At 71.3% G+C, this 56,492-nt stretch carries 50 protein-coding genes and 1 tRNA gene (2 of these 51 cut by a window edge); 20 read left to right on the top strand and 31 right to left on the bottom strand.

Translation table 11 applies throughout. From position 1 onward, the window contains the following. Together ACIPJI_RS17210 and ACIPJI_RS17205 are read left to right on the top strand one after the other, a co-directional pair. Positions 1–250, top strand: the 3' portion of a protein-coding gene (locus tag ACIPJI_RS17210; protein WP_356618426.1) for a hypothetical protein. The gene continues 221 nt to the left of window position 1, outside the view; only the last 250 of its 471 coding nucleotides appear in the window; its start codon lies beyond the left edge, outside the window; it ends in the stop codon at positions 248–250. 191 nt (positions 251–441) lie between these two features. Next, positions 442–1,176 (top strand): LPXTG cell wall anchor domain-containing protein, encoded by a 735-nt coding sequence (locus ACIPJI_RS17205; protein WP_402247047.1) that lies wholly within the window; start codon positions 442–444, stop codon positions 1,174–1,176. 110 nt (positions 1,177–1,286) lie between these two features. Here ACIPJI_RS17205 and ppc read toward each other — a convergent pair whose 3' ends face one another. Next, a complete protein-coding gene (gene ppc, locus ACIPJI_RS17200; RefSeq protein ID WP_356618430.1) occupies positions 1,287–4,016 on the bottom strand; it encodes a phosphoenolpyruvate carboxylase in 2,730 nt (909 codons plus the stop codon). A gap of 214 nt (positions 4,017–4,230) precedes the next feature. Between ppc and ACIPJI_RS17195 the strand changes: the two genes are divergently transcribed. From ACIPJI_RS17195 to ACIPJI_RS17185, 3 genes are all read left to right on the top strand, one after another. Then, positions 4,231–5,241 (top strand): fatty acid desaturase, encoded by a 1,011-nt coding sequence (locus ACIPJI_RS17195; protein ID WP_356618432.1) that lies wholly within the window; start codon positions 4,231–4,233, stop codon positions 5,239–5,241. Further along, the gene (locus ACIPJI_RS17190) at positions 5,238–5,924 is read left to right on the top strand and encodes a TetR/AcrR family transcriptional regulator (RefSeq protein ID WP_307706835.1); all 687 of its coding nucleotides are present in this window, start codon (positions 5,238–5,240) and stop codon (positions 5,922–5,924) included. Before ACIPJI_RS17195 ends, ACIPJI_RS17190 begins: the two co-directional genes overlap by 4 nt. Positions 5,925–6,067: 143 nt before the next feature. Next, the gene (locus ACIPJI_RS17185) at positions 6,068–7,819 is read left to right on the top strand and encodes an FG-GAP repeat domain-containing protein (RefSeq protein ID WP_402247176.1); all 1,752 of its coding nucleotides are present in this window, start codon (positions 6,068–6,070) and stop codon (positions 7,817–7,819) included. A gap of 85 nt (positions 7,820–7,904) precedes the next feature. On the opposite strand, the gene ACIPJI_RS17180 is transcribed toward ACIPJI_RS17185, so the two are convergent. Beyond that, the gene (locus ACIPJI_RS17180) at positions 7,905–8,726 is read right to left on the bottom strand and encodes a trans-aconitate 2-methyltransferase (protein ID WP_402247044.1); all 822 of its coding nucleotides are present in this window, start codon (positions 8,724–8,726) and stop codon (positions 7,905–7,907) included. Between the two features lie 132 nt (positions 8,727–8,858). Between ACIPJI_RS17180 and ACIPJI_RS17175 the strand changes: the two genes are divergently transcribed. Then, positions 8,859–9,356 carry a MarR family winged helix-turn-helix transcriptional regulator gene (locus ACIPJI_RS17175; protein WP_307706838.1) on the top strand — a complete coding sequence of 166 codons (498 nt, stop codon included), beginning with the start codon at positions 8,859–8,861 and terminating at the stop codon, positions 9,354–9,356. Here the strand turns inward: ACIPJI_RS17175 and ACIPJI_RS17170 are convergent. From ACIPJI_RS17170 to rsmI, 15 genes are all read right to left on the bottom strand, one after another. Beyond that, positions 9,315–10,115: a LuxR C-terminal-related transcriptional regulator gene (locus tag ACIPJI_RS17170; RefSeq protein ID WP_402247042.1), complete on the bottom strand. Its 801-nt coding sequence runs from the start codon at positions 10,113–10,115 to the stop codon at positions 9,315–9,317. The genes ACIPJI_RS17175 and ACIPJI_RS17170 overlap by 42 nt on opposite strands. Positions 10,116–10,508: 393 nt before the next feature. Then, complete coding sequence (gene galK, locus ACIPJI_RS17165) at positions 10,509–11,621, bottom strand: galactokinase (protein WP_402247040.1); 1,113 nt, start codon at positions 11,619–11,621, stop codon at positions 10,509–10,511. Then, positions 11,618–12,586: a UDP-glucose 4-epimerase GalE gene (galE, locus tag ACIPJI_RS17160; protein WP_402247038.1), complete on the bottom strand. Its 969-nt coding sequence runs from the start codon at positions 12,584–12,586 to the stop codon at positions 11,618–11,620. Before galE ends, galK begins: the two co-directional genes overlap by 4 nt. After that, positions 12,583–13,626, bottom strand: a complete 1,044-nt coding sequence (gene galT / locus ACIPJI_RS17155; protein WP_402247036.1) for a galactose-1-phosphate uridylyltransferase — start codon at positions 13,624–13,626, stop codon at positions 12,583–12,585. Before galT ends, galE begins: the two co-directional genes overlap by 4 nt. Positions 13,627–13,812: 186 nt before the next feature. Then, positions 13,813–14,508 carry a LuxR C-terminal-related transcriptional regulator gene (locus ACIPJI_RS17150; protein WP_356618448.1) on the bottom strand — a complete coding sequence of 232 codons (696 nt, stop codon included), beginning with the start codon at positions 14,506–14,508 and terminating at the stop codon, positions 13,813–13,815. 249 nt (positions 14,509–14,757) lie between these two features. Continuing rightward, positions 14,758–16,623 carry a PQQ-binding-like beta-propeller repeat protein gene (locus ACIPJI_RS17145; RefSeq protein ID WP_356618450.1) on the bottom strand — a complete coding sequence of 622 codons (1,866 nt, stop codon included), beginning with the start codon at positions 16,621–16,623 and terminating at the stop codon, positions 14,758–14,760. A gap of 52 nt (positions 16,624–16,675) precedes the next feature. Further along, positions 16,676–18,472, bottom strand: coding sequence for a PQQ-binding-like beta-propeller repeat protein (locus ACIPJI_RS17140; protein WP_402247034.1), 1,797 nt, complete (start codon positions 18,470–18,472; stop codon positions 16,676–16,678). A 568-nt stretch (positions 18,473–19,040) separates the two neighbouring features. Further along, a complete protein-coding gene (locus ACIPJI_RS17135; protein WP_402247032.1) occupies positions 19,041–20,837 on the bottom strand; it encodes an ABC-F family ATP-binding cassette domain-containing protein in 1,797 nt (598 codons plus the stop codon). 43 nt (positions 20,838–20,880) lie between these two features. Further along, entirely contained in the window at positions 20,881–22,194 is a 1,314-nt protein-coding gene (locus ACIPJI_RS17130) for an acyltransferase (RefSeq protein ID WP_402247030.1), read from the bottom strand. 113 nt (positions 22,195–22,307) lie between these two features. Further along, on the bottom strand, positions 22,308–23,210 hold the full coding sequence (locus ACIPJI_RS17125) for a 4-(cytidine 5'-diphospho)-2-C-methyl-D-erythritol kinase (protein ID WP_402247028.1): 903 nt from the start codon (positions 23,208–23,210) through the stop codon (positions 22,308–22,310). Next, entirely contained in the window at positions 23,207–24,067 is an 861-nt protein-coding gene (gene rsmA, locus ACIPJI_RS17120) for a 16S rRNA (adenine(1518)-N(6)/adenine(1519)-N(6))-dimethyltransferase RsmA (RefSeq protein ID WP_307706850.1), read from the bottom strand. The genes ACIPJI_RS17125 and rsmA overlap by 4 nt, the downstream gene beginning before the upstream one ends. Further along, positions 24,064–25,308, bottom strand: a complete 1,245-nt coding sequence (locus tag ACIPJI_RS17115; RefSeq protein ID WP_402247174.1) for a ubiquitin-like domain-containing protein — start codon at positions 25,306–25,308, stop codon at positions 24,064–24,066. Before ACIPJI_RS17115 ends, rsmA begins: the two co-directional genes overlap by 4 nt. A 388-nt stretch (positions 25,309–25,696) precedes the next feature. Next, complete coding sequence (locus tag ACIPJI_RS17110) at positions 25,697–26,566, bottom strand: TatD family hydrolase (protein ID WP_402247026.1); 870 nt, start codon at positions 26,564–26,566, stop codon at positions 25,697–25,699. Positions 26,567–26,599: 33 nt separating this feature from the next. Further along, positions 26,600–27,103 (bottom strand): hypothetical protein, encoded by a 504-nt coding sequence (locus ACIPJI_RS17105; RefSeq protein WP_402247024.1) that lies wholly within the window; start codon positions 27,101–27,103, stop codon positions 26,600–26,602. Between the two features lie 155 nt (positions 27,104–27,258). Continuing rightward, positions 27,259–28,113, bottom strand: coding sequence for a 16S rRNA (cytidine(1402)-2'-O)-methyltransferase (gene rsmI, locus ACIPJI_RS17100; RefSeq protein WP_402247022.1), 855 nt, complete (start codon positions 28,111–28,113; stop codon positions 27,259–27,261). A gap of 63 nt (positions 28,114–28,176) precedes the next feature. Here rsmI and ACIPJI_RS17095 point away from each other — a divergent pair, with 63 nt between their 5' ends. Then, complete coding sequence (locus ACIPJI_RS17095) at positions 28,177–29,907, top strand: phospholipid carrier-dependent glycosyltransferase (RefSeq protein ID WP_356618465.1); 1,731 nt, start codon at positions 28,177–28,179, stop codon at positions 29,905–29,907. 125 nt (positions 29,908–30,032) lie between these two features. Here ACIPJI_RS17095 and ACIPJI_RS17090 read toward each other — a convergent pair whose 3' ends face one another. After that, positions 30,033–30,929, bottom strand: a complete 897-nt coding sequence (locus ACIPJI_RS17090) for a helix-turn-helix transcriptional regulator (protein WP_356618467.1) — start codon at positions 30,927–30,929, stop codon at positions 30,033–30,035. A gap of 397 nt (positions 30,930–31,326) precedes the next feature. On the opposite strand from ACIPJI_RS17090, the gene ACIPJI_RS17085 reads away from it, so the two are divergent. The 3 genes from ACIPJI_RS17085 to ACIPJI_RS17075 are packed head-to-tail and all read left to right on the top strand — an operon-like array spanning position 31,327 to position 34,386. After that, a complete protein-coding gene (locus tag ACIPJI_RS17085) occupies positions 31,327–32,970 on the top strand; it encodes a penicillin-binding transpeptidase domain-containing protein (RefSeq protein ID WP_402247020.1) in 1,644 nt (547 codons plus the stop codon). A 55-nt stretch (positions 32,971–33,025) separates the two neighbouring features. Continuing rightward, a complete protein-coding gene (locus ACIPJI_RS17080) occupies positions 33,026–33,520 on the top strand; it encodes a YbaK/EbsC family protein (protein WP_402247018.1) in 495 nt (164 codons plus the stop codon). Continuing rightward, the gene (locus ACIPJI_RS17075; protein ID WP_402247016.1) at positions 33,517–34,386 is read left to right on the top strand and encodes an EamA family transporter; all 870 of its coding nucleotides are present in this window, start codon (positions 33,517–33,519) and stop codon (positions 34,384–34,386) included. Before ACIPJI_RS17080 ends, ACIPJI_RS17075 begins: the two co-directional genes overlap by 4 nt. Positions 34,387–34,506: 120 nt before the next feature. On the opposite strand, the gene ACIPJI_RS17070 is transcribed toward ACIPJI_RS17075, so the two are convergent. The 7 genes from ACIPJI_RS17070 to ACIPJI_RS17040 all read right to left on the bottom strand — a co-directional run bounded on the left by ACIPJI_RS17070 (position 34,507) and on the right by ACIPJI_RS17040 (position 40,140). Continuing rightward, positions 34,507–35,289: an SDR family NAD(P)-dependent oxidoreductase gene (locus ACIPJI_RS17070; RefSeq protein WP_307706860.1), complete on the bottom strand. Its 783-nt coding sequence runs from the start codon at positions 35,287–35,289 to the stop codon at positions 34,507–34,509. Beyond that, a complete protein-coding gene (locus ACIPJI_RS17065) occupies positions 35,286–36,476 on the bottom strand; it encodes a serine hydrolase domain-containing protein (protein WP_356618478.1) in 1,191 nt (396 codons plus the stop codon). Before ACIPJI_RS17065 ends, ACIPJI_RS17070 begins: the two co-directional genes overlap by 4 nt. A 70-nt stretch (positions 36,477–36,546) precedes the next feature. Then, a complete protein-coding gene (locus ACIPJI_RS17060; protein ID WP_159691111.1) occupies positions 36,547–36,996 on the bottom strand; it encodes an organic hydroperoxide resistance protein in 450 nt (149 codons plus the stop codon). 70 nt (positions 36,997–37,066) lie between these two features. Next, complete coding sequence (locus ACIPJI_RS17055; RefSeq protein WP_307710387.1) at positions 37,067–37,537, bottom strand: MarR family winged helix-turn-helix transcriptional regulator; 471 nt, start codon at positions 37,535–37,537, stop codon at positions 37,067–37,069. Between the two features lie 2 nt (positions 37,538–37,539). Beyond that, positions 37,540–38,301, bottom strand: coding sequence for an ABC transporter ATP-binding protein (locus ACIPJI_RS17050; protein WP_356618480.1), 762 nt, complete (start codon positions 38,299–38,301; stop codon positions 37,540–37,542). After that, positions 38,298–39,059, bottom strand: a complete 762-nt coding sequence (gene cbiQ / locus ACIPJI_RS17045; protein WP_356618482.1) for a cobalt ECF transporter T component CbiQ — start codon at positions 39,057–39,059, stop codon at positions 38,298–38,300. Before cbiQ ends, ACIPJI_RS17050 begins: the two co-directional genes overlap by 4 nt. A 1-nt stretch (position 39,060) precedes the next feature. Beyond that, positions 39,061–40,140: an energy-coupling factor ABC transporter permease gene (locus ACIPJI_RS17040; protein WP_402247012.1), complete on the bottom strand. Its 1,080-nt coding sequence runs from the start codon at positions 40,138–40,140 to the stop codon at positions 39,061–39,063. A gap of 175 nt (positions 40,141–40,315) precedes the next feature. Here ACIPJI_RS17040 and ACIPJI_RS17035 point away from each other — a divergent pair, with 175 nt between their 5' ends. Next, positions 40,316–40,657 (top strand): SsgA family sporulation/cell division regulator, encoded by a 342-nt coding sequence (locus tag ACIPJI_RS17035; protein ID WP_307706865.1) that lies wholly within the window; start codon positions 40,316–40,318, stop codon positions 40,655–40,657. A gap of 191 nt (positions 40,658–40,848) precedes the next feature. Here ACIPJI_RS17035 and ACIPJI_RS17030 read toward each other — a convergent pair whose 3' ends face one another. Both ACIPJI_RS17030 and ACIPJI_RS17025 read right to left on the bottom strand, forming a co-directional pair. After that, on the bottom strand, positions 40,849–43,014 hold the full coding sequence (locus ACIPJI_RS17030; protein WP_402247010.1) for an MMPL family transporter: 2,166 nt from the start codon (positions 43,012–43,014) through the stop codon (positions 40,849–40,851). A 121-nt stretch (positions 43,015–43,135) separates the two neighbouring features. Beyond that, on the bottom strand, positions 43,136–43,708 hold the full coding sequence (locus ACIPJI_RS17025; protein WP_159691093.1) for a TetR/AcrR family transcriptional regulator: 573 nt from the start codon (positions 43,706–43,708) through the stop codon (positions 43,136–43,138). Positions 43,709–43,975: 267 nt separating this feature from the next. Here ACIPJI_RS17025 and ACIPJI_RS17020 point away from each other — a divergent pair, with 267 nt between their 5' ends. After that, positions 43,976–47,290, top strand: coding sequence for a S41 family peptidase (locus ACIPJI_RS17020; RefSeq protein WP_402247007.1), 3,315 nt, complete (start codon positions 43,976–43,978; stop codon positions 47,288–47,290). 70 nt (positions 47,291–47,360) lie between these two features. Here ACIPJI_RS17020 and ACIPJI_RS17015 read toward each other — a convergent pair whose 3' ends face one another. Continuing rightward, complete coding sequence (locus ACIPJI_RS17015) at positions 47,361–47,987, bottom strand: MerR family transcriptional regulator (RefSeq protein ID WP_307710388.1); 627 nt, start codon at positions 47,985–47,987, stop codon at positions 47,361–47,363. 172 nt (positions 47,988–48,159) lie between these two features. Here ACIPJI_RS17015 and ACIPJI_RS17010 point away from each other — a divergent pair, with 172 nt between their 5' ends. From ACIPJI_RS17010 to ACIPJI_RS16995, 4 genes are all read left to right on the top strand, one after another. After that, entirely contained in the window at positions 48,160–49,710 is a 1,551-nt protein-coding gene (locus ACIPJI_RS17010) for a flavin-containing monooxygenase (RefSeq protein WP_402247006.1), read from the top strand. Next, the gene (locus ACIPJI_RS17005; RefSeq protein WP_402247004.1) at positions 49,707–50,645 is read left to right on the top strand and encodes an alpha/beta fold hydrolase; all 939 of its coding nucleotides are present in this window, start codon (positions 49,707–49,709) and stop codon (positions 50,643–50,645) included. Before ACIPJI_RS17010 ends, ACIPJI_RS17005 begins: the two co-directional genes overlap by 4 nt. Then, the gene (locus ACIPJI_RS17000) at positions 50,642–51,523 is read left to right on the top strand and encodes an SDR family oxidoreductase (RefSeq protein ID WP_356618495.1); all 882 of its coding nucleotides are present in this window, start codon (positions 50,642–50,644) and stop codon (positions 51,521–51,523) included. Before ACIPJI_RS17005 ends, ACIPJI_RS17000 begins: the two co-directional genes overlap by 4 nt. A gap of 107 nt (positions 51,524–51,630) precedes the next feature. Further along, positions 51,631–51,864: a hypothetical protein gene (locus ACIPJI_RS16995; RefSeq protein WP_307706871.1), complete on the top strand. Its 234-nt coding sequence runs from the start codon at positions 51,631–51,633 to the stop codon at positions 51,862–51,864. Between the two features lie 150 nt (positions 51,865–52,014). On the opposite strand, the gene ACIPJI_RS16990 is transcribed toward ACIPJI_RS16995, so the two are convergent. Beyond that, positions 52,015–52,812, bottom strand: a complete 798-nt coding sequence (locus ACIPJI_RS16990; protein WP_402247001.1) for an exodeoxyribonuclease III — start codon at positions 52,810–52,812, stop codon at positions 52,015–52,017. A gap of 50 nt (positions 52,813–52,862) precedes the next feature. Here ACIPJI_RS16990 and ACIPJI_RS16985 point away from each other — a divergent pair, with 50 nt between their 5' ends. The 4 genes from ACIPJI_RS16985 to ACIPJI_RS16970 all read left to right on the top strand — a co-directional run bounded on the left by ACIPJI_RS16985 (position 52,863) and on the right by ACIPJI_RS16970 (position 55,619). Then, positions 52,863–53,351, top strand: a complete 489-nt coding sequence (locus ACIPJI_RS16985) for a GNAT family N-acetyltransferase (RefSeq protein WP_402247000.1) — start codon at positions 52,863–52,865, stop codon at positions 53,349–53,351. Between the two features lie 110 nt (positions 53,352–53,461). Further along, positions 53,462–54,406 (top strand): trypsin-like serine peptidase, encoded by a 945-nt coding sequence (locus tag ACIPJI_RS16980; RefSeq protein WP_402246998.1) that lies wholly within the window; start codon positions 53,462–53,464, stop codon positions 54,404–54,406. 168 nt (positions 54,407–54,574) lie between these two features. Further along, on the top strand, positions 54,575–54,910 hold the full coding sequence (locus ACIPJI_RS16975; RefSeq protein ID WP_307706875.1) for a helix-turn-helix transcriptional regulator: 336 nt from the start codon (positions 54,575–54,577) through the stop codon (positions 54,908–54,910). Position 54,911: 1 nt separating this feature from the next. Further along, on the top strand, positions 54,912–55,619 hold the full coding sequence (locus tag ACIPJI_RS16970; protein ID WP_402246996.1) for a cation transporter: 708 nt from the start codon (positions 54,912–54,914) through the stop codon (positions 55,617–55,619). A gap of 380 nt (positions 55,620–55,999) precedes the next feature. Here the strand turns inward: ACIPJI_RS16970 and ACIPJI_RS16965 are convergent. Continuing rightward, positions 56,000–56,073 (bottom strand) — tRNA-Ala (locus ACIPJI_RS16965). 155 nt (positions 56,074–56,228) lie between these two features. After that, positions 56,229–56,492 carry the end of a gephyrin-like molybdotransferase receptor GlpR gene (gene glpR, locus ACIPJI_RS16960; protein ID WP_402246995.1) on the bottom strand. It continues 855 nt past the right edge of the window, so only the last 264 of its 1,119 coding nucleotides appear in the window; the start codon falls outside the window, past its right edge — the gene reads right to left on this strand; its stop codon occupies positions 56,229–56,231.

The raw sequence follows: 56,492 nt of genomic DNA, 5'->3' as shown, positions 1-56,492 counted from the left end.
CGCGAACGTGACGATCGGGAAGTCCGTCGCGGTGAAGAAGGGCGCCACGCTGGCCGTCGTCCTCAAGCCCGGCACGGTCGAGGCGGTACGCACGGGCCCGGCGGGCGGTCTGTATGCGTGGGTGCCCCTGGGCGGGGCGCTGCTGCTCGCGGCCCTGGTGATCGGCGGCGGGCTGCGGCTGACACGGCTCGCGTGGGGCGCGGCGGGTGTGGGCGGGGCGCTGCTGCTGGCGTCGTTCCTGGCGCTCTGACGGTCCGGGTCCCGGCCGGGGGCCGGTAGCGGAACGACGCATTCACCCGATCGTTATCAGGACTATCGGGACGAGCGTGAACTCTTGGTGCGCATGCGGCACTTCCTCTCTTGACTGGTTCCCCGGTTCACAGGACGCTGAGCCGCCACCTCCCACGGCCCGTCCCCTTCACCTGCCCCAGAGGTATCTCAATGCCCATTCTCAGGACCCGCTGGGCAGCCGCAGCGCTTCCCGCCGCGGCTTCTCTGCTCCTCGTCGCAGGCGCTGCCCCGGCGCTCGCCACCGGCAGCGACCCGTACACCGTGGAGCTGCGCCAGCCGCTTCCGCGTACCGCCACCACGCAGGACGGGGCAGCTCCGCAGGAGGACAACTGCCCCGGTGTCCCGGACGGCAAGGACGGCTGGCACTTCGTGCTGCCCGGCAACGAGTCGGACTTCGTCAAGCTGACGGTGACGTTCGAGCCCGGCGGGCAGCAGGTCCTCACCTCGTTCGGCCCGCCCTCCGACAAGCACGCCTATGTCGCCTCGGAGCCGGGAGCCACGCTCACCGCTGTCGTCGCCGAGGTCAAGGGCGGCGATCTGAAGAAGTTCAACCTGTCGCACACCTGCCCGGCGGAGGGTTCCGGTCCGGGCGAGCCCAGCGACAAGCCGTCCGACAAGCCCGGCGACAAGCCGAGCGACAAGCCGTCCGACAAGCCCGGCGAGGAGCCGAGCAGCACGCCGAGCGCGCCCGACGCCTCGAGCCCGGCCGCCTCCGCGCCCGCCGGCAGCGACGGTCCCGCGCCGTCCGCCGACGACGCGGCCGGTGACCTGGCGGAGACCGGCAACGGCGCGCCCATCGGCGTGCTCGCCGCCGCTGCCGCGGCCCTCGTCGCCACCGGCGGCTACCTGCTGGCGCGCCGCCGCACGGCCGGCCGTCAGCACTGAGCCGACGGCACCGTGAACGACGGTGCCTGAACGACGGTGCCTGAACGACGGTGCCCCCGCCGGCCGCTGCACGTCAGCGGCCGGCGGGGGCACCTTCATGTCCCGCGGCGTCAGCCGGTGTTGCGCAGCCCGGCCGCGACGCCGTTGACCGTCAGCAGCAGAGCGCGGGCCAGCAACGGGTCCGCCTCCTCGCCGCGTTCGGCGGCGTCACGCTGCCGCTTGAGCAACGCCACCTGGAGGTAGGAGATCGGGTCCAGGTAGGCGTCCCTGATGGCGAACGTCTGCTGGAGCACCGGGTTGGAGCCGAGCAGTTCGTCGTTGCCCGTCACCTTCAGCACCTCGCTGACGGTGAGCGCGTGCTCGGCCTCGATGGCCTCGAAGACGTGCTTCAGGTTCTCCGGCACCAGCGTGTCGACGTAGTGGCGGGCGATCCGCAGGTCCGTCTTGGCCAGCGTCATCTCCACGTTGGCGATGAAGTTGCGGAAGAAGTGCCAGTTGCCGTGCATCTCCGCGAGCACGGTGTCCAGACCGGCCTCGCGCAGCGCCTTGAGGCCGGAACCCACACCGAACCAGCCCGGCACGATCTGCCGCGACTGCGTCCAGCCGAACACCCACGGGATGGCCCGCAGTCCGTCGAGGCCGGCGCCCGAGTCGGGACGGCGCGAGGGCCGCGAGCCGAGGTGCAGTTCGGCGAGCTGGTCGACGGGGGTGGCGGCGAAGAAGTACGCCGGCAGGTCCGGGTCCTCGACGAGCCTGCGGTAGGCGGCGTGCGCGGCGTCGGAGACGGTGTCCATGGCCGCGTCCCAGCGCGACAGCGCCTCGTCGGACTGGCGGGGCGCCGTGTGCAGGGCGGAGGCCTGGAGCGTGGCGGCGACCGTCAGCTCGAGGTTCTCCCTGGCCAGCGACGGGATCAGATACTTGTCGGAGATGACCTCGCCCTGCTCGGTCACCTTGATCTCGCCCTCGAGCGTGCCCCAGGGCTGCGCGAGGATCGCGTCGTGTGAGGGGCCGCCACCACGGCCGACGGTGCCGCCGCGGCCGTGGAAGAGACGCAGCCGCACGCCGTGGCGGTGGGCGACGTCACGCAGCCTGCGCTGGGCGCGGTGGATCTCCCACTGACTGGTGGTGATGCCGCCGAACTTGGACGAGTCGGAGTAGCCGAGCATGACCTCCTGGACGTCGCCGCGCAGCGAGACGAGCCGGCGGTAGGAGGGGTCGGCGAGCATGCCCTCGAGGATGACGTCCGCGGCCTTCAGCTCGTCGGTCGTCTCCAGCAGCGGCACGATGCCGATCTTGGCCCAGCCGGCGTGCAGGTCGATCAGACCGGCCTCACGGGCGAGGACCGCCGCGGCGAACACGTCGTCCGCGCCCTGGCACATCGAGATGATGTACGACTCGATGACCTCGGGGCCGAACCGCTCGAAGGCCTCCTTGACCGTGTGGAAGACGCCGAGGGTCTTCTGTCCCGCGGCGTCCAGCGGTGCCGGGGTCGGCGCGAGAGGCCGCCGGGAGCGGAGCTCCTTGGCGAGCAGCTTCTGCCGGTAGTCGCGCGGCATGTCCGCGTACCGCCACGACTCCTCGCCGAGCCGGTCGAAGAGCTGGCCGAGGGCGTGGTGGTGGGCGTCGGCGTGCTCGCGGACGTCCATGGTGGCGAGCTGGAGGCCGAACGCGGACAGGGTGCGGATGACGCGGTCCATGCGGCCGTCGGCGAAGAGCCCGCCGCGGTGCTCGCGCAACGAGGTCTGGATGAGGGTGAGATCGCTGATCAGCTCGGCGGTGCCGAGGTAGTCGCGGCCCTCCTCGTGCGGGGTGCCCTTGGCGAGGCGCTCACGGGTGTTGACGAGCTTCTGGCGGATGCAGGTGGCCTTGAGCCGGTAGGGCTCCTCAGCGTTGAGGCGCTTGTAGCGGGGGCTGATCTCGGGCAGCCGCTCGAGGTCGGCCTGCAGGGAGGCGAGCAGCTCCTCGGTGGCCCCGGCGTAGCGGATGGAGTTGGACAGCAGTCCGCGCAGGTAGTCGATGACCTCGATGGCGTCGGTGATGCCGTGCTCGTGCTGGAGGATCAGCACGTCCCAGGTGACGGCCGGTGTGACGTTGGGGTTGCCGTCGCGGTCGCCGCCGATCCAGGTGCCGAAGGTGAGCGGCCGGGTGCCGGGCGGCAGCTCGACGCCGACGCGCTCCAGCTCGGCGGCGAGGTCCTCGAGGACGTCGCCGACGGCGCCCGCGTGCAGCTCGTCGAGGTAGTAGATGGCGTTGCGCGCCTCGTCGGCGGGCTCGGGGCGGACGACGCGCAGCTCGTCGGTCTGCCAGATCAGGTCGATGCTCTCGGCGAGGCGCAGGTCGTGGCGGCGCCGGTCGGAGGCGATGACCGGGGTTTCCAGCAGTTCGGCGATGCGGCGGAGCTTGTTGAGCACGGAGCGCCGGGCGGCCTCGGTCGGGTGCGCGGTGAAGACCGGCCGCACGTTGAGGTTCCTGACGGTCTCGCGTACGTGCTCGGGGTCGCCGTCCTTGAGCATGTCGGCGGTGCGGGCCAGCAGCCCGCCCTCGGCGGCGCGGCGCTCGCGCATCTCGTGGCCGCGGTGCACCTGCTCGGTGACGTTGGCGAGGTGGAAGTAGGTGGAGAAGGCGCGGACCAGCTTGGCCGCGGTCTCCAGGTCGGTGTCGCCCAGCAGCTCGGCGGCGGCCTCACCGTCGGTCCGTGTCAGGGCGCGGACCCGCTCGACGAGGTCGAGAAGCTCCGGACCCTCCTGGCGGACGAGGGTCTCGCCCAGAAGATCGCCCAGTCGGCGGATGTCGGCACGCAGTTCTGCACTGGCGGTGGGGGTCTGGTCGGCACTGCTCACAGGTGCGGCTCCTTGCAGTGTTTGAGCACGTCTGGAGGGGTACTGGAGGCTTGCGGACCGCGCTGTCCGACGCCACCAAGGATAGGTGGCCGTTGTCCCGGCGTTGTCCACAGGTCTCTTGCCGTGCCGCCGCGCACTGCCATACTTACGTCGCCGTAGGTTACGGACCCGTAGCCAGGCGTCCGTCCCCACTCCCCACCCCCAGGGAACCCTCATGACCACAAGCCCCGATCTGCTGGACGACGTAGCCGGCACTCCGGACTCCCCGCTTCCCTCCGCCACCCGCGGCGGTGACAGCAAGCGGTCGATCGAGCAGATCACTCTGCTCCTGTTCATCACGGTCCCGTTCCTCGCGCTCCTGGCGGCTGTGCCGCTGGCCTGGGGCTGGGGCGTGAGCTGGCTCGACATCGGCCTGCTGGTGGCCATGTACTACATCGGCTGCCACGGCATCACGATCGGCTTCCACCGCTACTTCACCCACGGCTCGTTCAAGGCGAAGCGGCCGCTCCGCATCGCCCTCGCGATCATGGGTTCGCTGGCGGTCGAAGGGCCGCTGGTGCGCTGGGTGGCCGACCACCGCAAGCACCACAAGTTCTCCGACGCCGAGGGCGACCCGCACTCCCCGTGGCGGTTCGGCGAGACCGTCCCGGCGCTGATGAAGGGCCTGTGGTGGGCGCACATCGGCTGGATGTTCGACGAGGAGCGGACGCCGCAGCACAAGTACGCACCTGATCTGATCAAGGACCCGGCGCTCCGCCGGATCTCGCGCGACTTCATCTACTGGACGATCCTGTCGCTGGCGATCCCGCCCCTGGTCGGCGGCCTGGTGACCATGTCGTGGTGGGGTGCGTTCACCGCCTTCTTCTGGGGTTCGCTGGTCCGTGTGGCGCTGCTGCACCATGTGACCTGGTCGATCAACTCGATCTGCCACGCCGTGGGCAAGCGCCCGTTCAAGTCCCGCGACCGTTCGGGGAACGTGTGGTGGCTGGCGGTGCTGTCCTGCGGTGAGTCGTGGCACAACCTGCACCACGCCGACCCGACGAGTGCCCGGCACGGTGTGCTCCGCGGCCAGGTCGACTCCAGCGCGCGGCTGATCCGCTGGTTCGAGAAGGCCGGCTGGGCGTACGACGTGCGCTGGCCGCAGCAGTCGCGTCTCGACGCCCGCCGCGACGACTCCGGCCGCGGCGAAACCCGCCGCAAGGACGATGCCGCAAACGCGGCATGATTGATGTCGTGGCCAGTGACGGAAGTATCGGCAGTCCGGACAAGACCAGGGCGTCAGGCAGGCGCGCCCGACGGGTGCGCATGACCGGTGCGGAGCGCCGTGAGCAGCTGTTGGACATCGGCCGCACCCTTTTCGCGGAGAAGGGCTTCGAGGGCACGTCCGTCGAGGAGATCGCGGCCAAGGCCGGGGTGTCCAAGCCTGTCGTGTACGAGCACTTCGGCGGCAAGGAGGGGCTCTACGCGGTCGTCGTGGACCGCGAGATGCGCCAGCTGCTCGACATGGTGACAGGGGCGCTGACCGCCGGGCATCCGCGTGAGCTGCTGGAGCAGGCGGCCTTCGCCCTGCTGGACTACATCGAGACGTACACGGACGGTTTCCGCATCCTGGTGCGCGATTCGCCCGTCGCCCAGTCGACGGGCACGTTCGCGTCGCTCATCAGCGACATCGCCACCCAGGTCGAGGACATCCTGGGCATGGAGTTCAAGAACCGCGGCTTCGACCCCAAGCTGGCCCCGCTGTACGCGCAGGCGCTGGTCGGCATGGTGGCCCTGACGGGCCAGTGGTGGCTCGACGCCCGCCGCCCGAAGAAGGCGGAGGTCGCCGCGCATCTGGTGAACCTGGCGTGGCACGGGCTCGACGGTCTGGAGCAGAAGCCGAGGCTGATAGGTCACCGCAAGAACTGATCGGTCACCGAAGGAACCGATCGCGAAGAACTGATCGCGTTTTCCGTACATCCATGGACCCCTCCTGTTGGTCTTGGTGAGTGCTTGTCCCTCGTCACGAGGTTGAACTCACGACATTTCCCCAGGGGGGGACTTTGACTTCAGTGGAATCCCGCCGTCCCGCAGTCGCGCGCCGCGGACGGCGTGTCGCGACGTGCACCGCGCTGGCCCTGTCGGCGGGCATGCTGCTCGCCGCCGTGCCGGCGCACGCGGACGACAACCCGGCGCCGCACGCGCCGGTCGAGCGTGTCGCCCCGAGCGTGGAGGACCTGCGGAAGCCGTCGCTTCCGCGGCTCCGCTCGGACGAGCCCGCCGCACAGAACCCTTCCTTCGGCGCGGAGATCGCCGTCGCCCGGCCCCGCAGCGACGTGGACGGGGACGGCTACAGCGATCTGCTGCACCGCGCGTGGGACGGCCAGTACTACGTTTCCGCCAGCGGCAGCCCGGAGACCTACCCGTACCCGCTCGGCAACAGCTCCGAGACGTACAAGGACGCGTTCTCCGTCGCCGGTCTCGACCCGGCGGCCCCGGACACCCCGACGCACTTCACCCTGTCCGCGACCGGCAGGCTCTCGTCGTACAGCAGCACCGTGTACGGCGGGGACCTGGTGTGGTCGGGCACCGGCTGGCAGCAGTTCAACAAGGTGTTCTCGCCCGGTGACCTGACCGGCGACGGCGTCGGCGACGTGCTGACCCGCAACCCCGCCGGTGAGCTGTTCCTGTACCGGGCCAAGGGCGGGACGGCCGTCGAGCCGTTCGCGGCCAAGGTCAATGTCGGCTCCGGCTGGGGCCAGTACGACCAGATCGTCGGCGTGAACGACTCCAACGGCGACGCCATCGCCGACCTGTTCGCCCGTAACACGGCCGGTGAGCTGTACTTCTACTCCGGCACCGGCGAGCCCACCCGCCCGTTCAAGGAGCGGGTCAAGGTCGGCAGCGGCTGGAACGTGTACAACCAGCTGTTCAGCTGGGACGACATCGACGGCGACGGCCTCGGCGACCTCGTCGGGCGCACCCGGTCCGGCGTGCTCTACCTGTACGGCTCCACCGGCACCGGTGCCCTGAAGCCGAGGGAGGAGGGCGGCTCGGGCTGGAACTACGTCTCCCAGTTCGCCGGCTCCGGCAACAACCCGGCGTGGGGCAAGGGCGAGCTGATCGGCGTCGACAAGAGCGGCGTCCTCTACGACTACGTCGTGGAGAACGACGGCACCTTCTCCCCGCGGGCCCGGATCAGCGAGGGCTGGGGCGGTTCCAGGCTGGCGCTGACGTCGTCCTTCGACGACGACGGCTTCGCCGACCTGCTCGAGGTGTACGAGGGCACGCTGTACAACTACAACGACATGGCCGGCGACGGGATCATCGGCGGCGGCTGGGGCATCTACAACTCCCTGGTCGGCCCGGGTGACCTGTCCGGCGACGGCAAGGGCGACCTGATCGCCCGGGACAGCGCCGGCGTGCTGTGGCTGTACCGCGGCAACGGCACCGGCTCCGGGTTCGCCTCCCGCACGAAGATCGGCAGCGGCTGGGGCCAGTTCAGCGTCCTGACCGGCTCCGGTGACGTCGACGGTGACGGCCGCGCCGACCTGATCGCGCGCGCCACGGACGGCAGGCTGTACCTGTACTCGGGTACCGGCGTCGCCTCCGCGCCGTTCAAGGCGAAGAAGCTGATCGGCAGCGGCTGGAACACCTACAACAAGCTGGTGGCGCCGGGCGACATGAACGGCGACGGCCGCGGCGACCTGGTGGCCCGCAACTCCGACGGCAATCTGTACCGCTACGACGCCAACGGCAAGGGCGGCTTCAACGCCAAGGTCCTGATCGGCAGCGGCTGGAACACCTACAACGGTCTGTTCTGATCCCGTCCGGCGGACGAGGGCGCCCCGCTCGCGGTGAGGACCGCGGCGGGGCGCTCTTGCGTTTCCCGCCCACGGGGCACCGCCGTCACGCCACCTTGCGTGCGACGGCGAAGATCCGCCGGAAGGGGAACACCGTGCCGTGGGGGCCCGGCGGGTACGCCTTGCGGAGCAGGTCCCGGTACTGGGCCAGGAACTCCTCCTGCGCCGCCGGGTCGTCCGCGAGCTCGGTGAGCACCGGCCGCAGGGCGGTGCCCTTCACCCAGTCCAGCACCGGGTCCTCACCGCCGAGGAGCTGGAGGTACGTGGTCTCCCATGCCTCCGCGTCGCAGCCGAGGTCGGCGAGACGGGTGAGGTAGTCGGCGGGCTCCAGGATGTGGACGTAGCGCCGGCCGTGGTCGCCGAGACGGGCGCGCCACTGCGGGGTCTCGCAGAGCTCGCCGAGCAGGGCGTGGCTGGGCGAGGTGAAGTTGCCGGGGACCTGGAAGGCGAAGGTGCCGCCGGGGGCCAGACCGTCGAGCCAGAGGGCGAACGACTCGGGATGGTTGGGCACCCACTGGAGGGCCGCGTTGGAGACGATCAGATCGTAGGGCTCGTCCGGGGTCCAGTGCGCGGCGTCGGCGGGCCGGAAGTCCATCCAGCCGCCGCCCGCCGTGGTGCCCGCGTGCTCCTTCTCGGCCTGGGCGAGCATTTCCGGGGAGAGGTCGAATCCGGTGATGTGCGCGTCGGGCCACCGGTCGGCGAGCAGTGCGGTGACATTGCCGGGGCCGCAACCGATGTCGGCGATCCGGGCGGGGCGGCCGACGGCGGGCAGCGTGGGTATGCGGGCCAGCATGTCCAGGAAGGGACGGGTGCGGTGCCCGGCGTGGCGGAGGTACTGCTCTGGGTCCCAAGTGGGCGCGGCATGCATGGTGAAGTCCCCCTCGCAGGAACGGAAAGCCGAAACGGAAGCGTGTTCCGGCCCGACCATGCCCAATAGTCCACAAAAATATATCTTGATGTCAAGAGACTTCATGTCGACAGACCAACTACACTGATCGACATGGAGGACGAGGTCGATCGACTGGTCGCAGCATGGCGCCGTGAGCGCCCGGACCTCGACGTGGAACCGCTCGAGGTGCTCAGCCGCGTCTCCCGGCTCGCCCGCCACCTCGACCGGGCCCGTCGTATCGCGTTCTCGGAGCATCAGCTCGAGCCGTGGGAGTTCGACGTGCTCACCTCGCTGCGGCGCGCCGGCGCCCCGTACCAGCTCTCGCCCGGCCAGCTGCTCACCCAGACGCTGGTGACCTCCGGGACGATGACCAACCGCATCGACCGCCTCGCCAAGAAGAACCTGGTCGAGAGGCTGCCGGACCCCAGCGACCGGCGCGGCGTCCTGGTGCGGCTGACGGCGGAGGGCCGCGACCGTGCGGACCAGGCACTGGCCGGACTGCTCGCCCAGGAGCGGGCGATCCTCTCCGAGCTGTCGGGCGCCCAGCGCGCGGAATTGGCCGCGCTGCTACGCCAGTTGACCGCCCCGTTCGACAACATCCCCGGCTAGGGCCGGTCCTGGGCCCAGATCGGCGGGCCCCACACCGGCCCGGCGGGCCAGCGCCACGGCGGCGAGCGTGGAGTGCACGCCCAGCTTCCCCAGCACGTTCTGCATATGCGTACGAACGGTGTGCGGCGACAGGAAGAGTCGCTCGGCGACGGCTTTGCGCCCCAGGCCCGCGACCATGCAGCGCAGTACCTCCTGCTCGCGCGGGGTCAGCGACTCCACCAACCGCTCGCTCTCCGTGCGGTGCTTGCGGGCCGCGGTCATCTCCCGCAGTACACCGGTGAGCAGCGCCGGCGCCAGGTGCGTCTCGTCCCGCAGCACCCCTCGGATCACCGCCAGCAGACGTTGCAGCGAGCAGTCCTTGGCGACCCAGCCGGAGGCGCCCGCCTGGAGGGCCTGGGCCGCGCGCCGGGCGTCGTCCTTCTGGGCGAGCACGACGGAGCGCAGCACGGGCTGGAGCGAGCGGACGCCCGTGACCAGGGAGATCCCGTCGACGACGGCAGTCGTGCCGGTCTCCGGCACCGCACGGGCGACCGGGGCGGTCCTCGGCGGCGGCACCGCGGCCGACGCCCCCAGGTCCGCGTCCACGAGCATCACGTCGAACCTGCGGCCTTCCGCCGCGGCGCGTTCCAGGCAGCGCAGCGCCGCGGGGCCGCTGCCTGCCGCGGCGACCTCCACATCGGGCTCCGCCGCCAGGGCCGCGGCGAGCGACTCGGCGAAGATTCGGTGGTCGTCCACGACCAGCACCCGGATACGAACCACAGGACACCCCCAGTGTCGGAGGACGGACCGGCTCGGGTACGCCGCCCGGGGGACGGAGGGTACAGCGCATCGCCCGGCCGCCGCCGTGCTGTGACTGATACCCCGCCCCGGGCGCCGTACCCGGCTGTTTCGCCCCCTGATCGACACCGGCCCCCACCGGTGCTGTGGTTCAGAGTACGGACGGGCGGCGGTGGCGGAAGGCTATTTGCAGAACTGATCGGCGGCGATGGCGAGGGTGTGGCGGATGTTCCGAATCGACACCTGAGTGGACAAGCGGCGAAGCTTTTTGCCCGGCCGACGCACAGAGAACGACGCGGGGCGGGGCCGGGCGCACCCCTGACCGCCCGGCCCCGCCCGAGTTCCTCCCGGGCGGGTCCCCACGAAGCGCCGCCTCTAGGACAGGCGGCGGGCCCCCGCCGACGGGACGGCGGTGAAGACGCGCGGCTGCTCCAGCGAGGACGCCGCGAAGGCCTCCTCGACGGACTTCGCCACCAGCGGCGAGGCGGACGTCTGGGTCAGGACGATCGCCGAGCCTCCGAAGCCGCCGCCCGTCATCCGGGCACCCAGCGCGCCGGCCGCCAGCGCCGTGTCCACGACCAGGTCCAACTCCGGGCAGGAGACCCGGAAGTCGTCACGCAGCGAGGCGTGCCCCTCGGTCAGCACCGGACCGATGGCCCTGACCTCACCGGCCTCCAGGTGGGCGATCACCCGCTCCACCCGGTGGTTCTCGCTGACGATGTGCCGGACCAGGGGGCGCACTTCCGGGTCGTCGAGACGGCCGAGGGCCTCGTCCAGCGAGTCGTACGGGACGTCCCGCAGGGCGTTCACCCCCAGCGCCGCCGCTCCTGCCTCGCAGCCGGCACGCCGCTTGCCGTACTCACCGTCGCTGTGGGCGTGCTTCACCCGGGTGTCCACGACGAGGAGTTCGAGCCCGTGGGCGGCCAGGTCGAAGGGGATCTGCCGCTGGGAGAGGTCCCTGGTGTCCAGGTACAGGGCGTGGCCCTCGGTGCAGCAGGCGGAGGCCGTCTGGTCCATGATCCCGGTCGGGGCGCCCACGTAGACGTTCTCCGCACGCTGGCACAGGCGGGCCGTGCGCCAACGCTCCAGGCCGAGTTCGTACAGGTCGTTCAGGGCGAGGGCGGTGACGACCTCGATCGCCGCGGACGAGGAGAGACCGGCGCCGGTGGGCACGGTCGACTCGTAGTGGATGTCCGCGCCGCCGACCTGGTGGCCGGCGTCGCGCAGCGCCCAGACGACGCCCGCCGGGTAGTCGGTCCAGCCGCCGGGACCGCCGGGGGCGAGGTCGTCGACGCGCAGTTCGACCGGGCCGCCGTCCATGTCCGTGGAGGTCAGCCGCAGCACGCCGTCGTCGCGGCGCGAGACGGTCGCAACCGTGGTGTGCGGCAGCGCGAAGGGCATCACGAAACCGTCGTTGTAATCGGTGTGTTCACCGATCAGGTTCACCCTGCCCGGTGCCGCCCACACACCCTCGCCCGTGGAACTCATGACCCGTTCTCCCTCCCGCGGGCGAATGCCCAGGCGTCGGACACGATGCCGGCCAGGTCGGCACGGCTCGGCTTCCAGCCCAGGCGCTCCTGGGCCCTCGCGGCGGAGGCGACCAGGACGGCGGGGTCGCCGGCCCGTCGCGCCGCGACCACCTCGGGCACCGGGTGACCGGTGACCTCGCGTACGGTCTCGATGACCTCGCGCACCGAGAAGCCGTTGCCGTTGCCGAGGTTGCAGATCAGATGCTCACCGACGGTGGCGGCGTCGAGCGCGAGGAGATGCGCCTCCGCCAGGTCCGCGACGTGGATGTAGTCGCGGACACAGGTGCCGTCCGGGGTCGGGTAGTCGTCGCCGTAGACGGAGATCGACTCGCGCCGGCCGAGGGCGACCTGGAGCACCAGCGGGATCAGGTGCGACTCGGGTTCGTGGCGTTCGCCGTACGCGCCGTAGGCCCCGGCGACGTTGAAGTACCGCAGCGAGACCGCCGCGAGGCCGTGGGCCGCCGCCTCACCGGTGATCATGTGGTCGACCGCGAGCTTGGTGGCACCGTAGGGGCTGGTGGGCGCGGTGGGGTCGGACTCGGTGATGGGGGTGGAGACCGGCTCGCCGTAGGTGGCGGCGGTGGAGGAGAAGACCAGTGTGCGCACGCCCGCGGAGCGCATGGCCGCGAGCAGCTCCATCGTGCCGCCGACGTTGTTCGCCCAGTACTTCTCCGGCCTGGCGACGGACTCGCCGACCTGTGAGAAGGCCGCGAAGTGCAGCACCCCGTCGTACGAGGCGTCCAGATGGCGGGCGGCGTCCTGGATGCGGCCCTCGATGAACCCGGCGCCCGCGGGCACCCCTTCGCGGAATCCGGTGGAGAGGTCGTCGAGCACGGTCACCTGGTGACCGGCCTCCACAAGGTGCTGCGCCACGACACTGCCGACGTATCCCGCACCACCTGTGACCAGGTACTTCTTGCTCACTCGCTCGCTACCTCTCGCAGTCGCATCGCCGCGGCCTCCGGCGGCACATCGTTGATGAACACGCTCATACCGGATTCGGAACCGGCGAGGAACTTCAGCTTGCCGGAAGTGCGGCGGATGGTGAAAAGCTCGAGATGGAGACCGAAGGCGTCCCTTCCCTCGCCTTCGAACGGCGCCTGGTGCCAGGCGGCGATGTACGGCGTGGGCGGTTCGCCGGGCCCGAAGATCCGGTCGAAGCGCCTCAAGAGTTCCAGGTAGATCTGTGGGAATTCTGTGCGTGCCGCGTCATCCAGCGCCCGGAGGTCCGGCACCCGCCGCTTCGGGTGGAGGTGCACCTCGTACGGCCAGTGCGCCGCGTACGGCACGAAGGCGATCCAGTGCTCGCCCTCCAGCACCACCCGCACCCCTTCCTCGCGCTCGCGCCGGACGAGGTCGTCGACGAGGTTGCGACCGGTCGCCGCCCGGTGGGCGGCGAGCGAGCGGAGCATCAGCTCGGTGCGCGGGGTCACGAACGGGTAGCCGTAGATCTGGCCGTGCGGGTGCCCGAGCGTGACGCCGATCTCGGCGCCGCGGTTCTCGAAGCAGAAGACCTGCTTGACCTGGGGCAGTTCGGCGAGCTCCGCCGTGCGGTCCGTCCACGCCTCGAGGACCAGACCTGCCTGCTCCTCCGTCAGATCGGCGAAGGACGCGTCGTGGTCCGAGGTGAAGCAGACGACCTCGCAGCGGCCCGAGTCGCCGGCCAGCGAGGGGAAGCGGTTCTCGAAGACGGCGACGTCGTAGTCGGCTGCCGGGATCTCGCTGAGGCGGCCGTCGCGCGAGGGGCACAGCGGACATTCGTCGGCCGGCGGGTGGTAGATGCGGCCCTGGCGGTGCGAGGCGATGGCGACCCGGTCGCCGAGCAGCTCGTCGTGCCGGATCTCGGCCGTGGTGGAGACGGCTTCGAGGGGCCGGAGGTCGACGGCGTCGCGGACGGCGTCGTCGCGCGAGTCGTAGTAGAGCAACTCACGACCGTCGGCGAGCCGGGTCGACGTCTTCTTCACACGGAGCTCCCTCACCACTCCTATCCAACATAACCGAACACAAGAAATCACAACTCAACAGTCCGGTCAATGGGTGGCCCGCGGGCAGGCCACTGATCGGGCACCCGCGGGCAAACGAACAAAAGGCATCAAGAAACGCGGTCCGGGTCGCGCCCCCGCAGACCGGCCTGACAGGCCCGTCGGCCCCTAGTGGGCCGCGCCGGAGCCGGGCGGAGTCCCGTACGCCGCGCGGTCCAGCAGACCGGTCCGGGCGGCGAGCGCCGCCGCCTCCAGCCGGGATCCGACGCCCAGCTTCATCAGCACCCGCTGCACATGGGTGCGGGCCGTGCTCGGCGCGATCCCCATGCCGACGGCGATCAGCCTGGTGTCCTCGCCCTCCGCGACCCGCACCAGCACCTCCACCTCGCGCGGCGTCAGCAGCTGAAGCAGCCGCTGGCCCTCGTCGTCCGGCTGCGCGACCGGATTGAGCAGCTCGGCGAACGCGCCCTGGAGCAGCAGCGGCGCCACCACGGCCTCCCCCGACCGCGCCTTCACCAGCGCCCGCTCCACGCCCTCTATGCGCTCGTCGTGGCGCACGTAACCGGACGCCCCGGCGGCGAACGCCGCCGCTATCCCGCGCGGACTGGGAACCGGTCCGAGGACCACGACGGCCACCTGCGGCCGTTCCCGTTTGATGCGGACGACCGGGTCGAAGGCACCCGGCTCCGCCGGCGTCGCCGTGCCCAGCAGACACACCTCCGGGGCCCTGGCTATCACCAGATCGGCCGCTCCTGCCGCGGGCGCCGCCGCCGCGAGCACCCGGTGCCCGCGCAGCTTCAGCGCGGAGGCGAGCGCCTCCGCGAGCAGCCTGTGGTCGTCGACCACCATGAGCCGAACGCCCATCGAGCAACCCCCGTCCCGCTGGAGTCGGCCCCCCGGCCCTCCACGGCTACCCCGTCAGTCCCGGCAAGGTACACGCTTGTTCGACATTGCGCGCCCCTAACTCGGCAGAAGCCCCCCGGAATGCCGAATTCTTCACCAAACAGGGCCACTTGAGAGCAGGCATCAGGAAGACGGTCGGGATACGACCGCGGCCCGGCCCCTCGCGTCTGCGAGGGACCGGGCCGCCGTGCGGTGATGCGGTGGTGCGGATCAGCTCTTCGGGCCGAAGGAGATCGCCATGAACTTCGACGAGCTCGAGCTGCCCGAGTCGGGCTCGCTCAGGGTGTCGTCCGCGATGAACAGCCGCCCGTTCTTGAAGTGGTACTCCGAGCCGGACTCCACGAAGCTCGTCTCGGCGTCCCGCACCGTCTTGTCCGCCGGGTTCACCAGCAGGACGGTCTCCTTCAAGGTGGCGCCGTTGATGCTGACGACCTGGCCGCCCTTGTCGTAGGGGGGCCACTTGTAGGCGATGATGTTGCCGCCGTCCATGCGCAGCGGCAGCGAGTGGTACCCGTCACCGGCGTCCGCACGGCCGCTGACGGCCTTTCCGGTCGCCAGGTCGAAGGCGATGATCTCGTTGGTGCGCGAGTAGGACTCGCCCGTTCCCTCGTGCTCCTCCGTCGGCAGGTAGATCTTGTCGTTGCCGACGACCACGAACTGGCAGCCCTCGACGCCGTCGCTGGCGGAGCACCTCGCGAGGTACTTGTCGCCCGGCGCCGCGATCTTGGCGCGCAGCTTCCCGGTCTTGCCGTCGATCGAGAAGAAGTCCGAGATGCCGAACGTTCCCGTGTCGCCGACGTCGGCTGCGACGACCAGCGGGTCGGAGGAGACGACCCGCGCGTCCTCGACACCGGCCGGCATCTTGAAGGACGAGAGCGGAGTGCCGTTCTCCGGGTTGAGCGGCTGGATGGTCACCTGGGCGTTGTCGTACGAGCCGCAGCGGCGGACCGCGACGAGCGCCTTGCCGCCGCCGTAGCCGATGTCCCGGCACTCCTGGGCGTCGACGGTGGGCTTCCAGCGGACGGCGCCGGTCGTCAGGTCGAACGCGGCGCTGCCGCCGAGGTATCCGGCGGCCACCGTGTTGCCGCTGAGGGTGACCTGGTCGAAGCGGGCCTTCTGGTCACCGCTCGCGCCGCCGGTGACGGACTTGCTCCACAGCAGCTTGCCGGCGGTGAGGTCGACGACGCCGACCTCGGAGCACGGCGGGTAGCCCTTGTCGCCCTTGGCCCGCTTCGTGGCCTCGAAGACGACCGCGGTCTTGTTGTCCTCTGTCGTGTGACGCGAGGCGGCACACACCTGGCCGGGCAGGTCGAGGGTCCACAGCACGGTGCCCTTGGCCACGTCGTGGGCCACGATCGAGTTGACGCTCGTCTTGACGAAGGCCTTGTCGGTGACCCAGGAGCCCGGCACACCCGTCACGTCGAAACGCGCGGGGATCGGCAGCTGGAAGGCGACCTTGGAGGCCGTGTCGGCCGGGGCCTTCTCCTTGCCGGGGCCGTCGGGGGCGGCCGGGGCGTCGTCGCCCTTGCCGCCCTTGCCGCCCTCGGTGCCGCCCGAGCTGTTCTTCGCCTCGTCCTGCTTGCCGCCGTCGTCCTTGGTGGACGAGTAGAGGAAGCCGCCGCCGATGATCAGCACGATGGCGACGAAGGCGGCGATGACGATCTGCAGCTGCGTCTTGTTCAGCAGCCCGCCGCCCCCGGAGGGCACGGCCGGCTGCGGCATCATCGGCTGCGTCGGCGCGCTGTAGGCGGGCTGCACGGGAGCGCCGGGCTGCGGGTGGCCGTACGGCGCTCCCGGCGCCGGGCTCTGCGGCGGCGTCTGGGGATAGCCGTAACCCGGCTCGGCGGGAGGGGGCGTCTGCGGATAGCCGTAGGGCGCTCCCGGCGCCGGGCTCTGCGGCGGCGGCGCGGGGGTGCCGTACCCGCCGGCCGGCTGCTGGGGCTCCTTCGCCAGGCCGTAGCCACCGCCCGAAGGCGGACCGGGCGGCTGGCTCGGGGGCTGGTTCGGCGGCGGGCCGGGCGGCTGGTTCGGCGGCGGGCCGGGCGGCTGACTGGGCGGTGGCGGCGGCTGCGTCATGGCTTGCTTACCTCTGGGGGACGGAAGGTGGGTCCTACGACGGCGGAATCGGTCACTGGCCGAAGCCCATCATGGTCTTCGTCTCCTTCTCGGCCTTGTCGTTGGGCGCGCTCACACGACCACTGGCGATGAAGAACCGGCCGTCCGCGTACGCCATCTTCGGGGAGTAGAAGGAGTTCTCGATCTCGGCGGTCGAGGCCGGGTGCTGGAGCAGCATCTTCGGCGCCCCACCGGTCGGCGCGACGGTGGCGACACCGCCGCCCGTGTCGTACGAGGGCTGCATGTAGACGAGGACGTTGCCGCCCTCGATGCGCAGCGGCGTCATCTTGCGCTCCGCGCCGGCCGGCGCGCGCCAGGCTTCCTTACCGCTGTCGAGGCTGAAGGCGACGAGCTCGTTGGCCTTGCCGTACTCGGTCTCCGTGGCCATGTAGAAGTGCTTCGCGTCGGCGGCGACACCGGTGCAGCCCTCGAGGTTCTGACCGAAGATGACGAACGCCCCGCCGCAGCGCGGCTGGAACTTGTCGTTCTTGCCGCCCGAGATCTGCGAGCGCAGCTTGCCGTTGTCGGTCAGCGCGATGATCGACCACTTCTTCTCCGGCTCACGCTGGGTGATGGAGACGACCAGCGGGCTCGCGGAGTAGACCTTGTCGATCTCCCAGCCCTCGGGGGTGTTGTACGTCCACCTGGGCTTGCCGCTGGCGGGGTCGATCTCCTGGAGCTGCTGCTTCGGCTTGTCGTAGTCGTCCGTGGGGCAGCTCGCGCCGGCCAGCAGCTTGGGGCCGCCGGCGAAGGCGAACGGCTTGCAGCCGCTGCCCGGCTTGCCGAAGAGCTGCTTGCCGTCGGCCATCGAGAAGCCGTAGGAGTTGCCACTGCCGCCCACCGCGAGCGTGTTGCCGCTGATGGCCAGGGTGAAGTCGGAGAGGGAGGCGAACGCGCCGGACGCCTTCGGGATCGGCTTCTTCCAGCCGGCCTTGCCCGTCTTCAGGTCGATCATCTGAAGGTCGTTGCACTTGGCCTTCTCGGTGAGGCCGTCCTTGACACCGATGACGATCTTGCCGTCGGCCGAGGTCTGCGCCGGCGCCGAGCACACCTCCGCGGGCAGCGGCACGCTCCACTTCTTGCTGCCGTCGGTCACCGAGTAGCCGGCGACCTCCCGGTACATGGCCTTGACGACCGTGTCGCCGGCCACCCACGGGCCGAACACCTCGGCGCCGTTGCGGGGCAGGTCGACCTCGTTCTTCGTCAGGAACAGGACCTTGGCCTCGCCGTCCTTACGGCCGGCGTTGAGGTCCTCGTTGCCCTCACGTCCGGTGCCGCTGCCGTCGCCCTGGTCGACGGACTCGGAGCCGGTCGGCTTCGGGTCGTCGCTGGACTTGCTGACGGTCGGCTTGTCCTCCTTGTCGTCGCCGCTGCTGACGACGTACCAGGTGCCACCGCCGACAAGGAGCAGCGCGGCGGCCGACGCGGCCACGACGATGCCCGTCTTCCCCTTGAAGAAGCCCCCGCCACCGCCCGGCGCGGGCGCACCCGGGTACTGCGGCTGCGTCGGGTACCCGCCGTAGGGACCCGGCTGGTTGTACGCGCCGGGCTGCTGGTTGTACGGGCCCGGCTGCTGCGCGTACGGCCCCGGCTGCTGCGGATAGCCGTAGCCCGGCTGGCCGGGAGGCTGCTGCGGGTAGCCGTAACCGGGCGCCGGCGCACCGGGAGGCGCCACCGGCGGCGGTCCCTGCGGGGTGGGCGGCATCTGCGGCGGCTGAGCGGGCGGCTGGGGCTGCTGCGGAGCTCCCTGCTGAGGATCCTGGGGGGCTCCGAAGCCTCCCTGCGGGGGCTGGTTCGGCGGCTGCGTCATGGCGTACTACCTCATGGGTGGGAGATGCGAGTGGGAGTTGGGGATGTCCGGACGACCCAGACCGCGTTCATCTGCCGGAAACCGTCACGGTGTTCAGCGGCACCTTCCGCTCACCGTCCGAGGGCGCGACCCCCTGCACGTCGCCTCCCGCACCGGGCGAGGGTCCGATGTGGTGACGACGCTGCCGGGAGCGGGTGGGCCGGCGGGTACGACGGACGGCTGTGGTGCACGGGTGCGGCGGGCGGCTGCGGGACCCCGCGCCACTGGTCCGCGGACCGTGCCTGACCGGACGGCGGCGGCTGCCCCATCTGCGCTTCCCCCTTCGTACGGTCTGCTGCCCGGACGAACTCCCCCGCTCCTCCGGCAAGCGCATCCACCGGAAGGAGTGATTCGGACACGAACCCCGTTGTTCTACATCAGTCGAGCGGGCCTTCTTTGTATCACCCGTGACGAGCGGAGAGCGGGCTCGGTCCTCCCCTGTTCCCAAGGGAGGACCGGGCCGTGATGGGGTTGTTACGCGCTCTGCACGGCTTCTCTACGGGCGGCGGAGGACCGCCGGTCAGGCGTCTTACGCCAGTTCGAGCCAGCGCATCTCCAACTCTTCGCGCTCGGCGGCGAGTTCACGGAGCTCAGCGTCCAGTTTGGCGACCTTTTCGAAGTCTGTGGCGTTATCGGCGATCTGTGCGTGCAGCTTGGTCTCCTTGTCGGACACCTTGTCGAGCTGCCGCTCGATCCGCTGAAGTTCCTTCTTCGCCACGCGGGCGTCGGCCGCCGACTTCTCCTTGACGGCGCCGGACGGGGCGGGCGGCGGCGTCGGCACGGCGGCCTCGACCATGCGCGCCCTGCGCTCCAGGTACTCGTCGATACCACGCGGCAGCATCCGCAGCGTGCCGTCGCCGAGCAGCGCGAACGTCCGGTCCGTGGTCCGCTCGAGGAAGAACCGGTCGTGCGAGATGACCACCATCGAGCCGGGCCAGCCGTCGAGGACGTCCTCGAGCTGGGTCAGGGTCTCGATGTCGAGGTCGTTGGTGGGCTCGTCGAGGAAGAGGACGTTCGGTTCGTCCATCAACAGACGCAGCAGCTGGAGCCGGCGCCGCTCACCGCCCGACAGGTCGCCGACGGGCGTCCACTGCTTCTCCTTTCCGAAGCCGAACTGCTCGCACAGCTGGCCCGCGGTCATCTCCCGGCCCTTGCCGAGGTCGACCCGGTCGCGGATCTGCTGGACCGCCTCCAGCACGCGCAGCGCGGGCGGCAGTTCGGTGACGTCCTGCGAGAGGTAGGCGAGCCGTACGGTCCTGCCGACGGTGACCCGGCCCGAGGCGGGCTGCTCCTCGCCGCCGGAGACGGCCGCCGTGGCGAGCGTGCGCAGCAGTGACGTCTTGCCCGCGCCGTTGACACCGACCAGACCGATACGGTCGCCGGGGCCGAGCTGCCAGGTCAGATGCTTCAGCAGCACCTTCGGGCCGGCCTGGACGGTGACGTCCTCGAGGTCGAACACCGTCTTGCCGAGCCGGGCGGACGCGAACTTCATCAGCTCGGACGTGTCACGCGGCGGCGGCACGTCGGCGATCAGCTCGTTCGCCGCCTCGATGCGGTAGCGGGGCTTGGACGTACGGGCGGGGGCGCCGCGCCGCAGCCAGGCCAGCTCCTTGCGCATCAGGTTCTGCCGCTTGCTCTCCTCGGTCGCGGCGATCCGCTCCCGCTCGGCCCGTGCGAAGACGTAGTCGGAGTAGCCGCCCTCGTACTCGTACACGTCGCCGCGCTGCACGTCCCACATGCGGGTGCAGACCTGGTCGAGGAACCAGCGGTCGTGGGTGACGCAGACGAGCGCGGAGCGGCGCGTCTGCAGATGCCGGGCGAGCCAGGCGATGCCCTCGACGTCGAGGTGGTTGGTCGGCTCGTCGAGGACGATCAGGTCCTGCTCGGCGATCAGCAGCTTGGCGAGCGCGATACGGCGGCGCTCGCCGCCGGACAGCGGTCCGATGACGGTGTCGAGCCCCTGCGGGAAGCCGGACAGGTCGAGCCCGTCGAACAGCCCCGTCAGCACGTCCCTGATCTTGGCGTTGCCCGCCCACTCGTGGTCCGCGAGGTCGCCGATGACCTCGTGCCGGATCGTCGCCTCCGGGTCGAGCGAGTCGTGCTGCGTCAGCACTCCGAGCCGCAGCCCACCGCTCTGGGTGACCCGGCCGGTGTCGGGCTCCTCGAGCTTGGCGAGCAGCCGGATGAGGGTGGTCTTCCCGTCGCCGTTACGGCCGACGACGCCGATACGGTCTCCCTCCGAGACGCCGAGGGAGACCCCGTCGAGCAGGGCGCGTGTGCCGTACACCTTGCTGACTGCCTCGACATTGACCAGGTTGACGGCCATTTCTCTCCTGACAGGGGGAACGATCGACCTCCCAGCCTACTTGTCAGGCGCGACTGCCCCGTCCGGCCCGTTCCACCAGCAGCCAGCCGCCGAGCGCCATGGCGACGGCGGCGGGGGCGCTGACGTGCACGGCGACCAGCATCGCCGTCCTGCCTTCGAGCAGCCCGCCGAATCCGACCATGGAAAGGCCCAGGATGCCGAACAGGCAGAGCGTGATCCCCACGGCGGCGATCGGCCCGGTGCCCGGCACCGGCGTGACGGCGCTCCGCACGGGACGTTCGAACCTGCGGAACGCGGCCACGAGCAGCGCGGTCAGCCCGGCCGCGGCGGCGATGCGCAGCGGTGCCTGCGCCCACCAGGCCGCCGACGCCGGAGCCCGCAGGGGAAGGCCGGCCGCGATCATCGCCCCGTAGACGCCGAGCATGGCGGTGAGGTGCCACAGGAAGGCGGTCATGGCGACCCCGTTGGCGGCCACCACACCCCGCCAGACGCGGGCTCGCCGCACGAACCGTCCGCCCGGCCCCCTGAGCAGCTCGACGGCGCCGACCAGCCACAGCCCGTGGAACAGCAGGGCGAGGGTCGGCGGGGCCATGTTCGAGATCTTCTCGCCGGGCATCCCGACCATGGACAGCGGATACGGCCCGAACGCGACGAGCGCGGCGGCGGCTGCGAGCCCCGTCGCCGCGAGCACGGCAGGCATCCGGATACGCCCGTCGGCGCGCAGGAAGCCGAGCTGGTGGACGGCGAGCCAGACGAAGGCGAAGTTCAGGAACTCGACGAAGGGCACATGGGCGGCGAACCGGAGCACGTCCACGGCCGCCGCCGCGCCGAGGAGCGCGCCGAACGCGCCCCAGCCGAACCGCTCGTGCAGCTTCAGCAGCGGCGGGGTGAAGGCGACCATGGCGAGGTAGATCCCGATGAACCACAGCGGCTGCGTCACGAGCCGCAGCACCACCCCGGTCATCCCGCCGCCCCCGCCGAGCAACTGCACGAGGAGCGCTGCGGCGCCCCAGACGAGGACGAACGCCATCGTGGGCCGCAGGAGCCGCTGGAGCCGGCCGCGCAGAAACACCGAGTACACGGACCGGTCCGGATGCCTGCGCCGCAGCGACCGGTAGGACAGGGCGTGCGAGAACCCGCCGACGAAGAAGAACACGGGCATCACCTGAAGGGCCCAGGTGAACAGTTGCAGCTCCGGCACGACGGCGAGAAGGTTCCCGATGCCGTCGTCGGTGACCGCCGCCATGAGCCAGTGCCCGGCGACGACGGTCCCGAGCGAGGCGACCCTCAACAGATCGATGTACCGGTCACGCGTACCGGGAGTGGCGGCGGCGAGCTCACGAACGCTGGTTCCCATGGGCGTTACGGTGCCGGGCCGGCGGGGGCGGGCGGGAGAGCGCTCGTACTCAGGTGGGCGCTGAGTATGTGGGGGCGGGTGCGGATGCGCGGCCGCTGCGGCGGGCTTGTCCCCTACCCGCCCGCGACCACCCTCGCCCCCGCCGCCGGCGCCGGCGCCACCCGCGCGGAGCGGCACGTGCCCGACGCCGTCAGCGCCGCGGCCACCGTCTCCGCCGTGTCCTCGTCCTTGACGAGGAACGCCGTCGTCGGGCCGGAACCGGAAACCAGGGAGGCCAGCGCGCCCGCGGAGACACCGACCGCGAGGGTGTCGGAGAGCGACGGACGCAGGGACAGGGCCGCCGGCTGAAGGTCGTTGGACAGGGCGTCCGCCAGCGCGGGCACGTCACCCGTGCGCAGCGCGTCGAGGAGCGCGGCGGAGGCCACCGGCTCAGGGACGGCGCGACCCTCGTTCAGCCGGTCGAACTCCCCGTACACCGCGGGCGTGGAGAGCCCGCCGTCCGCCACCGCGAACACCCAGTGGAACGTCCCGCCGACCTCCAGTTCGGTCAGCCGCTCGCCGCGGCCGGTGCCGAGCGCCGCCCCGCCCACGAGGCTGAACGGCACGTCGCTGCCCAACTCCGCGCAGATCGCGAGCAGTTCGTCACGGGAGGAGCCGAGACCCCAGAGCGCGTCGCACGCGAGGAGCGCGCCCGCGCCGTCCGCGCTGCCGCCCGCCATGCCGCCGGCGACGGGAATGTCCTTGTCGATGTGGATGTGGACGTCGGGCGAGATGCCGTGACGGGCCGCCAGCAGTTCCGCGGCCCGCGCGGCCAGGTTCGTACGGTCCAGGGGGACCTGCCCGGCGTCCGGGCCGGAGCAGGTGATGCGCAGGGACGGGGCCGGCCGCACCGTCACCTCGTCGTGGAGGCCGACCGCCAGGAAGACGTTGGCCAGGTCGTGGAAGCCGTCGGGGCGCGCCCCGCCGACCGCCAGCTGGACGTTGACCTTGGCCGGCACCCGTACCGTGACGCTCATTTCTTCGCCTCCGCGATCCGCGCGAACTCCTCCACCGTCAGCGACTCTCCGCGCGCCTGCGGCGACACGCCTGCCGCGACCAGGGCCTCCTCCGCCGCGGCCGGTGATCCCGCCCATCCGGCGAGCGCGGCGCGCAGCGTCTTGCGGCGCTGGGCGAAGGCGGCATCGACGACCGCGAAGACCTCCGTCTTGGTGGCGGTCGTGGCCACCGGCGAGGTCCGCCGCACCAGGGAGACGAGGCCGGAGTCCACGTTCGGCGCGGGCCAGAAGACGTTACGGCCGATCGACCCGGCCCGCTTGACCTCGGTGTACCAGTTGGCCTTCACCGACGGCACGCCGTACACCTTGTTCCCGGGGCCGGCGGCCAGCCGGTCGGCGACCTCGGCCTGGACCATGACGAGCGTCCGCTCGATCGACGGGAAGCGGTCGAGCATGTGCAGCAGGACCGGCACGGCGACGTTGTAGGGCAGGTTCGCGACGAGCGCGGTCGGCGGCGGCCCGGGGAGCTCCTGCACGTGCATCGCGTCCGAGTGCACCAGCGAGAAACGCGAGGCCCGGTCGGGCAGTCGCGCGGCGACCGTCGCCGGCAGGGCGCCGGCGAGCACGTCGTCGATCTCCACGGCCACGACCCGGTCGGCGGCCTCCAGCAGCCCGAGGGTCAGCGAGCCGAGCCCGGGGCCGATCTCGACGACCACGTCGTCGGGCTTCACCTCGGCCGTGCGCACGATCCTGCGGACCGTGTTGGCGTCGATGACGAAGTTCTGGCCGCGCTGTTTGGTGGGGCGTACGCCCAGCGCGGCGGCCAGCTCGCGGATGTCGGCGGGGCCGAGGAGTGCGTCGGGATCAGTGGTGCTCACCGATACAGCCTACGGCCGCAGTGCGGCCACGGACTCGCCCCCCGCTGCACATAGAGCTTCTTCGCCCGGTACGTCTGTTCCTCGGCGGGCGCGTCCTGCGGACGCCCGGTGCCGCCGAGCGAGCGCCAGGTCGCGGTGTCGAACTGGTACAGCCCGCCGTAGGTGCCGGAGGGGTCGACGGCGCCCGGCCGCCCGCCCGACTCGCACTCGGCGAGCGCCGCCCAGTTCAGGCCGTCCGCCCCGCGTACCGAGGACGGCGGCTGCCGGGTGCCGACCTTCACCTGCTCGGTGACGGGCTCGCGCACGACGTCCGTGGCGGTCCGCCGCGGCTTCTGGCGGACGCCGTCGACGGTCCGCAGGGCGTACGTGACCCGCCGCACGCCCGGCCGTCCCTGCCGTACGACGACTTCGGTGCCCGTGAAGAGCGTGGGGTCCAGGGTCTTCTCGACGGCGAAGTCGATCGGCTCCTCGCGTACCTCACGGCCGCCGCTGATCCGCGTGACCGTGACGGTCTGTCCGTCGCGGGGGAAGCCGCTTGGCGGCACGGAGGTGGTGTCCTGGCCGCGCAGCACGATCCCCGCCTCGCCGAGGGCCTCCCCCACGGTGGCGGCGTTGGTGCGGATGGTGCGTTCACGCCCGTCGGCCATGAACGTGACGGCCTTCTCGGTGCGCACGTCCAGCACCAGGCCGCTCCTCGGGATGGGGGTGGAACGCGGCACGGAGAGGTACGCCCCCTCCGCGCGCACGCCCAGTTCCCGCAGGGCCGCCTCGACGGTGATGGCCGTGGTCCACACCTCGCCGGCGCGGCCGTCGAGGGTGAGTTTCAGCGGCCTGCCGTGGCGGACGGTGATCTCGTCGCCGCTGTCGAGGTCCGCTTCGGGGCCGGGGGCGACGACATCGTGGGCGCTCAGATCGAGGCCCTCGTCCTCGAGGAGTTCGCCCACGTCGTCGGCGAAGGTGTGCATGGTCCGCGGCACGCCGTCGACGGTGAGCCGGACCGCTTTGTCGTCGGCCACGAACGCGGACGTCCCGCCGGCGAGGAAGGCGACGACGAGGGCTCGCGGGACGAGCCGCCGCAGCGTGTCCGGTCGCTCCGCGGGCCTGCGCCGCCGGGATCCACCACGTCGCGCCTGCGCGCGCCGTCCTGGCTCCTCCTCGACGGCACGGTCCGCGGCCCGGAGGTCCACGTACGGCAGGGTGGGCGCCTGCGCCACGGCCGCCCGGCGGTGCGGCGGGACCATGCCCGCCGTGGCCGTGCCCGCGTCCACGTCGACGAGGGTCAGCGCCCCGCGGTCCAGGTACGGCAGGGTCGGCGCGTACGCCGCGCTGCGAACCGCCGCGGTCCGGCCGTCCACGGCCGTGGGCTGCGGCACGCTGCCGTAGGGCGCCACGGGGGGCGGGGCGGGCGCCGTCACGGTGGCCCGGTCGGCGCCGGCCTCCGCCGGGGACCGGCCACCGGCACGGCGTGAGCCGCGCGCCGCACGGTGACTGCCCTGCGAATTACTCACGCTCACGACGCTCCGTAAGGTCCGGTCAGCCAAGTGGCACCGGACAGTAGCGGAGCGATCGTCACTCTCCAAAGCGACGCGAACACTCAGCGTCGCGACGCGCGAGGTCGCCCGGATCGGGTCAGTAGCCGAACGCCCGGGCGGTATTGGCCGCGATCGCCGCCGCCAGCGTGTCCTCGTCGGTGCCCCTGACCTGCGCCATGGCCCGTAGCGTGACCGGAATCAGATACGGGGCGTTGGGCCGTCCGCGGTACGGCGCGGGGGTGAGGAACGGCGCGTCCGTCTCGACCAGCACGAGATCGGCGGGCGCGACGGCGAGCGCGTCACGCAGCGGCTGCGCGTTCTTGAAGGTCACGTTGCCGGCGAAGGACATGAAGTAGCTGGCGGCCGCGCAGACTTCGGCCATTTCCGCGTCACCCGAATAGCAGTGGAAGATCGTGCGCTCCGGCGCGCCTTCCTCCGCAAGAATGCGCAGCACATCCGCGTGCGCCTCGCGATCGTGGATGACGAGCGCCTTGCCGTGCCGTTTCGCGATCTCGATATGCGCCCGGAACGACCGTTCCTGCGCGGCCATTCCCTCAGGGCCGGTGCGGAAGCGGTCGAGTCCGGTCTCGCCGACGGCCTTGACCACGTCGAGGGCGGCCAGCCGGTCGATCTCGGCGAGGGCGTCGTCGAGCGCCCCGTACCCGCCCGCGTCCCGTGCACCCTGCCGCGACCAGCCGTCAGGATCGCCGAGCACGATCCTGGGCGCCTCGTTGGGGTGCAGGGCGACTGCGGCGTGCACCTCGCGGTGCGCGGCGGCGGTCTCCGCGGCCCACTGGGAGCCCTTGATGTCGCAGCCCACCTGGACGACCGTCGTCACACCGACCGCGGCCGCCCTGGCGAGGGCCTCCTCGACGGTGCCTTCCTGCATGTCCAGGTGGGTGTGCGAATCGGCGACCGCGACACCGAGCGGTTCGGGCAGCGGCGGCGGTGCGGATTTCGAACTCATGGGCGCGATCCTACGGAACCCGCCCCCGGTCGCTCACTTGCGGTGGTGGAAGGGGTGCAGCAGGTCGGAGAGGTGCCAGTGGTGCTCCTCGGGCGCGGTCTCCCCGCCCGCCCCGCCTTCCGCGACGGCCTCCTGCGACGTCGACCCGGACGGCGGCGGCGCGGAAGCGGTGGGCCGGCCGGCGGGTCGGTCCGCCCGCGGATCGCGCACTTCCTCGCCCGGCCGCGGCCCCGCCGGGGACACCTGCGGCACGGCGCTCGCGGCGGTGGAACCGGTCTCGGTCAGTCCCATCAGGCTCTGCACCGTGGAGACCCGCCCCGCCCGCATGATCCGTACGACGTGCCCGCCGCAGTTGACGCAGGTCGGGCTGGACAGCGGCGAAGGGACCCGCCGCCCGTCCGACTTGTAGACGACGAATTCCTGGCCCGACGAATCGACGTGGTGCTCGATGTCGTAGGACTGCTCCCAGCCGTGCCCGCAACGCATGCACGCGAAGGAATACTCCTCATGCACCTTCGCGGGTGTGGTCTCACTCATGCCAGCTCCTCTCCACCTGATCCAGTGGACGCCTTTTCCGGCGGGAGCGCACCAGCGCCTGTCGATCGATTGTGCGGTCTTGGGATTTTCCATACAGAAAAGCGGTCAGGACACGGTCTGCGCTTTGCTTTTCACGATAGACCTTTATCCTCCGCCTACGCGGGTCGAGCCGCGTTCTTCGCAGCGACGACCGCGTCGAAGACCTCCCGCTTAGGAAGCCCCGCCTCAGCGGCGACCGCCGCGATGGCCTCCTTGCGTCGCTCCCCCGCCTCCTCGCGCACCTGGACCCTGCGTACCAGCTCGTCCGCGCCGAACTCCTTGGGCCCGGACTCGGGCGCGCCCTCGACGACGACGGTGATCTCACCGCGGACGCCTTCCGCCGCCCAGGCCGCCAGCTCGCCGAGGCCGCCGCGCTTCACTTCCTCGTACGTCTTGGTCAGCTCCCGGCAGACGGCGGCCCTGCGGCCCTCTCCGAAGACCTCCGCCATGGCGGCGAGCGTGTCGTCGAGGCGGTGCGGGGCCTCGAAGTAGACGAGCGTGCGGCGCTCGCCCTGGACCTCCCGCAGCCTGCCGAGCCGTTCGCCCGCCTTGCGGGGCAGGAAACCCTCGAAGCAGAAGCGGTCCACGGGCAGCCCCGACAGCGCGAGAGCGGTCAGCACGGCGGACGGGCCGGGTACGGCGGTGACCTTGATGTCCTTCTCCACCGCGGCGGCGACCAGCCGGTATCCGGGGTCGGAGACGGAGGGCATGCCCGCGTCGGTGACGAGCAGCACCCGCGCACCGCCGGACAGCGCCTCCACCAGCTCCGGTGTACGGGCCGCCTCGTTGCCCTCGAAGTAGGAGACGACCCTGCCCCGGGTGTGCACACCGAGGGCCTGGGTCAGCCGGCGCAGCCGCCGGGTGTCCTCGGCGGCGACGATGTCGGCGCCCTCCAGTTCGGCGGCGAGCCGGGGCGGCGCGTCCGCGACATCACCGATGGGCGTCCCTGCGAGTACCAGCGTTCCAGTCACACTCGCCATCCTCCCAGCACTGCCGAGCACCGATCGCACAGCCGTGTTCCCTACGATGGCGCGGTGACCAGTACCGCGCCACAGCCCCTGCGGGGCAAGGACGACGCCGAACAGCAGCCGCCAGGCTGGGAGAGCCGGCTGCGCCGCTTCGGCTACACGCCCCGGCCAGTGATCGGGCTACGGGACCGGCTGGTGCCGCCGTTCACCCGGCCGTCCCGGCAGGTGTGGGCGGTCTTCGGCATCCCGCCGCGGGCGGTGGAACCCCTGCTCCGCATCGCCGCGTGGGGCGGACCCCTGCTGGTCGCCCTGGTAGCGGGCCTGCTGCGGTTCTGGAACCTGGGGCAGCCCCATGCGGTGATATTCGACGAGACGTACTACGCCAAGGACGCCTGGGCGCTGATCAACCAGGGGTACGAGGGCAGCTGGCCCAAGAACGTCGACAAGTCGATCCTTGCCGACCCGTCGGCCGTCGCGATCCCGACCGATCCCGGTTATGTGGTCCATCCGCCGGTCGGCAAGTGGATCATCGGTCTCGGCGAGAAGTTGATCGACTTCTCACCCTTCGGCTGGCGGTTCATGGTCGCCCTGCTGGGCACGCTGTCGGTGCTGATGCTCTGCCGCATCGGCCGGCGGCTGTTCCGCTCGACGTTCCTCGGCTGCCTCGCGGGTCTGCTGCTGGCCGTGGACGGCCTGCACTTCGTGATGAGCCGCACGGCTCTGCTCGACCTGGTGCTGATGTTCTTCGTGCTGGCGGCGTTCGGCGCGCTGGTGCTCGACCGCGACCGGTCACGGCGCGCTCTCGCGGCGGCGCTGCCGGAGGACGACGACGGCAGGCTGCGTCCCGACGCCCGCGTCGCGGAGACCCTGCGCCTGGGGTGGCGGCCGTGGCGGCTGACGGCCGGAGTGATGCTGGGCCTCGCGGCGGGCACCAAGTGGAACGGGCTGTACATCATGGCCGCCTTCGGCCTGATGACCGTGCTGTGGGACGTGGGCTCGCGCCGCACGGCCGGCGCGGTCCAGCCGTATCTCGCCGTCCTGAAGAAGGACCTCGTCCCCGCCTTCGTCTCCGTCGTGCCGGTGGCGCTGGTGACGTACATGGTCTCGTGGACCGGGTGGCTGGTCACGGACAAGGGCTACCACCGGAACTGGGCCTCCACCGGCGGCGGCAAGGACAGCGCCTGGAGCTGGCTCTTCCCCGACTGGTGGCGCAGCTTCTGGCACTACGAGACCCAGGTCTACGACTTCCATGTCGGCCTGACCTCCGGCCACACCTACGAGTCCAACCCATGGAGCTGGCTGATCCTCGGCCGCCCGGTCTCGTACTACTACGAGGACCCGAAGCCGGGCGTCGAGGGCTGCCCGAAGGACGCGGTCGACAAGTGCGCCGCGGAGGTCCTCGCCCTCGGCACCCCGCTCCTGTGGTGGGCCGCCTGCTTCGCGATCTGCTACGCCCTGTGGCGCTGGCTCTTCCGCCGTGACTGGCGCGCGGGCGCGATCCTGTGCGCGTTCGCAGCGGGCTGGGCCCCGTGGCTGATGTACCAGGAGCGCACGATCTTCCTCTTCTACGCGGTCGTGTTCGTCCCGTTCCTGTGCCTCGCGGTGGCGATGATGATCGGCGCGATCCTCGGCCCACCCGGCTCCGACGAACGCCGCCGCGCGATCGGCGCGATCGGCGCGGGCGTACTGGTCCTGTTGATCGTGTGGAACTTCATCTACTTCTGGCCGATCTACACGGGCACCCCGATCCCGGTCGACGAGTGGCGCAACCGGATGTGGCTGGACACCTGGGTCTAGCTGCGGCGGCGAAGGGCCCGGCACCTCTCGGTGCCGGGCCCTTCGCGGTTGTCGATGGTGGTCGCCGGTCATCGTGGGCACGAACCTCGCGCCGACCGGTCGAGGAGGACCCCCACCGGACGACTTCACGACACAGGGTCAACCGAGGTCGCCTGGCGGCTCGCAGCGTCGATGTGGCACTTGATGGCGTCGCCGATGAAGCGGCGGGTGCTGCCAGGATCGAGGGACTGCGCCTGCAGATGGGCGTATGTGACGTCGTACTGCTGCAGGTCGGATCGTTTCTCCAGGTAGAGGTCGCTGGTGGATCCTTCCAGGTACACCACCCTTGACTCGGGGCTGTCGGCGAAACTCAGGATCGAGAACTGCCCTGAGAGGCCCGGGTGGGCCCCCACGGTGTAGGGGAGGACCTGCACAGTGATGTGCGGCTCGGCACCGAGGGCGTTCAGGTGCTCCAGCTGTTCGCGCATGATGTCAGGGCTGCCGACGACGCGGCGCAGTGCCGATTCGTCCAGGACGACCCACAGACGCAGGGGACGGGACGGGTCGTAGATCCGGTGCTGGCGGCGCAACCGCACCTTGAGGCGCATGGCGGCCTGTTCGGCAGTGGGCAGGGGAATCGATTCCGCGATGACTTCCCGGGCGTAGGCGGGGGTCTGCAGCAGGCCGGGGATCACCTGGGGCTCGTAGGAGTGGATGGAGGTGGCGTCCGTCTCCAGGCCGATGTAGACGCTGTAGGGGATGTCGCCGTAGGCGTACCACCAGCCCTGCTGTCCGGATTCCTTGGCCATCCGCATCAGGGAGTCGACGACCTGCTCGTCCCCCACACCGTAGATCGCGCACAGGTCGCGTACATCGCGGGGGCTGATGGCACGCTGGCCGTTCTCCAGGCGGCTGATCTTGGGCTGGGAGACCAGGAGCCGCTCTGCCACTTGTGTACTCGTCAGGCCACTGGCCTTGCGGAGCCGGCGGAGCTCGGCTCCCAGACGGCGTTTTCTGACGGTGGGATTGATGTGCGCCGCCACCTGTCGTGCACCTCCGGGTCCAAGTCATTTTCCTGGCCCGCAGGGTGCCATGGGACGACACTTGTCGATCACGTGCCATGCCGGGTGTTCGTGGGGCAACCGAGATGGTCTCTGACATTGGCAATTGCCCGCGGTAGGCACTGAACTCGACCCGGCGGTGGAGCCGAAGGCGTCTCCGCCGCGCATCAGCATGCCCAGCTCGCACGGCGTGGGCGGCCGGGCCGCGGCCACATCGTCGAGGTCGCCCACACTCCGATCACGGCCCCGTGACGGCCCAAGTCGCGTCGCGTTCCTATAACTACCGGCCCTCGTGTCACTCCCGTCACGTAGAGTGCGAACGACTCATGCTCTTGAACGTGTTCAAGGGTGTGCACACTCTGGGGAGGGGGCTGCGGTCATGCGCAGTGGAGTAAAGGTCGGCATCACCGCCGGCGCGTTCGTGGTGGTCGCGAGTGGCGTGGGCTACGGCGGCTACAACCTGTACAACGGGCTGACCGGCTCCGGCGGGGGTGGTGGCGCGAGCACCAAGGCCGCGTCGGGCGAGAAACGGAGCGGCCCGCCGAGCGCGGACGAGATCGAGGAGACCGCGACGGAGTTCCTCGCGGCCTGGGCCGCCGGCAAGGGGCCCGAAGCGGCGCGGCTGACCAACAACCAGGCCGAGGCCGAGCCGCTGCTCACGGGCTTCACGGAGCGGGCACACGTCTCCAAGGCCGTCATCAAGGCCGGCCGGGCGACGGGCGCGTCCGTGCCGTTCACCGTTGAGGCGACGGTGACGTACGAGGGGAAGAGCAAGCCCTGGTCGTACGCCTCGAAGCTGACCGTGGTGCGCGGCCTCACGACGGGCAGGGCGCTGGTCGACTGGCAGCCGTCCGTCGTCCATCCCGAACTCACCGCGGGCGCCTCGCTCGTCACGGCGGAGGCGGCGGCGCCGCAGATCAAGGCGTTCGACGACAACGGTGTCGAGCTCAGCGAGGAGAAGTTCCCCTCGCTCGGTCCGGTCCTCGACGCGCTGCGCAAGGAGTACGGGGACAAGGTCGGCGGCACGCCGGGCATCGAGCTGGCGATCACCTCCGCCGACGCGAACGTGCCCGACCGCAGCCTGCTGACGCTGACCGAGGGAAAGTCCGGCACCCTGCGTACGACGCTGGACGCCGGGGTGCAGGCGGCGGCCGAGAAGGCCGTGAAGGACTACGCCAAGGCGTCCGTCGTCGCTGTCCAGCCCAGCACGGGCGAGATCAAGGCGGTGGCCAACACCCCCGCGGAGGGCTTCAACACCGCGTTCCAGGGAGCGCAGGCGCCCGGATCGACGATGAAGATCGTGACGGCCGCGATGATGCTGGACAAGGGGCTGGTGAACGGGCCGAACTCACCGGTCGAGTGCCCGTCGACGGTCACCTGGGAGCGGGAGTTCCACAACCTCAAGGACTTCTCGATCCCCGGCGCGACGTTCCAGCAGGCCTTCGCACGCTCCTGCAACACCACCTTCATCAAGCCGGTGAAGCCGCTGGGCGCAGCCGCGGGCACGGCGCTCGGCGAGACCGCCGCCAAGTACTTCGGCATCGGCCTCAACTGGAAGGCCGGCGTCGTCACGGTCGACGGAAGGGTCCCGGAGTCGACGGGCTCTCAGACCGCCGCCTCGTACATCGGCCAGGGCCAGATCCAGATGAACGCACTCAATGTCGCGTCCATCGCAGCGACCGTGAAGAACGGCGGTTTCAAGCAGCCGGTCATCGTCCCGCAGAGCCTGGACGACCGTGAACTGGCGACCGCGCAGCGACTGCCGGCCTCGATGGCGGCGTCCCTGCGGCAGATGATGCGCGCGGCCACCGTGGGCTCCGGCACGGCGACGGCGGCCATGGCGTCCGTCGGCGGCGACAAGGGCGCGAAGACCGGCTCGGCGGAGGTCGACGGCCAGGGCGACTCCAACAGCTGGTTCACCGGCTACGCCGACGACCTGGCAGCCGCTGCGGTCGTACAGGCCGGCGGACACGGCGGCGACTCGGCGGGCAGCACCGTCGCCCGGGTGCTGAACGCGCGCTGAGCGACCCGGCGAAACCGTTCGCATGGCCCGTACAGCTACCGCTAGCGTGCGGGCCATGAGCACTCACGACGACACCACCGGCGCCCACCCCCGTTTCGCCGATGCCCTGCGCGAGCTCGGTCTCGACGTCCCCGTGCGCCGTTTCCCGGACGCGACCCGCACCGCCGCGCAGGCCGCGGAGGCCATCGGTTGCGACGTCAGCGAGATCGTCAAGTCGCTGATCTTCACCGCGGACGGGGCGCCGGTGCTCGTGCTGATGGACGGCTCGTCGCGGGTGGACGTGGAGCGGGTACGGCAGGAGCTCGGCGCCGAGTCCGTGAAGCGCGCCGACGCCGACCTGGTGCGGGAGACGACGGGCTACGCCATCGGCGGCGTCCCGCCGTTCGGCCACCGCACCCGCACCCGGGTGCTGGCCGACCGGGGGCTGCTCGACCACGACGTGGTGTGGGCGGCGGCCGGGACCCCGCACACGGTCTTCCCGCTCGACCCGAAGTCCCTGGTCGCGCACGCGGGCGGCACTCTGGTGGACGTCCGCGAGCGCACCGCGTGACCCCTCTGGTCACCGGGGCGGTCCTGGCCGCGGCGTTGACCCACGCCGGCTGGAACGCGCTCGCGCACCGGATCAAGGACCGGCTGGTCGTCTTCACCCTGATCGTCGGAGGCGCGTCGGTCATCGGCGGGCTGATGGCGCCGTTCGTGCCGGTCCCGGCCGCCGGCGCCTGGCCGTATCTGATCACGTCGGCGGTCCTGCACGTCGGCTACCACGCGCTGCTGCTGCGATCGTTCAGTCTCGGGGACTTCGGCCAGGTGTATCCGATCGCCCGCGGCACGGCCCCTCTGGTGGTGACCGCCGCTGCCGCCCTGTTCGTCGACGAACGCGTCAGCGGTGGGCAGTTGGCGGGCGTGGTGGTCGCCTCGGCCGGGCTCGTCGGTCTCGCGGTGTGGGGCGTCCTGCCGCTGGGCCGCCGGGCCGGGGAGGCCACGCGGCCGCACTGGCCGGCGGTGACGGCCGCGCTCGCGACGGGCCTGTCGATCTCCGTGTACACCGTGATCGACGGGATGGGTGTACGGGCGGGCGGTACGGCGGCCGGTTACATCGCCTGGCTGATGATCCTGGAGGGCATACCGCTGGTCCTCTACGCCATATACGTCCGCCGGGCCGCGCTGTGGCCGCAACTGCGGCCGTACGCCGGGCGCGGGCTGCTGGGCGCGGCGATGGCGGTCACCGCGTACGGACTGGTGCTCTGGGCCCAGACGCGTGCGCCGCTCGCGCCCATCGCGGCGCTGCGCGAGTCGTCGATCATCGTGGGCGCGGCGATCGGCGCGCTGTTCTTCAAGGAACGCTTCGGTGGCCCGCGGATCGCGGCGGCGGTCCTGATGGTGGCGGGCATCGGCCTGATGCTGACGGCCGGCTGACGTCTGGCGGCGGCGCCCGGCGGGCGTTCCCCGGTGAACGGCTGCCCATCAGGCGGGCGTTCCCCGTGACCGGTGCCGGTACCCGGCCCGGTGCTCCGCGGCCGCGGTCCGCGGGTGCCTTTACCGGTCCGCCGCGCGCTCGTCCACCACCATCTGCCGGAATCCGGTGTTGACGGCCAGCAGCCCGCCGTCGACCGGCAGCGTCGTGCCCGTGACCCACGCCGCGTCCCGTGAGGCGAGGAAGGCGACCGCGGCGGCGATGTCCTCGGGCTCGCCGACCCGGCCGAGCGGATAGACGCCGCTCAGGACCTCGAGGCTCTTCTCCCGGCCGGCCCACGAACGGGTGCGGATCGTACCGGGGTTGACCTGGTTGACCCGGATGCCGCGCGCGGCGCCCTCGCCCGCCAGGGTGCGGGTCAGCGACGCCAGGCCGGCCTTGGCCGCGCTGTAGGCGTGGCCGCCGAAGTCCTGTTCGGCGTTGACGGAGCCGATGTTGACGATCGCGCCGCGTCCACGGGCGGCCAGATGCGTCCACGCGGCCCGTGCGCACCGCAGCGCGCCGGTGAGCGTGACGTCCAGGTCCTGCTGCCAGCCGTCGTCCGGCAGTTCCTCGAGCGGTCCGAAGTGCCGGGAGGCCGAGAACGCATTGTTGACCAGCACGTCCAGGCAGCCGAACTGCTCCACCGCGCGGGCCACGGCCGCCTCCGCCGACGCCCGTTCGGCGACGTCGCAGCGGACGAAGGACGCGCCCTCGATCCCGGCCGCGGTCCGCTCCGCGGCCTCCGCGTCGATGTCGGCGATCAGGACCCGTGCACCCTCGGACGCCAGCCTGCGTGCCGTGGCCTCGCCGATACCGCGCGCGCCGCCGGTGATCAGTGCCCCGTAGCCCTCGAAACGTCTCATAGGACCGAACGTACCGCCCTGATCAGTGCCTGGGCACGGGGGTCGGCGGTAACGCCCTTGCGCATGCCGTTGGTCGTGTACCCGAGGGCGATGCCCGATTCGGGGTCGGCGAAGCCGAGCGAGCCGCCGCGGCCGGGGTGGCCGAAGGATCCCGGTCCGAGCAGCGGCGACGCGGGGCCGTGCAGCATGAAACCGAGCCCGAAGCGGGTGGGCACCACCAGGACCCGGTCGGGTCCGGCGGACTCCTCGGTGCGGGCGAGTGTGAGCGTGGCGGGCGCGAAGAGCCGGCGGCCGCCGTCGACGTCGCCGATGGTCGCCGCGTAGAAACGGGCGAGTGCGCGGGCGGTGGATATGCCGTTGGACGCGGGGAGTTCGGCGGCGCGGTAGGCGGGGTCGTTCTCGTCGGGGAGCGGGTCGATGGCTCCGAAGGCGCGGCGGGTCAGGGACTCGGGGTCGCGGTACGCCTCCGCCACGGACCTCTTGGGGCGCAGCCGGAGGCCGCCGCCCTCGGCGGCCGGGGGTTCCGCGACGGGGCCGAGCCTGCCGACCCGGTGGGCCTCCTCGCCGGGCAGTCCTATCCACAGGTCCAGGCCGAGGGGGCGGGCGATCTCCTCCGCGACCCAGCGGCCGATGCCGCGTCCGGTGACCCGGCGCACCAGTTCGCCCAGCAGCCAGCTGTAGGTCTGCGCGTGGTAGCCGTGCTCGGCGCCGGGCTCCCAGACGGGGGCCTGCGCGGCGACGGCGGCCGGTCCGTCGACGCCGTCCGCCGCCTGTGCGGGGGTGAGCGGACGGTCCAGCACCGGCAGTCCCGCGCGGTGTGCGAGGAGGTGGCGTACGAGTACGCGTTCCTTGCCGGCCGCCTTGAAGTCCGGCCAGTAGGTGCCGACCGGCGCGTCCAGGTCGATCTGCCCACGCTGGTGGAGCAGGAGGACGACGGCAGCGGCGACGCCCTTGGTGGCGGAGCGGACGACCTGTGCGGTGTCGAGCGCCCACGGCTCCTGCCCGTCCACGTCCCGGGTGCCTGCCCACAGGTCGACGACCTTGCGCCCGTCGCGGTAGACGGCGACGGCCGCCCCGCGCTCGCCGCGCTGTTCGAAGTTGCGCGCGAAGGCGTCCGCGACCGCCTCGTAGCCGTCCGCCACCGTGCCCCGGACGTCCACCACGTCTGCTCCTTCGCTGCGATCCATCCCCCCATGGTGCAACGTGGTCCGGACCACGGTGACCGCGGGGCGGTCCCCGCGGTCTCCCCCCGCCGGCTCAGCTGAGGACGATGGAGACGTCGATGTTGTCGCGGGTGGCGTTGGAGTACGGGCAGACCTGGTGCGCGGCGGCCACGAGCCGCGCGGCGAGGTCCTGGTCCACGAGCGGCAGCGAGACGTTGAGCGCGACGGCGAGCCCGTACCCACGTGCCGTGTTGGGTCCGATGCCGACCTTGGCGGCGACGGTCGAGCCGGTGAGGTCGAGGCCCGCGCGGCGCCCGACGAGCACCAGGGCGTTGTGGAAGCAGGCGCTGTAGCCGGCGGCGAAGAGCTGTTCCGGATTGGTGCCGCGGCCGTCGCCGCCGAGGGCGGGCGGCATGGCGACGCGGAGCTCGATCTGCCCGTCGTGGCTCGTCACATAGCCGTCGCGGCCGCCGTGGGCGGTGGCCTCCGCCACGTACATGATCTTGGTGGGGCGGGTGTCGACGGTGTCGACCTGTTCGCTCATGCTGCGTCCCCGAGTGTGTGCACCGGTCGTATTACATCGCGCACAATGTATCCGAGCGGGGAGGCGCTCCTTACTCGGGGGTAGCCTTCGCCGCCGCGTCCGCGAGCCGGTGCAGATCGGCGCGGAGCCGCGCGATCTCCGACCCCTCCAGGCCCGTGCTCACCAGCAGTTGGGCAGGCACCGCCTCCGCCCGTTCACGCATCGCCTCACCCTCCTCGGTGAGCACCAGCCGCACCGAGCGCTCGTCGGCGGCGGAGCGCTCCCGGCGCACGAGACCCGCCGCCTCCAGCCGCTTCAGCAGCGGCGAGACGGTGCCGTAGTCGAGCCGCAGCGCTGCCCCCAGCTCCTTGACCGGGATCTCGCCGCGCTCCCACAGCACCAGCATCGTGAGGTACTGCGGGTAGGTCAGGCCGAGTTCGGCGAGCAGCGGCCGGTAGGCGGCCGTGACCGCCCGCTGCGCCGCGTACAGCGCGAAGCACAGCTGGTCGTCGAGCAGCAGCGACGCCGCCGCCCCGCTCCGGTCCTCGTATCCACGCCCCATGTTCACGCGCCTATTGTCACGGACCTCGGATCGAAGCCGAAGGGCAGCTCCAGCCGGTGCGCGCGCATCAGATCGTCGTCGCCCAGCAGCTCCTGCGTGCCTCCGTCCGCGACGACCACCCCGTCGCTGAGGATCACCGAGCGCGGGCACAGCTCCAGCGCGTACGGCAGATCGTGCGTCACCATCAGCACGGTGACGTCCAACGCGCGCAGGATGTCCGCCAGTTCGCGGCGTGAGGCCGGGTCGAGGTTGGACGAGGGCTCGTCGAGGACCAGGATCTCCGGCTCCATCGCGAGCACGGTCGCGACCGCGACCCGGCGGCGCTGCCCGAACGACAGATGGTGCGGCGGGCGGTCGGCGAACTCGGCCATTCCGACCTGGTCCAGCGCGGCCATGACCCGGGCCTCCAGCTCGGGGCCGCGCATCCCGGCCGACGCCGGGCCGAACGCCACGTCCTCCCGGACCGACGGCATGAACAGCTGGTCGTCCGGGTCCTGGAAGACGATGCCGACGCGGCGGCGGATCTCCGCGAGGTTCTCGCGCCCGACCGGCAGCCCCGCGACGGAGACCGAGCCGACCCCGCCGGCCAGGATGCCGTTGAGGTGGAGGACGAGGGTGGTCTTGCCCGCGCCGTTGGGCCCGAGGAGGGCGACCCGCTCGCCGCGCCCGACCGTCAGGTCGACGCCGAACAGCGCCTGGTGGCCGTCGGGATAGGCGTACGCGAGCCCGCGCACGTCGAGAGAGGGCGGCGGCGTCACGTTCATAGCGTCCATCCCAGCAGACAGACCGCGAGCGCGGTCACGGGCAGTGCGGCGGCGTACGACCACTGGGCGCGGGTCGCCCGCACGTCGTCGAGGACCGGCATCGTGCCGGTGTAGCCCCGGCTGACCATCGCCAGGTGCACCCGTTCACCGCGCTCGTAGGAGCGGATGAACAGGGCGCCGGCGGACTTGGCCAGCACACCCCAATGGCGTACACCGCGCGCCTCGAACCCGCGCGAGCGACGGGCGATCGACATCCGGCGCATCTCGTCGGCGATGACGTCGCCGTAGCGGATCATGAAGGAGGCGATCTGGACCAGCAGCGACGGCAGCCGCAGCCGCTGAAGGCCGAGGAGCAGGGAGCGCAGTTCGGTCGTCGAGGCGAGGATCACGGAGGCGGCGACGCCCAGCGTGCCCTTGGCGAGGATGTTCCACGCGCCCCACAGGCCGGGGACGGAGAGCGAGATCCCCAGCACCTCGGTCTGCTCACCCGGCACCACGAAGGGCATCAGCAGGGCGAAGGCCACGAACGGGATCTCGATCAGCAGCCGCTTCAGCAGGAAGCCGGCGGGGATCCGGGCCACCGCCGCGACCGTGCCGAGCAGCACCGCGTACAGCCCGAAGGCCCAGACCGCCTCGCGCGGGGTGGAGACCACGACCAGCACGAAACCGAGGACGGCGAGCAGCTTGCAGTGCGCGGGGAGCGCGTGCACCGGCGAGTGGCCGTGCCGGTAGAGCTTGTGGGCGTGACCCGCACCCATGTCAGACCGATCCCTGGACGGATTCCGGCTCGGCGGCCTCGCTGCGGCGGCGGCGCACCACGTAGAAGACGCCGCTGCCGAGGGCCACCGTCGCGCCGACCCCGATCACGCCGGCGAGGCCGCCGGAGAGCCGGGCGTCGGAGACGTCCTTGACGCCGTAGTCGGCGAGCGGCGAGTCGGCGGCGGCGTGCTCCTCGACGGTCCGGTCGATGCCCTTGTCGGCGGCGACCTTCTCCAGACCGTCGGGGTCGGCGGAGGCGTAGAAGGAGACGAAGCCGGCGAGGACGAGACTGGTCACCAGGCCGCCGAGCCACAGCCGGCGCGGTGAGCGGGCGGCGGCGGGCGCCGGTCCGGCTGCCGCCGGAGCGTCGACGAGCTCGCCGCCGACGCGGAGCTTCAGCGGTGCCGACAGGCCGCGGGCGCCGTACACCAGGTCGGGCCGTACGGCGATGACCGCGCCCACGGTCAGCATGGTGATCATGGCCTCGCCGATGCCGATCAGGACGTGGACGCCGACCATCGCGGTGAGGACGGATCCGATCGGGACCTCGGTCAGCCCGCCGACCGCGTAGAGAAGGGTGAAGGCCGCGGCGGCCGCGGGGACGGACACCAGCGCGGCGACGAAGGAGGCGGCGGTCACGGAGCGACGGGTGCGCGGCAGGATCTTGACCAGGCCGCGGAAGAGTCCGTACGCGACGAGGACGGTGACGACGCCCATGACGGTGATGTTGACGCCGAGCGCGGTGAGTCCGCCGTCGGCGAAGAGGATGCCCTGCATCAGCAGTACGACGGCTATGCACAGCACACCTGTGAACGGCCCGACGAGGATCGCCGCGAGCGCCCCGCCGAGCAGATGGCCGCTGGTACCGGCCGCGACGGGGAAGTTGAGCATCTGAACGGCGAAGACGAACGCGGCGACGAGCCCTGCGAGCGGCGCCGTGCGGTCGGCGCCGGGGAGCTCGGCAGGAGATCCACCCAGCTCACGGCGGGCACCGCGGAGGCTGACGGCGACCGCGCCGGCAGCGGCGACTCCGGCGGCCACCGAGACGGGCGTGTTGATGAATCCGTCGGGGACATGCATGGAGAGCTCCGCTTCGGACAGATGAAGAAGTGCTCAATGATAGTGCCCTGCTGCAAACGACTTGCAAGAGCGCATGGATCACAAATGAACATGGTTCCACGGAGGGAGACGGACCCTCCCGCCCGAAATATGGGACATTAGAGACAAAGCGGACGAGAGTGTGAGGAGCTTGCCGATGTCGCACGCCGTCAAAGAGCAGGCAAGTGGCCGGATCGTCACCGACGCTCCTCAGCACCGACCAGTGCGCGTCTTCCTGAGCTACGACCCCGCCGAGGATCCCGCCACCGTCAGTTTCGCGTTCCCGAGCGGCAAGGAGTGGACCTTCCCGCGTGAGCTCCTCGAGTCGGGGCTGCGGGCGCCCACCCGGGACGGGGACATCGGCATCTGGCCCTGCGGACGCGTCCAGGCGATCATCGAGTTCCACACCTCGGACGGTGTCGCGGTGGTCCAGTTCGACTCCCAGACGCTGCTCCGGTTCCTCCGCCACACGTACGCGGTGGCCACTCCGGCGCTCTGAGATCCGGTATTCCCCGGACACACAGCAAACAGGTGGCCGTATCCGCGTCCCGCGGATACGGCCACCTCTTCCGTGACGGCGCCCGTCCCCACGGTGCCGTCGCGGCGCCGGAGGTCCGCTCTCCCGGTGGCGCGGCAAAGGCCGCACCACCGGGCACCTCCGGAGTTCATGTCCTCCCTGGTCGGGGAGCGTCAGACGCGGACCAACTCGCGGTCACCGTCCGGGTCGCCGGGGCCGTCGGCGAGCTCTTTCTGGAGCTTCTCGCCCTCCACGTCGACGTTCGGCAGTATCCGGTCCAGCCAGCGGGGCAGCCACCAGGCCTTGTGGCCGAGCAGGGCCAGCACCGCCGGCACGATCGCCATGCGGACCACGAACGCGTCGAAGAAGACGGCGATGGCGAGGCCGAAGCCGATCATCTTGACCATCTGCTCGCTGGAGCCGATGAAACCGGAGAAGACAGCGATCATGATGACGGCCGCGGCGGCCACCACCCGGGTCCCGTGGCGGAAGCCGGTGACGATCGCCTCGCCGGGCCGCTCGCCGTGGACGTACGCCTCCCTCATCCGGGTGACCAGGAAGACCTCGTAGTCCATGGCGAGACCGAAGACGACGCCCACCATGAAGATCGGCATCATCGACATGATCGGGCCGGTCTGCTCGACACCGAACACCGAGCCCAGCCAGCCCCACTGGAACACGGCCACGACCGCGCCGAGTGCCGCGACGACCGACAGCAGGAATCCGAGGGCGGCCTTGAGCGGCACCAGCACCGACCGGAAGACCACCATCAGCAGCAGGAAGGCGAGACCCACGACGAGCGCCAGGTAGGGCAGCAGCGCGTCGTTCATCTTCTGCGAGAAGTCGATGTTCATCGCGGTGGCGCCGGTGACGAGGACCTCGTCACCGCTCCGGTCGCGGATGTCGTGCACCAGGTCCTCGGTCTGGACCGAGGACGGCCTGTCCTTGGGGATGACCGTGATCATCGCGGTGTCGCCGGCCTTGTTGAGGGTCGGCGGGGTGACGGCGGCGGCGCCGTCGAGGCCCTGGATGACCTCGACCGTACGGTCCGCCACGCTCTTGCCGCCGTCGACGACCACCATCAGCGGTCCGTTGAAGCCGGGGCCGAAGCCGTCGGAGAGCAGGTCGTACGCCTTGCGCTGGGTGGTGCTCGTGGGCTGCGCCCCGTCGTCGGGCAGACCCATCTCCAGCGACGCGGCCGGTATCGCCACGGCCCCGAGGCCCACGACGCCCGCGAGCAGCACGGCGACCGGGCGGCGCAGCACGAAGCGCGCCCAGCGGGTGCCGGCGTTCGGCTTGTCGGAGACGGGCGCACCCTTGCGCACCTTGCGGCCCAGCACCCGCTTGCCCGCGAAGCCGAGCAGCGCCGGGATCAGGGTGAGGGCGATCAGGACGGCGATGACGACGGTGCCGGCGGCGGCGAAGCCCATCTTGGTGAGCATCGGGATGTTCACCACGGCCAGGCCGACGAGGGCGATGACCACGGTCAAGCCGGCGAAGACGACCGCGGAGCCCGCGGTGCCGACGGCCCGTCCGGCCGCCTCCTCGTGCTCCTTGCCCTCGGCCAGTTCGGCGCGGTAGCGGGAGACGATGAACAGCGCGTAGTCGATGCCGACCGCCAGGCCGATCATCATCGCGAGGGTCGAGGTGGTGGAGCCGAGGTCGAGGACGTTCGCCAGGGCGGTGATCGTGGAGATGCCGATGCCGACGCCGATGATCGCGGTGAGCAGCGGCAGTCCGGCGGCGACGAGCGAACCGAAGGTGATCACGAGGACGATGCCCGCGACGACGACGCCGATGATCTCGCCGGCCCCGGTCTCGGGGACCGCCTGCAGCGCGTCACCACCGATCTCCACCGTCAGGCCCGCTTCGCGCGCCTCGGTGCCGGTCTCCTCCAGCGCCTCACGCGTCGCGTCGGTCAGCTCCATCGAGCTGACGGCGTAGGTGACGGAGACGTACGCGGTCGAGCCGTCCCGGGAGACGGCCTTGGCGGTGTACGGGTCGTTGACCGCCGCGATCTGGTCGGAGCCGTCCTTGAGCTCGGAGACGGCCTTCTCCACCTCGGCACGGTGACCGGCGTCGGTCATCTTCTCGCCGTCGGGGGCCTTGAAGACCACCCGGGCGGTCGCGCCGTCGGCGCTGCCGCCGGGGAAGCGCTCCTCCAGCAGGTCGAAGGCCTTCTGGGCCTCCGTCCCCGGTATGGAGAAGGAGGAGGAGGTGGCGGTGGACGCGGTGGCCGCGCCGACCCCGGCGACGGCGAGCAGCGCCACCCACAGCAGGGCGACGAGACGGCGGCGCCGGAAGGCCGACCGTCCTAGCTTGTAGAGAAACGTGGCCACGAGGGCTACTCCCGTATATGAGGGCGAACAGGGCATGGGGAGCCGGCCCGACGACGAGAGCGGCGCGCGTCAGGTGCTGTGCTGTGGTGCGGCGGGGAGGGGGTGTCGCGACCCGGGGAGGTCAGACGCCGAGGGCGGGGAGGACCACGGCGTCGAGATAGTCGGTGAGGAAGGCTTGGTCGGGTGTGCGGTCCTCGATCAGGTGCCGGACGACGAACGCGCCGACCAGCATGTGCGGTACGTAACCCAGCGCCGGGTTGTCCGCGCTGACCTCGCCCCGGTCCACGGCCCGCCGCAGCAGCGCGTCGAGTCCGGTGATCTCCGGCTCGATGAGCAGCTCACGCAGGGCTTCGTGGAGATCGGGGTGGGCGTGGATCGCCTGGGCCAGACCCCGCATCAGCGCGGAGTCCTTCTCCATCTGACAGTCGTCCGTGCGTCCGATCATGGCGTGGAAGTCGCCGCGCAGGGTGCCGGTGTCGATGTCGCCGACATGCACCGGCTTGCCGTGCTTGAGCGCCGTGGCGACCAACTCGGGCTTGCTCTTCCACTGGCGGTAGAGCGTGGCCTTGCTGGAGCGCGTACGGGCCGCCACGGCGTCCATGGTCAGGGCGTCGTAACCGACCTCGCGGAGCAGGTCGAGCACGGCTTCGTACAGCTGCGCCTCGCGCTCCGGGGTGAGCCGGCTGCGTGTCATGCCTGCCCTCCCGGTCCGCAGTCGATCGAACGAAACTGTTTCGTACACTTCGAGCTTACCCGGGGGCGCCATCGAAACGAAACCGTTTCGATTGTGGCCTCGGTCACGGACGTTCCCGGCCACTGACGTTCACGCCACGGACGGCGCCGGCCGAGGACGTTTCCTCCCCGCCAGGGCCCACCGGGTCACCCCGCGCATCCGGGCCGCCCAGCGATTCACCCCGGCCCACGAGTTGCCGCGGCCCCTGGGCGCGGAAAGCATTGGGGGGTGAGTGACGACGCCGCGTATCTCCGCTACCCGCATCTGTACGGCGACCTGCTGTGCTTCGCCGCCGAGGACGACCTGTGGATCGCGCCGCTGGTCCCGGAGGGGAAACAGCCCGACCGGGCATGGCGGCTGACCGTCGACCGCACCAGGGTCGGGCACCCCCGCTTCTCGCCCGACGGCCGGCACATCGCCTACACGAACTGGCGCAGCCTCGATCCGGAGATCCATCTCGCGCCCGTCGAGGGCGGCCCCGCGCGCAGGCTCAGCTACTGGGGCTCGACCGACACCCGGGTCTGCGGCTGGACCCCCGACGGACAGATCCTCGCCGTCTCCTCGCACGGCCAGCCCTTCTCGTACTTCTCCTGGGCCTACAGCGTCCCGACCGACGGCTCCCCCGGCGGCAGGCTCCCCTGGGGGCCGGTCTCCGACATCGCCGTCACCGACGAGTCGGAGGGCCCCTCCCAGGCCGGCGGCACCGGCTGCGAGCGGCGCACCCTGCTGCTCACCGGCAAGCCGCCGCACGAGCCCGCCGCGTGGAAGCGCTACCGCGGCGGCGCGACCGGCCGGCTGTGGCTGCACGGCGAGCAGTTGCTCCCCGACCTGAACGGGCACCTCGACTGCCCCATGTTCATCCACGGCAACGGCGCCGCCCGGTGGTCGGAGGACGACGGCCGGATCGCGTTCCTCTCCGACCACGAGGGCGTGGGCAACCTCTACTCCTGCCGCCCCGACGGGACGGGACTGCTGCGCCACACCGACCACGACGCCTTCTACGCCCGGCACGCCGCGAGCGACGGCCACCGGGTCGTGTACCAGTGCGGCGGCGACCTGTGGATCGTCGAGGACCTGACCAGGCCCGACTCGGTGCCGCGCAAGCTGGAGGTACGGCTCGGCGGGCCGCGCGCCGGCCGACGCACCTACCAGGTGCCCGCCGCCAACCACGTGGGCGCGATCTCGGTCGACGAGACGGGGCGGGCCAGCGCCGTCAACGTGCGCGGCAGCCTGTACTGGCTCACCCACCGCGACGGCCCCGCCCGCACCATCGCGGACACCCCTGGCGTGCGGGTACGGCTGCCGGCGATGCTGGGCAGCGGCGGGCAGGTCGCCTACGTCACGGACGCGGACGGCGAGGACGCCGTCGAGATCGCGTACCTGCCGCGGGCGACCGGCGACCGTGAGCCGCGCCGGCTCGCGTCGGGACAGCTGGGGCGGGTGCTGGAACTGGCGGCCGACAGCGAGGGCGAACGGATCGCCATCGCCTCACACGACGGCCGGCTGCTCCTGATCGACACCACGGAGGAGTCCACGGGCGAGGTCACCGAACTGGTCCGCTCCGTCAACGGGCCCGTGCGGGACCTGTCGTTCTCCCCCGACGGACACTGGCTGACCTGGTCGCACCCCGGCATCGGACGCTCGCTGCGGCAGATCAGGATGGCCCGGATCGCCGACCGTACGATCGTCGACGTCACCAACGGCCGTTTCGAGGACGAGAATCCGGTCTTCACCCGCGACGGCCGCTATCTCGCCTTCCTCTCCTGGCGCGGCTTCGACCCGGTCTACGACGTGCACACCGGCGACCTGTCCTTCCCGCTCGGCTGCCGCCCGTATCTGGTGCCGCTGTCCTCCGCGACGCCCTCGCCCTTCGCTCTCACACCGGAGGGCCGGCCGGCCGCCGGCGGGCTCGACCCGCTGGAGGAGTCGCCCGACAGCGCGGTGCTCGTGGAGATCGAGGGCCTGGAGAACCGGGTCACGCCGTTCCCGGTCGCCGCCTCCAAGTACTCGGCGCTGCACGCGGTCGCCGGCGGCGGCCTCGTCTGGCTGCGCTGGCCCATCTCCGGCGCGCTGGGCGAGACGTTCGTCAACCCGGCCGACACCTCCGGCAGGCCCACGCTGGAGCACTTCGACATCTCCAAGGCACGCAGGACCGAACTCGTCGGCCATCTCGACTGGTTCGCGGTGAGCGGCGACGGGACCCGGCTGGTCGTCGTCGACGAGGGCGACCTGCGTGCCGTGCCCGCCACGGAGACCGGCGACCTCGACTCCACCGTCTTCCTCGACCTGCGCCGCATCCTGCACGAGGTGGACCCGGTGGCCGAATGGCGCCAGGCCTACGCGGAGGCCGGCCGCATCATCCGCGGCTACTTCTGGGAACCGGACATGTGCGGCATCGACTGGGACGGGGTGCTGGAGCAGTACCGGCCGCTGGTCGAACGGGTCGCCTCCCCCGACGAGTTCGCCGACCTGATGCGCGAGGTCCTCGGCGAACTGGGCACCTCCCACGCCTACGTCACCGCGGCCCGGCGCAACGAAGGCCCGCCGCACTACCAGCGGGCCATGGGCCTGCTCGGCGCGAACCTCGTCTGCCGGGACGGGAAGTGGGTGGTCAAACGCATCCTGCCGGGCGACTCCTCCGACTCCAAGGCCCGCTCCCCACTGGCCGGCACGGGAATCAGGGAGGGCGCGGTCCTCACCCACGTGGACGGCCGCCCGGTCGACCCGGTGGCGGGTCCGTACCCGATGCTCTCCGCTGCGGGCGGCACGACGGTCGAGCTGACGTTCCTGCCCGCGGAGGGCGAGGGCGGCGGCACCCCGCGCCGGGTCGCGATCGTCCCGCTGATCGACGAGCGGCCGCTGCGCTACCAGGACTGGGTGGCCAAACGGCGTGCGGTGGTACGGGAGGCCAGCGGCGGCAAGTGCGGTTACCTGCACATCCCCGACATGGGCGGCTCGGGCTGGGCGCAGTTCAACCGCGACGTGCGTATGGAGGTCTCCCGGCCGGCGCTCATCGTGGACGTCCGCGGCAACGCCGGCGGCCACATCAGCGAACTGGTCATCGAGAAGCTGACCCGCAGGATCCTGGGCTGGGACCTCACCCGCAACGCGCAGCCGGTCTCGTACACCTCCAACGCGCCGCGCGGACCGGTCGTCGCGATCGCGGACGAGGCGACCTCGTCGGACGGGGACATGATCACGGCGGCGTTCAAACTGCTGGGCCGCGGCCCGGTGGTGGGCACCCGCACGTGGGGCGGCGTGGTCGGCATGACGGGCCGTCACCGGCTGGGCGACGGCACGGTGATCACGGTCCCGATGAACGCGGCATGGTTCGACGCCTACGGCTGGTCGATCGAGAACCACGGCGTCGAACCCGACGTGTACGCCCTGCGGACACCGCTGGACTGGGCGGAGGGGCGCCACGTGGGCCTCGACGACGCGATCCGGCTCGCCCTGGACATGCTCAAGGCGGCCCCTGCCGCGCTGCCCCCGGACTACTCCGAGGTCCCCGACCTGCGCAGGCCGCCACTGCCGCCGCGCTGAACCGCTCTCGGACCCGGGGCCCGGCCAGGCTCCGGACCGGGCCGTTCAGGGCCTTCTGACCGGGGTGCGGTCAGGCCGGAGGCGTACGGCGCAGGCGGCGGTCCATCGCCATGGACAGCTCGGCCTCCACCACGCTCTTCGCGAGCGGGCGGAGCTTGTCCAGCTGCCCGTCGGCGCTGTGGGTGGTGAGTACGTCGACGAACAGCCCGGCGAGGGCCTCCGCGTGGACACGGACACGGCGGCCCGCCTCCAGCACCACCGACAGCGGCACGCCTTCGCGCACCAGCGCGGCAGAGACGTCCAGCAGACGGCGGCTGATGTGGACGATCTCCTCGCCGTCCGTCGCCAGGTAGCCGAGCTCCAGCGCGGTGGCCAAGTTTTCCGGGGTGACCTGCCCCTCGAAGTAGTCGGCGAGCGCTTCGGGGGTGAGGCGGACCGGGGTCTCCTCCGTCGGTTCGCCGAGGCCGAGGACCTCGCCCACGTCCCGTCCGCTCTCGAAGGCGGTGGCCAGGTCCGCGATGCCGTTGAGGGTGTGACCGCGCTCCAGCAGGGCGGCGATCGTACGGAGTCTGGCGAGGTGGTGCTCGTCGTACCAGGCGATCCTGCCCTCCCGGCGGGGCGGCGGTATCAGCCCCCGCTCGCGGTAGAAGCGCAGGGTGCGCACCGTGATGCCGGCCTTCTCGGCCAATTCCTCCATGCGGTACTCACGCGCTTCCTTCACAACTGAAGCCTATGTTGTACCGCCGGTAACTTGTGGCGTCCTACCCCTACCGCTCGGTATGGAGCTGCTCTACCCTCCCAACCATGCCAGTGATTGCTGGCAACGTTTTTGTGTTCGGTACGGGACCGTTCCAGCGGGAGGCGGCGGCATGAGCCAGCAGCAGCACGAGCACGTACGAGTGGCGGTGATCGGATCCGGATTCGGGGGCCTCGGTGCAGCCGTCCGGATGCGCCGCGAGGGGATCACCGACTTCGTCGTCCTGGAGCGCGCGGACGCGGTCGGCGGCACCTGGCGGGACAACGACTACCCGGGCTGCGCCTGCGACGTCCCGTCGCACCTGTACTCGTTCTCCTTCGCCCCCAACCCCGACTGGCCCCGGACCTTCTCGGGCCAGGAGCACATCCGCGCCTACCTGGAGCACGTGGCCGACACCTTCCGGCTCCGTCCGCACCTGCGGCTGAAGCACGAAGTGCTGATGATGCGCTGGGACACCGACGAGCTGCGCTGGGAGATCGAGACCTCGCAGGGCACACTCACCGCCGATATCGTCGTCTCCGCGACCGGGCCGCTGTCCGACCCGAAGATGCCCGACATCCCCGGCCTCGCCGGCTTCCCCGGCAAGGTCTTCCACTCCGCCCGCTGGGACCACGACTACGACCTGCGCGGCAAGCGCGTCGCGATGGTCGGCACCGGCGCGTCCGCGATCCAGATCGTGCCGTCGATCCAGCCCGAGGTCGCGAAGCTCACCCTCTTCCAGCGCACACCTCCGTGGGTGATGCCCCGTATCGACCGGAAGATCTCGGGGGCGGAGCGCTGGCTGCACCGGCAGCTGCCGTTCACGGGCACCGCGCGGCGCGGACTGCTCTGGGGCATCCGCGAGTTGCAGGTCCAGGCGTTCACCAAGCGGCCCAACGAACTCGGGCTCGTCGAGCAGCTCGCCAAGGCCAACATGCGCAAGGCGATCAAGGACCCGGCGCTGCGGGCCAAGCTGACGCCCGACTATCGCATCGGCTGCAAGCGCATCCTGCTCTCCAGCACGTACTACCCGGCGCTCGCGCAGCCCAATGTGGACGTCGTCGCCTCCGGGCTCAGTGAGGTCCGCGGCTCCACCGTGGTGGCCTCCGACGGGACGGAGGCCGAGGTCGACGCGATCGTCTTCGGCACCGGCTTCCATGTCACCGACATGCCGATCGCCGAACGGGTCGTCGGCGCAGAGGGCATCACGCTCGCCGAGGCGTGGAAGGACGGCATGGAGTCGCTGCGCGGCGCGACCGCCGCCGGCTTCCCCAACTGGATGACCATCATCGGTCCGAACACCGGGCTCGGGAACTCGTCGATGATCCTGATGATCGAGTCCCAGCTGAACTACATGGCCGACTACATGCGGCAGTTGAACCTGCTCGGCTCCGGCTCCGCCCTCGCCGCCCGCCCCTCCGCCGTCCACGCGTGGAACCGGCGGGTGCAGGAGCGGATGAAGCGGACCGTGTGGAACACCGGCGGCTGCACCAGCTGGTACCTGGACCAGAACGGCCGCAACACCACCATCTGGCCAGGCACCACCACCGAGTTCCGAGGCGCGACCCGGCACGTGGACCTCGCCGAGTACGAGGTGGTCCGGGCCGGCGCCGGCAAGCAGCCGGTGGAGGCCGCCGGCGCACAGGGTGGCACGGAGACGAAGGACGCGGAGGTCGTCGCATGATCCCCCAGAGCCTCCGGCCTGGGAGGTACCCCCAGCTCCTGCGTCGCACCGACGCCCCGCCCGTCGCCGACCGTGTACTGACCGCGGTCTCCGCCGACGGAGCGCGTATCCACGTCGAGGTGCACGGCCCCGAGGGAGCCCCCACGGTCGTGCTGGCCCACGGCTGGACCTGCTCCACCCTCTTCTGGGCCGCCCAGATACGGGCCCTGGTCCCCGACCACCGCGTCGTCGTGTACGACCAGCGGGGCCACGGGCGCACGCCGGCAGGAGCGGTGGGCACCGAGCGGCTGGCCGACGACCTGGAGGCCGTGCTCGCAGCCGTCCTCGCGCCGGGCGAGAAGGCCGTGCTCGGCGGGCACTCCATGGGTGGCATGACGATGATGGCCGCGGCGGGCCGGGCCGGCTTCCGCGAGCACGCGGCGGCCGTGCTGCTGTGCAGCACCGGCAGCGCCCGGCTGGTCGAGGAGTCCGTCGTGCTGCCGATGCGGCCGGGCCGACTGCGGACCAGGCTCACGCATCTGATCCTCGGGGCCCGCGCGCCGCTCGGCCCGGTCACGCCCGTGTCCCGGCGCCTCCTCAAGTACGGGACGATGGGCCCCGGTTCGTCACCGGAGCGGGTCGACGAGTGCGCCCGCATCGTGCACGCCTGCCCGCGGACCGCCCGGGTGGCCTGGTCGCAGGTCCTCGGCGAACTCGACCTCGACAAGGGCGTACGGGCCCTGGACGTGCCCGCGATCGTCGTCGGCGGCACCGCCGACCGGCTCACGCCGATGGTGCACGCCAGGCGGCTGGCCGCCGAACTCCCGCAGTGCCTCGAGCTGGTGGAGCTCGCGGGGATGGGCCACATGACACCGGTGGAGGCCCCGGAGGCCGTCACCGCCAAGATCCGTGAGCTGACCGGCGCGTACCTGGACACGAAGGAGGAAGCCGCATGAGCAGGGTGAGCCTGGAAGGGCAGGTCGCGGTCGTCACGGGCGCGGCGCGCGGCGTCGGCGAGCTGCTGGCGCGCAAACTGTCCGCGCGCGGCGCGAAGGTGGCGCTGGTCGGCCTCGAGCCGGACGAACTGAAGAAGGTCTCCGAGCGGCTCCACAGCGAGAGCGACCACTGGCACGCGGACGTCACCGACCACGAGGCGATGGCCAAGGTCGCGCAGGAGGTCAAGGAGCGTTTCGGCAAGGTCGACATCGTCGTCGCCAACGCGGGCGTGGCGTCCGGCGGTCCGTTCCTGCACTCGGACCCGGTCGCCTGGCGGCGGGTCATCGAGGTCAATCTGATCGGCAGCGCCGTGACCGGGCGGGCGTTCCTGCCCGTACTCCTGGAAAGCCGCGGGTACTTCCTCCAGATCGCCTCGCTCGCCGCGATCACGCCCGCGCCCATGATGTCGGCCTACTGCGCGTCCAAGTCGGGTGTGGAGGCGTTCGCGCACAGTCTGCGCGCCGAGGTCGGCCACCGCGGTGTGCGGGTCGGTGTCGGCTATCTGTCCTGGACGGACACCGACATGGTGCGCGGCGCCGACCAGGACGACGTGATGCGCGAGCTCCGGCAGCGGCTGCCGTGGCCGTCGAACCGCACCTATCCGCTCGGCCCCGCGGTGGACCGGATCGTCGCCGGCATCGAACGCCGTTCCTCGCATGTGTACGCGCAGTGGTGGCTGCGGGGGATGCAGTCGATCCGCGGCTGTCTCCCTGCGGTCATCGGCACGGTGGGACAGCGCGAGATGCGCCGGTTCGAACCGCGTCTCGACGGCGTCTCCACGGGCCTCGTGGGGGCCGGCGGGGCGGCCGACGAGGCAGGCCGGAAGCAGAACCACTGAGCGTAACTGATCGAAATGCGTGCTTTGTCCGTGCGTGCAACGCTGGTCGCAGCCCCGGGGGCATGCCTGCCCCCCACCCCCCACACCCCGCTTAGGAGTGACATCTCATGGGCATCTCAGACCAGTTCAAGGACAAGGCGCAGGAGCTCGCGGACCAGGCGAAGCAGAAGGCCGGCAAGGGAGACCAGTCGGAGCGCGCACGCCGCGCCCGCGAAGAGGTCTCCGAGCGAGCCCGGCAGGGTCGCGAGCAGCAGGGCGCCCGGTCCCGGGAGTCCATGCAGGAGCGTGGCGAGAACGCGATGCGTGAGCGCCGCGACAGGGTCGAGGACTACGACGCCTGACGAGGCTTCGTAGTACCACCGACGAAGGGCGCACCCGCGACACGGCGGGTGCGCCTTTGTCGTGCGCGCTGCCGCGGGCCGCGCGCCGGGGCACGACCTGACCCCGGGGGTGCCGGCCGTGGCGCGACGCCCCGGCCGTACCCGCGGGTGTCAGTTCTCGTAGACGGCCGTCACCGGCGCGTGGTCCGACCAGCGTTCGCCGTGCGTCGCCGCCCGCTCCACCCACGCCTTCACCGCGCGGCGCGCCAGACCGTCCGTCGCCACCTGGTAGTCGATGCGCCAGCCCGTGTCGTTGTCGAAGGCGCGCCCGCGGTAGGACCACCAGGTGTACGGGCCTTCCTGGTCCGGGTGGAGGCCGCGGACCACGTCCACGTACTCCGCCTCGGAGAAGACCCGGCCGAGCCACTCCCGCTCCTCGGGGAGGAAGCCGGAGCTCTTCCTGTTGGCCTTCCAGTTCTTGAGGTCGGCCTCCTGGTGGGCGATGTTCCAGTCGCCGCAGACCACGACCTCGCGGCCGTCCGCCGCCGACCGGGCCCGCAGTTCCTTCAGGTACGGCAGGAACTCGCTCATGAAGCGCATCTTCTCGTCCTGGCGCTCCGTGCCGACCTCGCCGGACGGCAGATACAGGCTCGCCACCGTGACACCGGGCAGGTCGGCCTCGACGTACCGCCCGCTGCCGTCGAACTCGCTCGAGCCGAACCCGATGCGCACCGCGTCCGGTTCGCGCCGCGTGTAGAGGGAGACGCCGGCACGGCCCTTCGCCGCCGCGGGAGCGTGCACCGTGAACCAGCCCTCGGGGTTCCGGACCTCCGGGGGGAGCTGCTCGGCCTCGGCGCGTACCTCCTGGAGGCAGATCACGTCGGCAGCGGTGGTGGCCAGCCACTCGACGAAGCCCTTTTTCGCGGCGGCACGGAGACCGTTCACATTCACGCTGGACACGGTGAGCATCCCGGCACCATACCGGCCGACACCATTCGCATACACGTACGCTTCTGGGCATGCATGTCAGAACTGTGGGCTTCGACCACCCGGACGCCGTGAAGCTCAATGACCAGGTCCAGCTGGAATACGTGGAGCGTTACGGGGACGACGAAGGCGACGCGACGCCGCTCGACGCCTCGATGTTCGTCCCGCCGAGTGGCCTGTATCTCATCGCCTACGACGACCAGGACCGCCCACTGGCGACCGGCGGCTGGCGCACCCAGAACGAGAACCCGGAGGGGTACTCGGACGGCGACGCCGAGCTGAAGCGCATGTACGTGGTCCCGGAGGCACGCGGCCTCGGTCTCGCCCGCCGCATCCTGGCGGCACTGGAGGAGGACGCCCGCGCTGCCGGCCGGACCCGCATGGTGCTGGAGACCGGGGACATGCAGCCGGAGGCGATCGCGCTGTACACCTCCAGCGGCTACGTGCCGTGCGCGAAATTCGGCCACTACCGGGAGTACGAGAGCAGCCTCTGCATGGCGAAGTCTTTGACGCGCCCCTGACATAATTGCGCGTTTCGTGGCACCCTGCCTCACGCACGTCGATCCGCACCGTCCTGTCCCCCACCCCGCCCGAGGCATCCCGCGGGCGGGCACGGCAGAAGGAGACATGCGTGAGACGCCACCGCTTTGCCGCCTCGGTCCTGACCGCTGTCGGCGCCCTGCTCGCCGGGGCGCTGTCCGCCACCTCCGCCGGCGCCGCCCCGCCCCCCTCCCCCACTCCCGTGTCCTTCGCTCCCGAGCAGGCGGCCAAGGGCTTCTGGACCGCCGAGCGGATGCGCAACGCCACCCCGCTCGACGTGATACGCGCCACACCCGGCTCCTTCCGTGCACCCGCGTCACCGGCCGTCGAGGAGACGGTCGTGCGGCCCACGGCCTTCCCGCAGGCCGGCGGCCCGTGGACGGGCGGCGGTTCCGTGGTGAAGACCTCCGGCCGTGTGTTCTTCACCTTCCAGGGCCGTACCGCCTCCTGCTCCGGCAACTCGGTCACGAGCACCAACGGCAGCACGGTCATGACGGCCGGCCACTGCGTGAAGTACCAGGGCTCCTGGCACACCAACTGGGTCTTCGTCCCCGGCTACGACAACGGCCAGGCGCCGTACGGCCAGTGGAGCGCGACCAAGACGCTCGCCACGGACCAGTGGGCGGCGAACGAGGACATCAACTACGACGTGGGCGCCGCCGTCGTCGCCCCGCTGAACGGCAAGACACTCAGCCAGACCGTCGGCGCCCAGGGCCTGAAGTTCAACGGCGGCTACAACAAGGCGATGTACGCCTTCGGCTTCCCGGCCGCCGCCCCGTACGACGGCTCCAAACTCACCCACTGCAGCGGCAACAGCTCGAAGGACTTCCTCTTCTCCAAGGACCACAGCCTCGGTTGCAACATGACGGGAGGCTCCAGCGGCGGCCCGTGGTTCGAGTCCTTCAACGAATCCACCGGGACGGGTCTCCAGGTCTCCGTCAACAGCTTCGGCTACACGTTCCTGCCGAACCGCATGTTCGGCCCGTACTTCGGGCCGGAGGCGAAGGCCGTCTACGACAAGGCACAGGTGTCCTGACGGACTCCGGGAGCGGCTGAGCGGCTCCGGGACAAGGAAGAGACCCCGCCCGGTCCGACGGATCGGGCGGGGTCCTTCATGCGAGGAGTGTGGCCGGGTCGTCCGGAAAGTGCAGGGGAAGTAAGTTCAGGATTTCCTGGATTCAAGAATTCCTGTACCGTCCCGTCCATGCTGAGCCTCGCCACCGGCCTCGACGCCCTCACCCGCTTCGGCCGTGCCCTTGCCGACCCGATTCGCTGCCGCATCCTGCTCGCCCTGCGCGAGGCCCCGGCCCACCCCTCCGACCTCGCTGACACCCTCCAGATCTCGCGCACGAGGCTGTCGAACCATCTGGCGTGCCTGCGTGACTGCGGCCTTGTCGTCGCCGTGCCGGACGGGCGCCGTACCCGCTACGAGCTGGCCGACGAACGTCTCGGCCACGCCCTCGACGACCTGCGCACCGCCGTGCTGGCGGTCGAGGCGGACAAGACCTGCCCGGCCGCTCGGACGAAGGACTGCTGCTGAGATGACCGCGATATCCCTCGGGCCGTCCCCCGCGCGCCGCGACGCCCTCACCAAGCGCATACGACTCCTGGTCGCCGCGACCATCGCCTACAACGCCGTCGAGGCGGCAGTCGCCCTCACCGCCGGCACGCTCGCCTCCTCGTCCGCGCTGATCGGCTTCGGCCTGGACTCCGTCATCGAGGTCTCCTCGGCCACGGCGGTCGCCTGGCAGTTCTCCGCCCGCGATCATGCGGCACGCGAGGCGCGCGAGAAGACCACCCTGCGGATCATCTCCGTCTCCTTCTTCGCCCTCGCGGCCTACGTCGGCGTCGACGCCGTGCGTGCCCTGGCCGGTACCGGCGAGGCGGACCGCTCCGTCCCCGGCATCGTCATCGCAGCCCTGTCGCTGGCGATCATGCCGTTCCTGTCCGCCGCACAACGCCGCGCCGGCCGCGAACTCGGCTCCGCCAGCGCGGTCGCCGACTCCAAGCAGACCCTGCTCTGCACCTACCTGTCCGCCGTGCTCCTCGTCGGCCTCGTCCTCAACGCCACGCTCGGCTGGTCCTGGGCCGACCCCGTCGCCGCCCTGGCCATCGCGGCCATCGCCGTCAAGGAGGGCCGCGACGCCTGGCAGGGCAAGGGCTGCTGCGCGACGCCGGTCACGGCCCCCCTGCCCGACCAGGACGCCGACGCCTGCGGCTGCCGCCCCGGCTGCGACTGCTGCTCCTGAACTGCCCGGGTCGACCGGCGCGGCTGACGTTCAACACGACGCCGACGGGGCGGGCTTGGGCGGGAGCGGCCATGGGGACGACAGAGCGGGGCCCGTAGGCGTGCCGCGACTCGGGCAGTTCGTGGACCTGCCCGTCGGGCAACACCCCTCGCGCCTGGACGTGCACCTCCGGATCGCCATGCAGATCCTCGGCACAGCTAGGTCGCGGCGGTCACGACGGAGGTGACACCCAACATCCCGTCCGAGGCGACGCGCAGGAGCCCGCGGGGAGCTCGGCGAGCATGTCGGCGCGCAAGATCAGGGCCAGTTGCGGTATCTCGCTGCGGCACGACAGGCGAGAGCCCCTGTCGGACGAATCCGACAGGGGCTCTCAGCTGCGGTGGACCTGTGGGGATTTGAACCCCAGACCCCCTCGATGCGAACGAGGTGCGCTACCAGACTGCGCCACAGGCCCTTGCAACGAGTGAAACTCTAGCATCCCGATCGGGGTGCTTGGAAATCCGTTCCCCGCTGGTCACCCGGCCGGTCTTCTTGCTGGTCACGGACGACGCCCGGGGGCGCTGCCGGTCGTCGGCAGCACCCCCGGGCGGTCTCGTTCCGACGGTGGTGTCACTCGTTGGCGGCGCGCGGCCGGTCCTCGTCCGCGTACTGGTCGAAGAGCGGGGTGCGGCCCCGGTCGCGGGCGCGGCGGGACTGGGAAGGAGTACGGCGGCCCGGCGCGGCGCCGGCCTCCGGGTCCGGTGTCTCGCGCGGGGCGGGCGCCGGCTCGGCCACCGAGGAGCGGGCCGCGCTCCAGGTCTCCGGGTCGCTGACGTCGACGCCGCTCGACGCGCGCGGCGCGACCGGAGCGGTGACGTACGTGGGCAGCGGGAC

This window comes from Streptomyces sp. NPDC086835, assembly GCF_044745705.1.
In the GTDB taxonomy this organism is placed as follows: domain Bacteria; phylum Actinomycetota; class Actinomycetes; order Streptomycetales; family Streptomycetaceae; genus Streptomyces.
The sequence above is the reverse complement of the archived record's forward strand: the minus strand, read 5'-3'. Positions and strand labels throughout refer to the sequence as shown.

Bases quoted from the DNA above. Each gene is read 5' to 3' on its own strand.
- ACIPJI_RS17085 (WP_402247020.1), top strand. From the start codon at position 31,327: ATGCGCAGTGGAGTAAAGGTCGGCATCACCGCCGGCGCGTTCGTGGTG.
- ACIPJI_RS17000 (WP_356618495.1), top strand. From the start codon at position 50,642: ATGAGCAGGGTGAGCCTGGAAGGGCAGGTCGCGGTCGTCACGGGCGCG.
- ACIPJI_RS17025 (WP_159691093.1), bottom strand. From the start codon at position 43,708: ATGACACGCAGCCGGCTCACCCCGGAGCGCGAGGCGCAGCTGTACGAA.
- ACIPJI_RS17205 (WP_402247047.1), top strand. From the start codon at position 442: ATGCCCATTCTCAGGACCCGCTGGGCAGCCGCAGCGCTTCCCGCCGCG.
- ACIPJI_RS17110 (WP_402247026.1), bottom strand. From the start codon at position 26,566: ATGAGTTCGAAATCCGCACCGCCGCCGCTGCCCGAACCGCTCGGTGTC.
- ACIPJI_RS16970 (WP_402246996.1), top strand. From the start codon at position 54,912: ATGACCGCGATATCCCTCGGGCCGTCCCCCGCGCGCCGCGACGCCCTC.
- galK (WP_402247040.1), bottom strand. From the start codon at position 11,621: ATGAGTTCCACGGGCGAGGGTGTGTGGGCGGCACCGGGCAGGGTGAAC.
- ACIPJI_RS17005 (WP_402247004.1), top strand. From the start codon at position 49,707: ATGATCCCCCAGAGCCTCCGGCCTGGGAGGTACCCCCAGCTCCTGCGT.
- ACIPJI_RS17015 (WP_307710388.1), bottom strand. From the start codon at position 47,987: ATGGAGGAATTGGCCGAGAAGGCCGGCATCACGGTGCGCACCCTGCGC.
- ACIPJI_RS17105 (WP_402247024.1), bottom strand. From the start codon at position 27,103: ATGAGTGAGACCACACCCGCGAAGGTGCATGAGGAGTATTCCTTCGCG.
- ACIPJI_RS16990 (WP_402247001.1), bottom strand. From the start codon at position 52,812: ATGCTCACCGTGTCCAGCGTGAATGTGAACGGTCTCCGTGCCGCCGCG.
- ACIPJI_RS17175 (WP_307706838.1), top strand. From the start codon at position 8,859: ATGGAGGACGAGGTCGATCGACTGGTCGCAGCATGGCGCCGTGAGCGC.
- ACIPJI_RS17070 (WP_307706860.1), bottom strand. From the start codon at position 35,289: ATGAGACGTTTCGAGGGCTACGGGGCACTGATCACCGGCGGCGCGCGC.
- ACIPJI_RS17140 (WP_402247034.1), bottom strand. From the start codon at position 18,472: ATGACGCAGCCGCCGAACCAGCCCCCGCAGGGAGGCTTCGGAGCCCCC.
- ACIPJI_RS17060 (WP_159691111.1), bottom strand. From the start codon at position 36,996: ATGAGCGAACAGGTCGACACCGTCGACACCCGCCCCACCAAGATCATG.
- ACIPJI_RS17195 (WP_356618432.1), top strand. From the start codon at position 4,231: ATGACCACAAGCCCCGATCTGCTGGACGACGTAGCCGGCACTCCGGAC.
- ACIPJI_RS17035 (WP_307706865.1), top strand. From the start codon at position 40,316: ATGTCGCACGCCGTCAAAGAGCAGGCAAGTGGCCGGATCGTCACCGAC.
- ACIPJI_RS17190 (WP_307706835.1), top strand. From the start codon at position 5,238: ATGATTGATGTCGTGGCCAGTGACGGAAGTATCGGCAGTCCGGACAAG.
- ACIPJI_RS17145 (WP_356618450.1), bottom strand. From the start codon at position 16,623: ATGACGCAGCCGCCGCCACCGCCCAGTCAGCCGCCCGGCCCGCCGCCG.
- ACIPJI_RS17125 (WP_402247028.1), bottom strand. From the start codon at position 23,210: ATGAGCGTCACGGTACGGGTGCCGGCCAAGGTCAACGTCCAGCTGGCG.
- ACIPJI_RS16975 (WP_307706875.1), top strand. From the start codon at position 54,575: ATGCTGAGCCTCGCCACCGGCCTCGACGCCCTCACCCGCTTCGGCCGT.
- ACIPJI_RS16985 (WP_402247000.1), top strand. From the start codon at position 52,863: ATGCATGTCAGAACTGTGGGCTTCGACCACCCGGACGCCGTGAAGCTC.
- ACIPJI_RS17080 (WP_402247018.1), top strand. From the start codon at position 33,026: ATGAGCACTCACGACGACACCACCGGCGCCCACCCCCGTTTCGCCGAT.
- ACIPJI_RS17010 (WP_402247006.1), top strand. From the start codon at position 48,160: ATGAGCCAGCAGCAGCACGAGCACGTACGAGTGGCGGTGATCGGATCC.
- ACIPJI_RS17150 (WP_356618448.1), bottom strand. From the start codon at position 14,508: ATGGGCGTTCGGCTCATGGTGGTCGACGACCACAGGCTGCTCGCGGAG.
- cbiQ (WP_356618482.1), bottom strand. From the start codon at position 39,059: ATGGGTGCGGGTCACGCCCACAAGCTCTACCGGCACGGCCACTCGCCG.
- ACIPJI_RS17180 (WP_402247044.1), bottom strand. From the start codon at position 8,726: ATGCATGCCGCGCCCACTTGGGACCCAGAGCAGTACCTCCGCCACGCC.
- ACIPJI_RS17130 (WP_402247030.1), bottom strand. From the start codon at position 22,194: ATGGGAACCAGCGTTCGTGAGCTCGCCGCCGCCACTCCCGGTACGCGT.
- ACIPJI_RS17135 (WP_402247032.1), bottom strand. From the start codon at position 20,837: ATGGCCGTCAACCTGGTCAATGTCGAGGCAGTCAGCAAGGTGTACGGC.
- ACIPJI_RS17040 (WP_402247012.1), bottom strand. From the start codon at position 40,140: ATGCATGTCCCCGACGGATTCATCAACACGCCCGTCTCGGTGGCCGCC.
- ACIPJI_RS17065 (WP_356618478.1), bottom strand. From the start codon at position 36,476: ATGGATCGCAGCGAAGGAGCAGACGTGGTGGACGTCCGGGGCACGGTG.
- ACIPJI_RS17055 (WP_307710387.1), bottom strand. From the start codon at position 37,537: ATGGGGCGTGGATACGAGGACCGGAGCGGGGCGGCGGCGTCGCTGCTG.
- ACIPJI_RS17115 (WP_402247174.1), bottom strand. From the start codon at position 25,308: ATGGTCCCGCCGCACCGCCGGGCGGCCGTGGCGCAGGCGCCCACCCTG.
- ACIPJI_RS16995 (WP_307706871.1), top strand. From the start codon at position 51,631: ATGGGCATCTCAGACCAGTTCAAGGACAAGGCGCAGGAGCTCGCGGAC.
- ACIPJI_RS17050 (WP_356618480.1), bottom strand. From the start codon at position 38,301: ATGAACGTGACGCCGCCGCCCTCTCTCGACGTGCGCGGGCTCGCGTAC.